Source organism: Photobacterium sp. AWH4_225, assembly GCF_056158405.1.
This window is the reverse complement of sequence record NZ_JBSWTF010000001.1, coordinates 2,766,791-2,824,461: the sequence shown is the minus strand read 5'-3', so window position 1 is coordinate 2,824,461 and position 57,671 is coordinate 2,766,791. Positions and strand designations below refer to the sequence as shown.

49 protein-coding genes (2 of these 49 running past the window's edge) are annotated in these 57,671 nt (G+C 49.1%); 28 read left to right on the top strand and 21 right to left on the bottom strand.

The features are described 5' to 3' along the window. Both trxB and ald read right to left on the bottom strand, forming a co-directional pair. Window positions 1-622: the 5' portion of a thioredoxin-disulfide reductase gene (gene trxB, locus ACXAD4_RS13140; protein WP_475241968.1), read on the bottom strand. 341 nt of this gene lie to the left of the window's left edge; the window shows 622 of its 963 coding nt (coding positions 1-622); it begins with the start codon at window positions 620-622; the stop codon falls past the left edge of the window. Window positions 623-821: 199 nt separating this feature from the next. Beyond that, the gene (gene ald / locus ACXAD4_RS13135) at window positions 822-1,943 is read right to left on the bottom strand and encodes an alanine dehydrogenase (protein WP_475241967.1); all 1,122 of its coding nucleotides are present in this window, start codon (window positions 1,941-1,943) and stop codon (window positions 822-824) included. A 156-nt stretch (window positions 1,944-2,099) separates the two neighbouring features. Here ald and lrp point away from each other — a divergent pair, with 156 nt between their 5' ends. From lrp to ACXAD4_RS13105, 6 genes are all read left to right on the top strand, one after another. Beyond that, complete coding sequence (lrp, locus tag ACXAD4_RS13130) at window positions 2,100-2,594, top strand: leucine-responsive transcriptional regulator Lrp (protein WP_036832575.1); 495 nt, start codon at window positions 2,100-2,102, stop codon at window positions 2,592-2,594. Window positions 2,595-3,031: 437 nt separating this feature from the next. Next, complete coding sequence (locus ACXAD4_RS13125) at window positions 3,032-6,502, top strand: DNA translocase FtsK 4TM domain-containing protein (RefSeq protein ID WP_475241965.1); 3,471 nt, start codon at window positions 3,032-3,034, stop codon at window positions 6,500-6,502. An 83-nt stretch (window positions 6,503-6,585) separates the two neighbouring features. Then, window positions 6,586-7,200 carry an outer membrane lipoprotein periplasmic chaperone LolA gene (gene lolA, locus ACXAD4_RS13120; RefSeq protein WP_475242782.1) on the top strand — a complete coding sequence of 205 codons (615 nt, stop codon included), beginning with the start codon at window positions 6,586-6,588 and terminating at the stop codon, window positions 7,198-7,200. 122 nt (window positions 7,201-7,322) lie between these two features. Next, complete coding sequence (locus ACXAD4_RS13115; RefSeq protein ID WP_475241963.1) at window positions 7,323-8,663, top strand: replication-associated recombination protein A; 1,341 nt, start codon at window positions 7,323-7,325, stop codon at window positions 8,661-8,663. A gap of 127 nt (window positions 8,664-8,790) precedes the next feature. Further along, window positions 8,791-10,098 carry a serine--tRNA ligase gene (serS, locus tag ACXAD4_RS13110; RefSeq protein ID WP_475241962.1) on the top strand — a complete coding sequence of 436 codons (1,308 nt, stop codon included), beginning with the start codon at window positions 8,791-8,793 and terminating at the stop codon, window positions 10,096-10,098. Between the two features lie 245 nt (window positions 10,099-10,343). Further along, the gene (locus tag ACXAD4_RS13105; RefSeq protein WP_107301528.1) at window positions 10,344-11,717 is read left to right on the top strand and encodes a YjiH family protein; all 1,374 of its coding nucleotides are present in this window, start codon (window positions 10,344-10,346) and stop codon (window positions 11,715-11,717) included. 47 nt (window positions 11,718-11,764) lie between these two features. Here ACXAD4_RS13105 and ACXAD4_RS13100 read toward each other — a convergent pair whose 3' ends face one another. The 11 genes from ACXAD4_RS13100 to metG all read right to left on the bottom strand — a co-directional run bounded on the left by ACXAD4_RS13100 (window position 11,765) and on the right by metG (window position 26,301). Further along, complete coding sequence (locus ACXAD4_RS13100) at window positions 11,765-12,616, bottom strand: hypothetical protein (protein ID WP_475241961.1); 852 nt, start codon at window positions 12,614-12,616, stop codon at window positions 11,765-11,767. A gap of 308 nt (window positions 12,617-12,924) precedes the next feature. Further along, window positions 12,925-14,235, bottom strand: coding sequence for a dicarboxylate/amino acid:cation symporter (locus ACXAD4_RS13095; protein ID WP_222550205.1), 1,311 nt, complete (start codon window positions 14,233-14,235; stop codon window positions 12,925-12,927). A gap of 564 nt (window positions 14,236-14,799) precedes the next feature. After that, window positions 14,800-16,638, bottom strand: coding sequence for a V-type ATP synthase subunit A (locus tag ACXAD4_RS13090; RefSeq protein WP_107301531.1), 1,839 nt, complete (start codon window positions 16,636-16,638; stop codon window positions 14,800-14,802). A gap of 20 nt (window positions 16,639-16,658) precedes the next feature. Next, window positions 16,659-17,339, bottom strand: a complete 681-nt coding sequence (locus tag ACXAD4_RS13085) for a DUF2764 family protein (RefSeq protein ID WP_107301532.1) — start codon at window positions 17,337-17,339, stop codon at window positions 16,659-16,661. 48 nt (window positions 17,340-17,387) lie between these two features. Next, the gene (locus tag ACXAD4_RS13080) at window positions 17,388-18,071 is read right to left on the bottom strand and encodes a hypothetical protein (protein WP_107301533.1); all 684 of its coding nucleotides are present in this window, start codon (window positions 18,069-18,071) and stop codon (window positions 17,388-17,390) included. 10 nt (window positions 18,072-18,081) lie between these two features. Next, window positions 18,082-18,531 carry an ATP synthase subunit C gene (locus ACXAD4_RS13075; protein WP_107301534.1) on the bottom strand — a complete coding sequence of 150 codons (450 nt, stop codon included), beginning with the start codon at window positions 18,529-18,531 and terminating at the stop codon, window positions 18,082-18,084. Window positions 18,532-18,534: 3 nt separating this feature from the next. Further along, complete coding sequence (locus tag ACXAD4_RS13070) at window positions 18,535-20,340, bottom strand: V-type ATP synthase subunit I (RefSeq protein ID WP_475241957.1); 1,806 nt, start codon at window positions 20,338-20,340, stop codon at window positions 18,535-18,537. Continuing rightward, complete coding sequence (locus ACXAD4_RS13065; RefSeq protein ID WP_107301444.1) at window positions 20,337-20,960, bottom strand: V-type ATP synthase subunit D; 624 nt, start codon at window positions 20,958-20,960, stop codon at window positions 20,337-20,339. The genes ACXAD4_RS13070 and ACXAD4_RS13065 overlap by 4 nt, the downstream gene beginning before the upstream one ends. A 3-nt stretch (window positions 20,961-20,963) precedes the next feature. Further along, the gene (locus tag ACXAD4_RS13060) at window positions 20,964-22,337 is read right to left on the bottom strand and encodes a V-type ATP synthase subunit B (protein WP_107301443.1); all 1,374 of its coding nucleotides are present in this window, start codon (window positions 22,335-22,337) and stop codon (window positions 20,964-20,966) included. 564 nt (window positions 22,338-22,901) lie between these two features. Then, complete coding sequence (locus ACXAD4_RS13055; protein WP_475241954.1) at window positions 22,902-24,038, bottom strand: AI-2E family transporter; 1,137 nt, start codon at window positions 24,036-24,038, stop codon at window positions 22,902-22,904. Between the two features lie 211 nt (window positions 24,039-24,249). Beyond that, a complete protein-coding gene (metG, locus tag ACXAD4_RS13050) occupies window positions 24,250-26,301 on the bottom strand; it encodes a methionine--tRNA ligase (protein ID WP_475241951.1) in 2,052 nt (683 codons plus the stop codon). 168 nt (window positions 26,302-26,469) lie between these two features. Between metG and apbC the strand changes: the two genes are divergently transcribed. From apbC to ACXAD4_RS13035, 3 genes are all read left to right on the top strand, one after another. Further along, the gene (apbC, locus tag ACXAD4_RS13045; protein WP_475241949.1) at window positions 26,470-27,561 is read left to right on the top strand and encodes an iron-sulfur cluster carrier protein ApbC; all 1,092 of its coding nucleotides are present in this window, start codon (window positions 26,470-26,472) and stop codon (window positions 27,559-27,561) included. A 206-nt stretch (window positions 27,562-27,767) separates the two neighbouring features. Further along, window positions 27,768-28,412 carry a uridine kinase gene (udk, locus tag ACXAD4_RS13040; RefSeq protein ID WP_475241947.1) on the top strand — a complete coding sequence of 215 codons (645 nt, stop codon included), beginning with the start codon at window positions 27,768-27,770 and terminating at the stop codon, window positions 28,410-28,412. 189 nt (window positions 28,413-28,601) lie between these two features. Then, window positions 28,602-30,752, top strand: a complete 2,151-nt coding sequence (locus ACXAD4_RS13035) for an AsmA family protein (RefSeq protein ID WP_475241945.1) — start codon at window positions 28,602-28,604, stop codon at window positions 30,750-30,752. 104 nt (window positions 30,753-30,856) lie between these two features. Here ACXAD4_RS13035 and ACXAD4_RS13030 read toward each other — a convergent pair whose 3' ends face one another. Both ACXAD4_RS13030 and ACXAD4_RS13025 read right to left on the bottom strand, forming a co-directional pair. Then, window positions 30,857-31,264, bottom strand: a complete 408-nt coding sequence (locus tag ACXAD4_RS13030; RefSeq protein WP_475241944.1) for an ester cyclase — start codon at window positions 31,262-31,264, stop codon at window positions 30,857-30,859. Window positions 31,265-31,388: 124 nt separating this feature from the next. Beyond that, window positions 31,389-31,841, bottom strand: a complete 453-nt coding sequence (locus tag ACXAD4_RS13025) for a CBS domain-containing protein (protein WP_187460596.1) — start codon at window positions 31,839-31,841, stop codon at window positions 31,389-31,391. 190 nt (window positions 31,842-32,031) lie between these two features. Between ACXAD4_RS13025 and ACXAD4_RS13020 the strand changes: the two genes are divergently transcribed. Together ACXAD4_RS13020 and ACXAD4_RS13015 are read left to right on the top strand one after the other, a co-directional pair. Further along, window positions 32,032-33,072, top strand: coding sequence for a metal-dependent hydrolase (locus ACXAD4_RS13020; protein ID WP_475241941.1), 1,041 nt, complete (start codon window positions 32,032-32,034; stop codon window positions 33,070-33,072). A gap of 331 nt (window positions 33,073-33,403) precedes the next feature. Then, window positions 33,404-34,729: an anaerobic C4-dicarboxylate transporter gene (locus ACXAD4_RS13015; protein WP_475241938.1), complete on the top strand. Its 1,326-nt coding sequence runs from the start codon at window positions 33,404-33,406 to the stop codon at window positions 34,727-34,729. Window positions 34,730-35,212: 483 nt separating this feature from the next. Here the strand turns inward: ACXAD4_RS13015 and ACXAD4_RS13010 are convergent, their stop codons facing one another. From ACXAD4_RS13010 to ACXAD4_RS13000, 3 genes are all read right to left on the bottom strand, one after another. Next, the gene (locus ACXAD4_RS13010; protein ID WP_475241936.1) at window positions 35,213-35,647 is read right to left on the bottom strand and encodes a phosphate-starvation-inducible protein PsiE; all 435 of its coding nucleotides are present in this window, start codon (window positions 35,645-35,647) and stop codon (window positions 35,213-35,215) included. 164 nt (window positions 35,648-35,811) lie between these two features. After that, on the bottom strand, window positions 35,812-36,417 hold the full coding sequence (cobO, locus tag ACXAD4_RS13005; protein ID WP_475241934.1) for a cob(I)yrinic acid a,c-diamide adenosyltransferase: 606 nt from the start codon (window positions 36,415-36,417) through the stop codon (window positions 35,812-35,814). An 11-nt stretch (window positions 36,418-36,428) separates the two neighbouring features. After that, window positions 36,429-37,220, bottom strand: a complete 792-nt coding sequence (locus tag ACXAD4_RS13000; protein ID WP_475241931.1) for an adenosylcobinamide-GDP ribazoletransferase — start codon at window positions 37,218-37,220, stop codon at window positions 36,429-36,431. A gap of 167 nt (window positions 37,221-37,387) precedes the next feature. Between ACXAD4_RS13000 and ACXAD4_RS12995 the strand changes: the two genes are divergently transcribed. Then, a complete protein-coding gene (locus tag ACXAD4_RS12995; RefSeq protein WP_475241929.1) occupies window positions 37,388-38,071 on the top strand; it encodes a DUF3313 family protein in 684 nt (227 codons plus the stop codon). Between the two features lie 29 nt (window positions 38,072-38,100). Next, window positions 38,101-38,553, top strand: a complete 453-nt coding sequence (locus tag ACXAD4_RS12990; protein WP_475241926.1) for a low molecular weight protein-tyrosine-phosphatase — start codon at window positions 38,101-38,103, stop codon at window positions 38,551-38,553. Window positions 38,554-38,628: 75 nt separating this feature from the next. Here the strand turns inward: ACXAD4_RS12990 and ACXAD4_RS12985 are convergent, their stop codons facing one another. Together ACXAD4_RS12985 and rne are read right to left on the bottom strand one after the other, a co-directional pair. After that, window positions 38,629-40,185, bottom strand: a complete 1,557-nt coding sequence (locus ACXAD4_RS12985) for a SulP family inorganic anion transporter (protein ID WP_475241925.1) — start codon at window positions 40,183-40,185, stop codon at window positions 38,629-38,631. Between the two features lie 278 nt (window positions 40,186-40,463). After that, window positions 40,464-43,853, bottom strand: a complete 3,390-nt coding sequence (gene rne, locus ACXAD4_RS12980) for a ribonuclease E (RefSeq protein WP_475242781.1) — start codon at window positions 43,851-43,853, stop codon at window positions 40,464-40,466. Between the two features lie 446 nt (window positions 43,854-44,299). Here rne and rluC point away from each other — a divergent pair, with 446 nt between their 5' ends. Further along, window positions 44,300-45,247 carry a 23S rRNA pseudouridine(955/2504/2580) synthase RluC gene (rluC, locus tag ACXAD4_RS12975; protein WP_475241923.1) on the top strand — a complete coding sequence of 316 codons (948 nt, stop codon included), beginning with the start codon at window positions 44,300-44,302 and terminating at the stop codon, window positions 45,245-45,247. A gap of 56 nt (window positions 45,248-45,303) precedes the next feature. On the opposite strand, the gene ACXAD4_RS12970 is transcribed toward rluC, so the two are convergent. Then, complete coding sequence (locus tag ACXAD4_RS12970; protein ID WP_475241921.1) at window positions 45,304-45,885, bottom strand: Maf family protein; 582 nt, start codon at window positions 45,883-45,885, stop codon at window positions 45,304-45,306. A gap of 302 nt (window positions 45,886-46,187) precedes the next feature. Between ACXAD4_RS12970 and yceD the strand changes: the two genes are divergently transcribed. The 14 genes from yceD to ptsG all read left to right on the top strand — a co-directional run. After that, on the top strand, window positions 46,188-46,703 hold the full coding sequence (yceD, locus tag ACXAD4_RS12965) for a 23S rRNA accumulation protein YceD (protein ID WP_039468813.1): 516 nt from the start codon (window positions 46,188-46,190) through the stop codon (window positions 46,701-46,703). A gap of 19 nt (window positions 46,704-46,722) precedes the next feature. Next, window positions 46,723-46,893 (top strand): 50S ribosomal protein L32, encoded by a 171-nt coding sequence (gene rpmF / locus ACXAD4_RS12960; RefSeq protein WP_039468809.1) that lies wholly within the window; start codon window positions 46,723-46,725, stop codon window positions 46,891-46,893. A 9-nt stretch (window positions 46,894-46,902) separates the two neighbouring features. After that, window positions 46,903-47,928 (top strand): phosphate acyltransferase PlsX, encoded by a 1,026-nt coding sequence (plsX, locus tag ACXAD4_RS12955; RefSeq protein WP_475241918.1) that lies wholly within the window; start codon window positions 46,903-46,905, stop codon window positions 47,926-47,928. Between the two features lie 5 nt (window positions 47,929-47,933). After that, window positions 47,934-48,890 (top strand): beta-ketoacyl-ACP synthase III, encoded by a 957-nt coding sequence (locus tag ACXAD4_RS12950; protein WP_475241915.1) that lies wholly within the window; start codon window positions 47,934-47,936, stop codon window positions 48,888-48,890. 96 nt (window positions 48,891-48,986) lie between these two features. Next, on the top strand, window positions 48,987-49,910 hold the full coding sequence (fabD, locus tag ACXAD4_RS12945; protein WP_475241912.1) for an ACP S-malonyltransferase: 924 nt from the start codon (window positions 48,987-48,989) through the stop codon (window positions 49,908-49,910). Between the two features lie 24 nt (window positions 49,911-49,934). Further along, a complete protein-coding gene (fabG, locus tag ACXAD4_RS12940; protein ID WP_475241911.1) occupies window positions 49,935-50,669 on the top strand; it encodes a 3-oxoacyl-ACP reductase FabG in 735 nt (244 codons plus the stop codon). Between the two features lie 157 nt (window positions 50,670-50,826). Next, window positions 50,827-51,063, top strand: coding sequence for an acyl carrier protein (gene acpP, locus ACXAD4_RS12935; protein WP_007467184.1), 237 nt, complete (start codon window positions 50,827-50,829; stop codon window positions 51,061-51,063). 87 nt (window positions 51,064-51,150) lie between these two features. Then, on the top strand, window positions 51,151-52,389 hold the full coding sequence (gene fabF / locus ACXAD4_RS12930; protein ID WP_475241909.1) for a beta-ketoacyl-ACP synthase II: 1,239 nt from the start codon (window positions 51,151-51,153) through the stop codon (window positions 52,387-52,389). Between the two features lie 88 nt (window positions 52,390-52,477). Continuing rightward, the gene (gene pabC / locus ACXAD4_RS12925) at window positions 52,478-53,287 is read left to right on the top strand and encodes an aminodeoxychorismate lyase (protein ID WP_475241907.1); all 810 of its coding nucleotides are present in this window, start codon (window positions 52,478-52,480) and stop codon (window positions 53,285-53,287) included. Then, entirely contained in the window at window positions 53,281-54,294 is a 1,014-nt protein-coding gene (mltG, locus tag ACXAD4_RS12920) for an endolytic transglycosylase MltG (protein ID WP_475241905.1), read from the top strand. The genes pabC and mltG overlap by 7 nt, the downstream gene beginning before the upstream one ends. After that, complete coding sequence (gene tmk / locus ACXAD4_RS12915) at window positions 54,294-54,923, top strand: dTMP kinase (protein ID WP_475241903.1); 630 nt, start codon at window positions 54,294-54,296, stop codon at window positions 54,921-54,923. The genes mltG and tmk overlap by 1 nt, the downstream gene beginning before the upstream one ends. A 1-nt stretch (window position 54,924) precedes the next feature. Then, a complete protein-coding gene (holB, locus tag ACXAD4_RS12910) occupies window positions 54,925-55,902 on the top strand; it encodes a DNA polymerase III subunit delta' (RefSeq protein ID WP_475241901.1) in 978 nt (325 codons plus the stop codon). Between the two features lie 51 nt (window positions 55,903-55,953). Next, the gene (locus tag ACXAD4_RS12905; RefSeq protein WP_475241900.1) at window positions 55,954-56,733 is read left to right on the top strand and encodes a TatD family hydrolase; all 780 of its coding nucleotides are present in this window, start codon (window positions 55,954-55,956) and stop codon (window positions 56,731-56,733) included. Window positions 56,734-57,187: 454 nt separating this feature from the next. Continuing rightward, window positions 57,188-57,671: the start of a PTS glucose transporter subunit IIBC gene (gene ptsG, locus ACXAD4_RS12900; protein ID WP_475241898.1), read on the top strand. Its footprint extends 947 nt past the window's final position; the window shows 484 of its 1,431 coding nt (coding positions 1-484); the start codon lies at window positions 57,188-57,190; the stop codon falls past the right edge of the window.

Sequence of the window (57,671 nt, the reverse complement as noted above, 5' to 3'; positions counted from 1 at the left end):
GAACGCGGTCTGTGTGCAGGATGATATTGCCGTTCTCTACCTTGTCCATCAGTCGCTTGATCAGGATCTTCTCTGAGCGGAAGGTATCACGACGGTGAATAAGGTGCACTTCCGAGGCGATGTTAGACAGGTAAAGCGCTTCTTCAACAGCAGTGTTACCACCACCGACTACTGCGACTTTCTGGTTGCGGTAGAAGAAACCGTCACAGGTTGCACAGGCAGATACGCCGCGACCCTTGAAGTTTTCTTCCGATTCCAAGCCGAGGTACTTGGCAGAAGCACCTGTAGAGATGATCAATGCATCACAGGTGTATTCGCCGCTGTCGCCTTTAAGACGGAAAGGACGCTGGCTAAAATCAGTTTCATTGATGTGATCAAAAATGATTTCGGTTTCGAATCGCTCTGCGTGTTCTTTCATGCGATCCATCAGCGCTGGGCCAGTTAGACCTTCGGCGTCACCCGGCCAGTTTTCAACTTCTGTGGTGGTGGTGAGCTGACCACCTTGCTGCATACCCGTGATCATTACCGGGTTTAGGTTGGCACGTGCAGCATAAACTGCTGCTGTATAGCCAGCAGGACCAGAACCAAGGATGAGCAGTTTACAATGTCTTACGTTACTCATTACTTCTCCAGGCTGAATGAGATTTTTGATCTTGTGATGGGTGATTGTAGGTAAATTGAGGCGCTATGGAAAGAGGGGATTGTAGCGCGGCGATTTCCCTGTAAAGTCACGCTGCCGAGGTGGATTCCCAGCAGCGGTGATAATTTATTTAGATGAATTTGCTATAAGTGATAGCTAAAGGTTATATATAAATCATGTGCTAGTGCATGCTAATGGCGACTGTTGGATCGGTATAATGCAAATCAAAGCTATCAGCGACCTCTTTGCAGGTCACTTTACCATATATCACATTCATACCTGCAAGGAATCCGGGGTCGTCCAATAACGCTTTTTTATATCCTAGGTTGGCCAGCTTAATCACATAGGGCAGGGTAGCATTATTTAGCGCAAAAGCCGATGTCCTTGCCACGGCTCCCGGCATGTTGGCAACACAATAATGCACTACATTATCAATGATATAAGTAGGCTCCGTATGGGTGGTAGGGCGTGAGGTTTCGAAGCACCCACCTTGGTCTATCGCGACATCAACTAGCGCAGATCCTGGCTTCATCTTCTTGACGTGCTCTGCGGTGATCAGCTTAGGAGCGGCCGCCCCGGGGATCAGCACCGCGCCAATGATAATGTCGGCTTCAGGCACTAACTGGTCAATGATTTCAGAGGTTGAGTAAACCAAGTTCACCGTCCCCTTGAACTCGCAATCCAGCGCTCTCAAGGTATCGACGTTGCGGTCCAGCAAAGTGACATTGGCTCGCATCCCTACGGCCATCCTGGCTGCATTGGAACCGACGACACCACCGCCTAATATAAGTACATTGGCCGGCTCGACACCGGGTACCCCACTCAGTAACAGACCCCGTCCACCGTTAGAATTCTCTAGCGTTTGGGCGCCTGCTTGGATAGACATTCTGCCAGCAACTTCAGACATCGGGGCTAGAAGCGGTAATTTGCCTGAGGAATCAGTGACGGTTTCGTAAGCAATACAGACAGCTTTGCTGTCAATCAGGTCTTTTGTTTGCGGAAAATCTGGTGCAAGATGGAGATAAGTGAATAAAATTTGCCCTTCACTCAGCATGGCTCTTTCTACTGCTTGAGGCTCTTTTACTTTGACAATCATCTCTGATCTGGTAAAAACTTCTTTAGCGTTAGAAATAATTGTAGCGCCAGCGTTCTCATAGTCTGAGTCTGACAGCCCGATCCCGACACCGGCTTGGGTTTCGACCAGGACTTGATGACCGAGTGATGTGAGCTCACGGACACTGCTGGTTACCAAGCCAACACGGTATTCGTGGTTTTTGATTTCTTTGGGGACTCCAATAATCATGCTGCTCCTCCCTTGGCATCCAGTATGATTGGCTATTGACAAGGATGTAAATGCAGATCTAATGGCAGTATAGTTTGACTAACAGAGTATTTGATTCTAAAAAATAGAAAGATGTAGTATATTTTTTTGCAAGGAAGTAAGAAGGTGGAATAAAAAATGGTAGATACCAAGAAAAAACCATCCAAGGAATTGGATCGTATTGACCGTAACATTTTGAATGAACTTCAAAAAGACGGCCGTATTTCAAATGTAGAGTTATCCAAGCGTGTAGGCTTGTCTCCAACACCATGTCTTGAGCGTGTACGACGTCTAGAGCGTCAGGGCTACATCAGTGGCTACACCGCGCTGCTAAATCCTCAGTATCTTGATGCATCCCTGTTGGTTTTCGTTGAAATCACGCTAAACCGTGGTGCGCCTGATGTATTTGAGCAGTTCAACAAGTCTGTGCAAGAGCTGGAAGACATCCAAGAATGCCACTTGGTATCTGGTGATTTCGACTACTTGCTGAAAACCCGTGTATCAGATATGTCTGCGTACCGTAAGCTGTTGGGTGAAACCCTGCTACGTCTTCCAGGTGTTAATGACACCCGTACCTATGTGGTAATGGAAGAAGTGAAGCAGACCAACAACCTTGTGATCAAAACGCGTTAAGCTTCACAGCTGAAATAATATACATCCAAAATATTTGGGTAGTTCAAACAAGCGGCCTGTCAGCCGCTTGTTTTGTTTCTGGCGCCTTGTTTTGTTTACTGGCGTAAAGGTAGTGAAAGCTTCAAGCTACCAAATGAACAGCTAAGTTAGTCATTGCTAACTCTAAGTGCTGGGATTTTCAGCACATCCTGACAAAATATCACCGTCCCGTCCTATATCCGACTTATCAAAATGGCAAAATATGACGCTATTTAGTATAAGATAGGCATTAGTTTTACTGGCGCCTGACACGCCATTAAGCATTGGCATAATAATAACAACGAGCAGGGATGTCCTTGTTCTGATAGTTAAAAAAAGATTCAGCGCATTTACCCCGACACCTATAACAAAGGCAGAAGGGTTGGCGTTAGAGCAATTTGTTACATCGGAGTGTTTTTTTGAGGAAAGTAAAGGGCAAAAAGCAGCCTAAAATGCGCCTTTCCGGGGGACAGCGCTTACTGGAAAGTTTCCTAATCATCGGTATTTTATCGGCGATTTTCATCATGGTTGCGCTGTTGAGTTTCGACCCAGCCGATCCTTCATGGTCACAAACCGCATGGGAAGGGCCGGTCCAGAATAAAGCTGGGGCCTTCGGCGCCTTGGTGGCCGATACCTTATTTTTTGCGTTTGGCTCTCTGGCCTATCCGTTACCTGCTGTCATTATTCTTGCCGCATGGGTGCTTTTCCGCCGCCGTCAGCAACCTCTCAAGCTGGATTACATGATTTATGGTACCCGCCTGCTCGGGTTGTTAATCATCTTTGTTGCCAGTTGCGGACTTGCCGATCTCAACTTTGACGATATCTGGTACTTCTCTTCCGGCGGTGTGATTGGCGATGTAGTGTCGAATATGGCACTGCCGCTATTTAACTTGCTGGGTGCCACGTTAGTTCTAATGTTCGCTTGGGCAGTCGGCTTTACCTTGTTTACCGGGATCTCCTGGCTGACCATTGTTGATATTATCGGTGAGACGGTACTCGGCTCGATGGCGTGGCTACTGAACAAGATTCGCTCTGACAAGTCAGAGACATTAACGCCATTTGCAGCTGATATCCCTGATGAACACCAGACCGAGTTTGGCCGCCAGCTGGCCATGCAGCAAACCGAATCCGAGCCGGATGCCGATGATGTGCTTCTGGCTTCAAACAGCCGCGCCTCTTCTGAACCAGGTGATGACAGAAACCGATTTGCTCGCCAGGAGCCAAGTTTCGGCCAGCCGGGACAACATGACCCGTTACTCGATGGGGCAGGGATTAAAGCTGATCCATTGATGGATTCCAGCGAACCTAAGATTGTCATGCCTGAGCGTCATCGCCAAGCCCAAGCCCAAATGACAGCGACCGCTCCAGCTGCGGCGGCTTTGGCTACAACGGCTTCGGCAGCGGCAACTGCGCAAGCTGAAGCGAGTACAGAATCGATTGCCGTGGTAGCAGAGTCGCCAGTCAACCAGCCTGCTATAGATATCCAAGCGCCTTCGCAACACAGTGCTCCTGCTGTTCAGCAGGTTCAACCGCAAACGACAGCGTCAGTTGAGCCAGCTGCGGCGGGTACCCCTGAAGTTCATGTACAAACTCAGGCGAGCGAAGCTATTGCCGAAGAGGTTGTTGATGTTCAATCTACCCAGCAAGCCAAAGGCATGACGATTGCCGAGCTTGAAAGGCAGCTTGATATTGATGAGAACTTCACGGTGTATGTCGATGAGGGGCAGAGCCCATCTTCTGCTTCTACACCGGTAATGGATACCGCGGTGAATAATGAAGCGATTGCGGCGACGGCTGCGCTAGCTGCTACAGATACAGCTATCGCTGAAGAGGCGGTTTCTGAGGTTTCCGTTTCTGAGTTGCCTATTGCTGAGGTATCTGTTGCTAAGGAGCCAGGCTCTTCAGACTCTCAAACTGCATCAGAGCCAGAGCTGTCGGCGGGCATGTCATTCAACAATGATGATTTTGTTCCTGAAGCAACCGAAACACATTCATCGTCGGTTCATTTCGAACCTGTTACAACAGAGCCTGATGTTGCTCAATCAGGCCCTGTCGTTCAAACCGGTACTTTCGAGCCTGTCGTTGAGCCAGAGCCGGTATACCATGAGCAAAGCACAGTGGTTGAAGTCCAGCCAGAGGTACCAACAGCGACAACAGCTGCTGGTAATCCTGAAATGGCACACGACATTGAAATTGGTGTTCAGGATGGTATGTCCGAGCTGGAGCGAGCTGAACGTGAAATTGCACCTGCTGAAGAGATTAGCGAAGAAGGCTTGAGCGATGAAGAAGCCTTCCTCAAGAAAATTCGTGATGCCCAGAAGGCGCAGGCGCAAGCGGCAGGTTTGGATAATCCGTTCTTGATGAAGCGAGAAGCCGATTTACCGGCTCCGACCTCACCAATGCCAACGATTGAGTTGTTGGCACCGCCGAAGCAAAACGTGCAGCCGACGACCGAGGAAGAGCTGAAACAAACAGCCATGCTGGTGGAAGCCAAACTGGCTGACTACAAGATCAAGGCCAAAGTGGTTGGGGTCTATCCTGGACCTGTGATCACCCGCTATGAGCTAGATCTTGCTCCGGGCGTTAAAGTGAGCCGGATTTCTGGCCTTGCCAAAGACTTGGCGCGTGCCCTGTCAGCATCTGCGGTCCGTGTGGTTGAAGTTATTCCGGGCAAGCCATATATCGGCTTGGAGCTACCGAACGTGAACCGTGAAACGGTTTATATGTCTGAGGTTGTCGCGAGTGATAACTTCCAGCACAAGAAAGGTGCGTTGCCGATTGTATTGGGTTACGACATTGCTGGTGAAGCCGTTGTGGCTGATCTGAGCAAGATGCCTCACTTGCTGGTTGCCGGTACGACCGGTTCTGGTAAGTCGGTGGGTGTGAACGTGATGATTTTGAGCTTGCTGTATAAATGTAAGCCTGAAGATTGCCGCTTCATCATGATTGACCCGAAAATGCTGGAACTGTCTATCTATGAAGGTATTCCGCATCTATTGACCGAAGTGGTTACCGATATGAAAGATGCCAGCAATGCCTTGCGCTGGTGTGTCGGTGAGATGGAGCGTCGCTACAAATTGATGGCAGCTTGTGGGGTACGTAACCTGGCAGGCTTCAATGCCAAGCTGGAAGAGGCGGCAGCTGCAGGTCACCCAATCCATGACCCGCTTTGGAAGCCGGGCGATAGCATGGATGAGTACCCGCCACTGCTGGAAAAAATGCCAAGCATTGTGGTTATCGTCGATGAATTTGCCGATCTTATGATGGTCGTTGGTAAGAAGGTTGAAGAGCTGATTGCCCGACTGGCACAGAAGGCGCGTGCGGCGGGGATCCACTTGGTGCTGGCAACCCAGCGTCCATCGGTGGATGTAATCACCGGCCTTATCAAGGCCAATATCCCGAGCCGTATGGCGTTTACCGTTTCGACCAAAACCGATTCGCGTACCATCCTAGACCAAGGCGGTGCAGAATCCTTGCTTGGTATGGGTGACATGCTTTACTTGCCTGCGGGTAGTAACCACCCTGTTCGTGTTCACGGTGCGTTTGCCTCGGATGAAGATGTACATAACGTGGTCAATGATTGGAAAGCTAGAGGTAAACCTCAGTATATCGAAGGTATTCTTGAAGCTGACCAAGGGGCTGATGGTCTATTGCCGGGTGAAACCCCGACAGGTGGCGATGACGATTTGGATCAGTTGTTTGACGAAGTGGCCGCGTTTGTCGCCGAGTCGCGTCGTGGTTCAGTGTCTGGTGTCCAGCGCCGCTTCAAGATTGGTTATAACCGTGCTGCTCGCATTGTCGAGCAGCTTGAAGCCCACGGCATTGTGAGTGCGCCGGGCCACAATGGTAACCGAGAAGTGTTGGCACCACCGCCACCGCCTCGCGATTAACCATTGATAGAACACAAGACAACAGTAATAACCATGCCTGCTACGATCAAAGAGCAGGCATTAGAGAAGGGTTTAACAGAATGATTAAAAAAGTGCTTTTGAGTATGTTGGTTGCCGGTCCGTTGCTAATGGCAGGTCAGGCTCAGGCTAACCCACAGCAGGAATTGAGCACCCGTTTAGGTAAAGTGAATGCGTTCAGTGCCGACTTTACCCAAACAGTCGTAAGCCCTGAGGGGAGCCTGCTGGTAGAAGGTGCCGGTGATGTATCGATCAAGCGACCAAACCTGTTCCGCTGGAATACCGAAACGCCAGATGAGAACATCTTGATTTCAGACGGCAAGACATTGTGGTACTACAGCCCGTTCATCGAGCAAGTGACAGCGATGTGGCTCAACGATGCTACGGATCAAACTCCGTTTGTGCTGCTGACCCGCAACAGTGCGGCTGACTGGGCCAACTACAATGTTTCGCAAACCGCAGATACTTTCACCCTGACGCCGAAAAGCGGTGCCTCTTCAATGGGCAAGTTTATTGTAACGGTTGCCAAGTCAGGTGAGGTACGCAGTTTCTCGGTGGTCGAGCAAGACGGCCAGCGCAGCAATTTCAAGCTGTCTAAGTTTAACAAGGCAACGCCTGCGTCTAGCCTGTTTACCTTCACGCCACCGCAAGGCGTAGAGCTGGATGACCAGCGCAACTAGGCTTGTGTAAAAACTTGGATTGCGGATTAAACTAGGCGGCTCAGCAAGGCCGCTAGAGCAGTGAACTGATTACTTAGGTGGTACGCTTGTACCACCTAATTTTGTTTTAAGGAGCGGAGATTTTGAGTAATTTCAGCCTGGACTTTTCATCGGATTTCCGCCCGCTGGCGGCAAGAATGCGTCCGCGTACCGTGCAGGAATATATAGGCCAGAAGCATATTCTAGCCGAAGGCAAGCCGCTGAGGCGTGCGCTGGAAGCAGGGCACCTGCATTCGATGATCCTATGGGGTCCACCGGGTACCGGTAAAACCACATTGGCAGAGGTGGCTGCCCACTATGCCAATGCCGAAGTCGAGCGTGTGTCGGCGGTGACATCAGGGGTGAAAGATATCCGCGCTGCCATCGACAAGGCCCGTGATAACAAGATGGCTGGCCGTCGTACTATCCTGTTTGTTGATGAGGTCCACCGTTTCAACAAGAGCCAACAGGATGCCTTCTTGCCTCACATTGAAGACGGTACAGTGACCTTTATCGGCGCAACGACAGAAAACCCATCTTTTGAGCTTAACAACGCATTGTTGTCTCGCGCCCGGGTGTACAAGCTTAAATCTTTGGATACTGATGAAATCCTTGAGGTGATCGAGCAAGCACTTGCAGACAAAGAGCGAGGCGTTACCGAGAGCAACTTGGTGTTTGTCGATGAGGTCAAAGAACGTTTGGCCGAGTTGGTCGGTGGTGATGCCCGCATGTCGCTGAACTATCTTGAACAGCTGATTGATATGGCCGACGAGGACAAGCAGGGCAATAAGCAGATCACCTTGGCGTTGCTGGCTGAAGTCGCCGGCGAGAAAATTGCTCGCTTCGATAACAAGGGCGATTTGTGGTACGACATGATTTCAGCGGTTCACAAGTCAATCCGTGGCTCGAGCCCAGACGGCGGACTATATTGGTATGCCCGTATGCTGCAGGCTGGCTGTGATCCGCTCTACGTTGCCCGCCGTTTGCTGGCGATTGCCTCGGAAGATATTGGCAATGCCGACCCACGTGCGATGCAGGTCGCAGTCTCTGCTTGGGATTGTTTTACCCGAGTGGGCGCTTATGAAGGCGAGCGGGCGATTGCCCAGGCGATTGTTTACTTGGCCTGTGCGCCGAAAAGCAATGCGGTCTATACGGCCTTTAAACAAGCCAAGTTGGATGCGGCTAACTATCCTGATTATGAAGTGCCGCATCACTTGCGTAATGCGCCGACCAAACTGATGAAGGAAATGGGCTACGGCGAGGAATATCGTTATGCCCACGACGAGCCCGGCGCCTATGCGGCTGGCGAGAGCTATTTCCCACCGGAGTTAGCGGGCACTCGCTACTATCAGCCGACAAACCGGGGCTTAGAGACCAAAATTTCCGAAAAGTTAGATTATCTTGCTTCTTTAGATGCAAAAAGCGCCTCAAAGCGCTATCAATAATAGGGCTTTTTGGGTATTGTTGAGGGATCAGCGTTAGGTTGCCTAACGCCTTCTGAATAATAAATTATTTAGCCATCAACTTGGTTAAATAGTGTGCACTTTAGAACATTATGAGCACAGGATTAGCATGCTAGATTCTAAATTACTTCGAACTGAGCTGGACGCAACAGCCGAAAAATTAGCGCGCCGTGGTTACACTCTTGATGTAGAGCTACTACGTTCCCTAGAAGAAAAACGTAAGTCACTTCAGATCAAAACTGAAGAGCTTCAGGCACTGCGTAACTCCCGATCGAAGTCCATTGGCCAAGCGAAAGCGAAGGGCGATCACGAAGAAGCTGAGCGTATCCTTGCTGAAGTTGGCAACCTAGGCTCTGAGCTGGACGACGCGAAAAAAGCACTGGCTGCGCTTCAGTCTGAGCTAGACGCTATCGTACAAACAATTCCAAATCTGCCGGACGATTCAGTTCCTGCTGGTAAAGACGAAAATGAGAACGTTGAGATCTCTCGCTGGGGCCAGCCTCAGTCTTACGATTTCGAAGTGAAAGACCACGTTGACCTAGGTGAACTAGCTGACGGTCTTGATTTCGCAAGCGCGGTTAAGCTGTCTGGCGCACGTTTCATCGTGATGAAAGGCCAGTTTGCTCGCCTGCACCGTGCAATCGCCCAGTTTATGCTGGATCTGCACACTGACGAGCACGGCTACACAGAGATGTACGTACCGTACCTAGTGAACTCTGACAGCCTATTCGGTACAGGCCAGCTGCCTAAGTTCGGTGCTGACTTGTTCCACACTCAGCCGCTGACTGAGAAAGTGAATGACGAAGAGCCACGTACTCTGTCTTTGATCCCGACAGCAGAAGTGCCAGTTACTAACATGCTGCGTGACACGATTTCTGAAGAAGCAGACCTGCCTGTTAAGATGACAGCGCACACGCCTTGTTTCCGTTCAGAAGCCGGTTCTTACGGTCGTGACACCCGTGGTCTTATCCGTATGCACCAGTTCGACAAAGTTGAGCTAGTACAGATCGCTCGTCCAGAAGATTCAATGGATGCACTGGAAGAACTAACAGGTCACGCTGAGAAAGTACTTCAGCTGCTTGAACTGCCTTACCGTAAGGTGATCCTATGTACTGGTGACATGGGCTTCGGCGCTGTGAAGACTTACGACCTAGAAGTATGGGTTCCTGCACAGGAAACTTACCGTGAGATCTCTTCTTGTTCTAACTGTGGTGACTTCCAGGCTCGCCGTATGCAAGCGCGATTCCGTCGTAAAGGTGAGAAGAAGCCTGAGCTCGTTCACACCTTGAACGGTTCTGGTCTAGCGGTTGGCCGTACTATGGTCGCTATCCTAGAGAACAACCAGGAAGCTGACGGTCGTATCCGTATCCCTGAAGTACTTCGCAAGTACATGAACAACGTGACTCACATCGGTTAATCCGATACGCGGACGTTCAAACAGAACACCAACAAAAACCCAGCCAATTGGCTGGGTTTTTTATTTCTTGGATAAAATGAATAAAAAATAACCATCTAGTAATATGAGTCAGTATTGGTTTTTTATGCAATAAAAGTGATTATTTTGTCGCTTTGCTATTGTATCCTGGATTGTATTCGATATAATCGCGTTATTGAGATTTTATTCACTTTTATTGAAAGTGTAATCATTCAGGAAGCAGTAGAATGACAGATACCCTTTTAGCGCAAAACAACCACAAGACCAGCAGGAATGTGCTGATGTTCGCCATTCCATCGATACTGGGCTTGTTCTTCTTCTTGGCGCCGCTGACCGTCAACGGTGACTTTACCTTCCCGCTAGCCCTTATGGCTAAAGGCTTCAAGGCTGTGCTGGGTGACGCTATCCTGCCGTTAGTGACGGCGGTGATCTGTTTGTCTGCTGCTGTTTCAGTATTGGCAAGTGTGGCAAAGCCTACTTTTGTAACTCAATCTCCTTTGCTAACTCGCCTTTTCCTATTGAGTCCGACTTGGTTGGTTATTCGCACCCTGGGTGCGGTATTTACTTTGGCGGCACTTCACCAGGTAGGCCCAGAAATGTTCTGGAATGAAAATACCGGTGGTTTGGTGCTGCATGATCTGTTGCCTTCCTTGTTTGTCACTTTCATCTTTGCCGGTTTGCTACTGCCGTTATTGCTTAATTTCGGCCTGCTGGAACTGCTAGGTACCTTGCTGAGTAAGTTCATGCGTCCTGTGTTCAGGCTGCCGGGCCGCGCTGCGATTGATTGTATTTCATCTTGGTTGGGTGACGGTACGGTTGGGGTTATCTTGACCAGTAAGCAGTACGAGCAGAAAAAGTACACAGCCCGTGAAGCTGCTGTTGTTGCGACCATGTTCTCACCGGTTGGTATCTCTTTCTCGCTGGTGGTACTGACCCAGGTTGGCCTGCAGAATTACTTCGTGCCTTTCTATGCCGCGATTTGTTTGTCAGGCGTAGTTGCAGCCATGGTGATTCAGTTCCTGCCGCCACTGTCATACAAAAAAGATGTCTACATCGACGGTACGGCACCTAACCGTGATGACGAGCTGGTACCTGAAGGCCAGTCAGCAATGAGTTTTGGTATGGACCTAGCCCTGCAGCGTGCTGATAAAGTGAAAAGCCTTGGCTCGGTAGCCAAAGAGGGTTTCCACAACGCGCTGGATATGGTGATTGGTGTTCTGCCAGTGGTGATGGCAATCGGTACACTTGGCCTGGTTGTTGCTGAGACAACACCTCTGTTCTCGCTACTTGGCGCTCCATTTGTTCCACTACTAGAGCTACTTAACGTTGCTGAGGCACAAGCTGCAGCGCAGACCATGCTGGTAGGTTTCACCGACATGTATGTACCGTCAATTATTGCAGCCTCTAGCATCAACGCTGAGCTGACCAAGTTTGTTGTCGCAGCACTATCTGTTACCCAGCTGATTTTCATGTCAGAAACTGGCTCGGTTATCCTTAGCAGCAAGGTGCCAATTAACTTCCTTGAATTAGTTGCAATCTTCGTTCTGCGTACACTAGTGACACTGCCGATTATCGTCGCGATTGCACACCTAATTTTCTAAAGCCCTAGGCTAGAAAAACAAACTGCTCCTTCCCTAATTGCCCGGTCTTAGTACCGGGCAATTATTTGCACGACCTTTTTATCTTCCCTTGCTGCCAACTCCGGCAACTTAATCGACAGCTCTGCCCCGATATGGCTAAGCACTAAATCAAACAAGTGGAACAAGGTATCTGACGCTTCCAGCGAGAACTGGTAGAGGTGGTATTTGACCAATTCCTTATCGTGCGCGTTTAAATCGATATTTTCATACTGGATAAACAGATTATCAATGATGAGCGGCGGCACGGCAGGATCATCCGGTAAATGCAGTTGTGCCATTCTACGTTTGAGGATCTGGGCGTGGAGCCCAAGCTCCCTAGCCATTACATCACTACCCATCTTGTAATTCTCAATCGCGTAACGGAACCGGCTCAGGCTGTCTATGGCATTGAGCATCACAGGCCACGTACCTTGGTAGTGTTTGAATAAATCTTCTTTCTCTGAGGTGATCAAGCACTGGGTTAGGGTATCGTCAATTAGGTAGAGAACATGGCGGATCGCTTTGCCATGGGTGGATTGGTTGCGCTGGACAGAATATCTTGGCCACTCATCCAAAATCGTTCCCAGCTGCTTATCGAGAATACGGTACATCGGTTTATTGGCGGTTTCTGCCTGGTTGATCAAGCTATGGATCAATGTCTTGATCGCAATAGATTCACTAAGGCTCTCCGAACGCGGTGGAACGCTTTTCAGGGCTTGGTGTGACTGGCGGCGATGGAAACGCAGTAAGTGGATGAGTTGGCGCAGGCCGATAATTTGGTTAAAACGGCTTTGCAGTATATCGCGTTGCTGGCGGGAGCGAATGATGATGGTACCAAGCGCTATGCCGACTAGGCAGAGGGTAAGAATAAAGTAGAGCATGCAGCCTCCCTAAACACACGAGTCCGGTTCTGGTTAGTAAAGCTGCAAGCATTATTCCATAATGGTTCAGATGACAGAAATATTTAATCTTTAATTATCAATTGCTTATTGTGATGTGTTCGTTGGGTCTATAAAACGAGGTCGATAATGGTGCAGTGGTGGTGCAGGAATGTCATATCTTGGTGCAGAAGCTGATAGCTGTGAAGCCGTACCTGAAAAGCTTAGGGTAAGAGCTATAGTCAGTAACTTGCAATAAAAAAGGCTCCCTGTTGGGAGCCTTGAATTAGGGGGAAATCGTTACCCGTTGCTTAAGAGTTTGAAATCGGGTGTAGGTGGACTTCCTCTTCTTTCTCACCCGCATGCGGGTCGTTGAAGCGGTCGATATCCATCTCACCTTCAGATTTCGCAACGATACAGGTTACACAGCTGTCACCCGTGATGTTAACTGCAGTACGGATCATATCCAGCAGACGGTCAACACCCATGATAATAGCGATACCTTCAACTGGCAGGCCAACCTGGTTCAATACCATTGCCAACATGATTAGGCCCACACCTGGTACACCAGCAGTACCGATCGAAGCTAGGGTTGCCGTTGCAATGACCATTAGGTAATCACCCATGGTCAGGTCGATGTTAAATGCCTGGGCAATGAAGGCAGTCGCCACACCTTGCATGATCGCCGTACCATCCATGTTGATGGTTGCGCCTAGCGGTACAGTGAATGAGGCGATACGGTTCTTAACACCAAGACGCTTGGTCGCTGTTTCCATGGTGACTGGAATAGTCGCGTTTGAAGAAGCCGTTGAGAAAGCGAACATGATCGCATCTTCCATCTTCTTCAGGAACACTTTCGGGCTCAAACCGGTGAAGATCTTGAACAGTGAACCGTATACCACGATACCGTGCAGAAGCAGGGTACAAGTCAGTACCAGGAAGTAGCCGAATAGGTTGAAAATCGCATCAAGACCTAGGCCGGTGAACAGTTTTGCCATCAGGAAGAATACACCGAATGGGGCAATGTTCATCAGCAGGGCAACCAGCTTCATGATCACTTCGTTCAGATCAGCGAAGATACCGGCAATGCGCTCGCCTGGCTTACCCGCAGCACTGATAGCAATACCGAACAGGATAGCGAATACGATGATTTGCAGCGTGTTACCGTTAGCCATCGAGCTGATTGGGTTGGTTGGGAACATGTCGATGATGACCTGACCCAGTGACGGTGCTTCTCGAGAAGCAAACGTGGTTGCAGCAGAAAGGTCTGCGCCAGCACCTGGCTTGAACACGTTACCCATGACCAACGCCAGTGTAATGGCAATGGCTGTCGTTGTTAGGTAGAACGCCAACGTTTTACCGCCTAGGCGGCCCAGTGTGCTGATATCTTTGAGTGTACTGGTACCACATACCAGCGAGACAAATACCAATGGCACAACTAGCATCTTCAAGCTTGCGATGAAAATTGCACCGCCAACCTCGAACAGGCCATTCACTATATATTCGTGGACAAAAGATGATTCAGCAAAAAGTGAACGAATAATGAATCCTGTCAAGATGCCCAGAACCATACCCAGAATAACGCGGCCGGTCAGGGACATTTTTTTCTTTTGTGCTTGCATGAATAAAACACTCCTTATAATTATTCACTCTGAAAATCTTTCACCAGAGCGCGGAGCAGGTTAACAGCACTTCACGTGTTAAAGCGAAGTAAAATGCCGTGCAATAATCAAAGATATGTTTCAGATCACACTTTTTTAGACAGTACGATATTCCGAAAACATATTTATTAACTGAATTTTAACGCAATCGACAGTTTTTGGCCGTTTTTTGTGCTGATAAATCGATTTGAGCGAAAATATGCTAAGGTTTCGCCGAGTTTACACCTGATTTTAGGTGTCAGGGAAAGCCACTGTTAACATTCAGTTTTGCAGGATTTCATGGGGTCGAATGCCTAGAAAGGATTAGGTGTGACAAGAAGGTTAAATTAGCTGCAAAAAGGGTTGTCGGGTAGTGGTTAATTCTAATATTTAGCCAAAATCTGGGTGGGGTGTTTGGTCGGGTTGTATTGGAATATATATTTATCCCGAATGTGTTTTTAGGGTATGAAGTTTAGGGTATAGCAAACCAGCACCATCTGATTACAGATATGCTGGTTGCTATATATAAGCTTATGATTTTAAAGCTTATGCTGCCGTGGTTACGGTATCTTCCAAAAGCATGTCGATACGTGAAACGTAATCGTGGTACTCGGCGGTATTGTCTTTGGCGTAATGGAAGTTACGGAAGTAACGCGTCATGGCCGTAAAGTACTTACGTGCTTCGGCTTTATCAGCAAAGTCATATCCAGTGCGGATGACTTTCACCACCTTGGCAAAGATGAATTGCTGGCGCTCAAAACTACATGACGCATCGACTTCGTCGAAGGCATCTTGCTGTAGGTAAACCATGTCAAGGAACAGGGCCTTCTGGTAAACCACGTAGTCTTCTAGCGAAATACCTTCCTCACCGGTTACCTGCATCATCTGGCCGATGCTGTCACCGGTCGATAGCAGTGCTTTCATTTCCTTAACTGTTGGTACCCATTCAGGACCTAGATTTTCGGCATACCAGTCTTCAAGTTGGTCGAGGTAACGTGACCAGGAAATCAACGGGTCAATTGCCGGGTAGAAGCGCTTGTAGGCGCGGTCATACGACAGGCCAAGGAAGGTCTTAACGGTACCTAGGGTCGACTGGGTGACCGGCTCTTCGAAGTTACCACCGGCAGGGGAAACCGAACCGATCATCGTTAGTGAGCCATCAGTGCCGTTTTCGTTGTCAACCACACCACAGCGCTCGTAAACACCCTTGATAGCCGAGTCCATGTACGCTGGGAAACCTTCTTCGCCAGGGATCTCTTCTAGGCGGTTCGACGTTTCACGCATTGCCTGTGCCCAACGAGACGTTGAGTCAGCCAATAACAAGACGTTATAGCCCATCTGGCGGTAGTACTCGCCCAGGGTCAGGCCGGTATAAATAGAGGCCTCGCGGGCAGCAACCGGCATGGACGAGGTATTACAGATGATCACGGTACGGTCAATCAGGGTACCGCCGTGCTTTGGATCCGGTAGGTGAGGGAATTCTTCAATGGTTTCAACTACTTCACCAGCACGCTCACCACAGGCAACCACGATAACAATGTCGGCATCACAGTAACGGGAGATACCGTGCTGAAGAACCGTTTTCCCTGAGCCGAATGGCCCCGGTACACAGCCAGTTCCGCCACGGGCAATCGGGAAGAAAGTATCAATGGTACGGGTTGTTGTAACCAGTGGCTCATTCGGGAATTTACGCTGGGTCTTTCCGCCGTTTTTGGTCAGGGTATTGGCGATAGACTGACGGACTGGCCACTTCTGGACCATGGTCAGGTTATGCTCTTTACCTCGGTTATCGGTAATGTGGGCAACAACGGTATCAACGGTAAAGTTACCTTCTTGGATCCAGGTAACTTCGACTTCACCTTTTATATAGAAGGGCACCATGATCTGGTGGGTAAAACGGCCTTCTTGTACTGTACCAAGTGATTGTCCGGCACGGAGTTTGTCACCTTTCTTGGCAACGGCAGTAAAGGCCCAGGTTTCTGCTTTATCTAGGGCATCAACCTGCACACCGCGTTTAAGGAATTTACCGTGGATCTGTGCCAGACGCTCTAGTGGATTTTGCAGGCCATCATAGATTTGCGCCAAGATACCAGGCCCCAAGTCGAGGCTGAGCATTTCGCCGGTTTGGATGATGCTGTCACCGACAGCAACTCCCCGGGTGTCTTCATAAACCTGGATGTCGGCGGAATCACCGCGAACACGCAAGATTTCTGCCATTAGCATTTCATCAAGGCCATCGGTCTGCTTACGGCTTGGCAGTACATAAACGACTTCATTTTTTACCAGTTGACCTTTTTCCCCATCGTTGAGGCGAATGGTCAGCGTGTCGCCAATGACAGCCGTTACGTGGGCTGTCGGCGTTTTATTGATTAATTCTGTGCTCATTGAACAACCTGTCTTCAAAATTAATGCGGTAGATCACTGGCGAACTCGCCCAGTGCATTTTCTACGAGTTGGTCGAATCGCTCGATGGCAATCTCGCTGTTGTAGGTGGTCCAGCGGAATACCAGATTCCAGCGCAAGAGATAAATAACAACAGCTTCGAAACTAAAGCGCTCTTTGGTACTGATGCGATCAAGTTCTTCCCAAACCGCTTCTAATAAGGCTTTTTCGAGCTCGAGGCTTTGATCGTGTTCCATGTACCGGGCAACATCCGGTAGCCATGGAAAAGCGAACTGCAAGTTAAAGTAGGGCACATTCCAATTACGTCGGATGAACTCATAGCGCGTACCGAAACTCCAGCGAGGGCCAGAAGGTGCTTTTTCCCCAGCTTTTTTGCGGCGTAAGGCTGCAACAACCGTTCGCATATCCAGGCGCCAATCAATCAGATCGCGAAGTACTTTGCTTTTGACTTCACTGCGCGCACGGGTGGCGAATTTGATCAGCTCGGCATCATCGGCATCATCCTTGGTGCGATCCCAATGCATGAGTTGCTCAATCATGTTGAGGTGCTTACGCTCATCAAAGGTGAGTGCACTCAATCGGCGTTCCAACTGGTAACGCGAGATCGGCGTGATTTTACTGTTAAACAGCGAATCGATATGCGGCAGTGACGTCAACAAGCTATGATATGCTTTATCAGACATATACGTTCCTTGTTAAAGGAGAGGCAGGGCAAGCCTGCCTCTTCTATGTTACTTGACGATACCTTCCAACAACGCGCGGAAACGTGGCTGGAGATGGTTTAGCATCATCTGGGTAACGGTTTCATCCGACAGCGCCACTTCGATATCTTTATCTTTCAAGCGGAACACAACGGCGTTCTTGTTATCTTCATTGACATTGAAAGTGACCCCTTCACGGAGCATTTCAGCGGCTTGCGCCACCGCGAAGTGGATCAGGGTACCTTCCTTAAGCTCTTCAGGGTTGGCACTCAAATCGTTCACACCCACAACACGGGTCGGCAAGATAACTTCAACAGGCTCATCGGATTTGATAGCGCTGCGGCCAGCGACTTCGAGGATCATCTGCTGCAGTAGCTTTTCGTCTGTTAACTGGGTACCGACGGTCGCTTGGATTTGCTTGGCAAATTCATCCTGCAAGAACGCTTTCAGCTCTAAAATGGCGTTACGGTTAGCCATTTCAAACGCTTGTTTGCCTGCGGTTGAGATAAAGTCTGCTTCCTTGCGGGCATTGCCCAGGATTAAGCCGGCTTTATCACGCGCTTCTGCAACAATCGTTGAGGCTTCTTCTCGCGCTTCGGCAATGATTTGATCTGCTGCTTCTTTACCGGCATCCACACCTTCTTGGCGAAGGGTGTCGACCAGTTGCTTGATCCCTGCCGAGACAGGCGTGGTGTTTTGATTTTCTACTGGCATGGTCTGTTCCTTATGCGCCGATGTTGGCACCCATCACTAGCGCAAATACGAAAGCAAATACTGAGAAGCCTTCTACGATTGCCGCTGGAGCAATAGAAAGACCGAATACTTCAGGCTTGTTCTTCGAAGCGTTGATGGCTGCCGATACCGCCTGTCCCTGGTAGATAGCAGAGAAAAGAAGTGCTAGACCTGTCATCAGGCCAACACCGAACAGGCCGCCAGCCGTTTCTGCATCAACACCGATACCGGCAAGGGTGAACATAATCACGATACCGTAGATAACCTGAGAGGAAGGCATGGCAGACAGGCCGATGTATTTACCGTAGCCAGATTCAACATCGAGCATGGCACCACAGGCTGCCTGACCGGCTACCGAACAGCCGATAGCTGAACCAATAGCACCCAGTGCAACAGGAGCGAACGCGCCCAACCAACCAAGTGCAATAACAAATTGTTCCATGTTTTAATCCTCTTTCTTCCGAAAAGCTTTGAATGGGTATCCTTCGTCGGATAGTCCCCAGTTAACAAATTCAATAACGTTCAGGCGCATACCGTGAACCACACCACTCATGACACAGAGTGCGAAGTTCAAGATATGGCCAAGCAATAAGATCAGGCCGCCAAACAGTACCCCAGAGACTGGCTGGGCTTCGACAACTTGGCCGGCAAGTGAGTTAAAGGTCATTGCCAGCGATGCACCTGACAGGCCAAGCGCAAACAAACGCATGTAGCTCAGGATGTCACCGAAGGCGCTGGTAATGTTGTAAATTGCCTTGGCACCATCGAGTACCCGCAATGCCATGTCCTTGCGACTGTTGATTGGTCGGTCGCTGCTATATACACAGACAAGTCCAGCGCCACCGAGCATCAGCAGTCCGCCAAGTCCTTTGCCGAACCAACTCCAGACTGCACCCGTCACACCGAACCACATCAACATGCCGCCAAACATCAGGGCCGCCCAACCAAGAGGTGCAAACGCTCGCTTGTGGGTGCGGTTGATATAGGCCGTCATCACATTGGCGGTGATCAGGTGCATGACACCGATAAAGACCGAAAGCCGCATCATGGCGTTGTAATCGTTCATATCGATGATGTGGAAGAAGTCCCAGAAGCTGCCTTCGCTTGGTGAAATACCAAAGTAACTACCTGCCAGCACACCCCAGAAAATACCTAACCCAGACATGAACAAGCCCATGTTCTTCAGTCGTTTGCCTTCTTCTGAAGCATCAAACTTTTCACGGAAGAACAAGATGATCAGGCCGAGGATGGCACTGTACATGGCATCATTCATGATCATTGCGAAGAACAATGAGAATGAATAGAACACCAGGTTACCCGGGTCCCAGGCACGGTAGTTAGGCGTTTGGAAGAAGCCCATTGCTTCTGCACCACCACCGGTAAGCTCGGAGTTTTCCAGTAATGTTGGTGGTTGGTCCTCATCCTTGGGATCTTCGAACAACACCGCAGAACCATAGACATCAGCCATTTCTATCACTGCGTCTTGGGCATCGGCAGGCATCCATCCCTGAATAAGGAAGAACTCGCCTTCGTCCTGGACACCTGATGAAGCAAGCAGCAGTTCTGCCTTGTCTTGGCTTGCCGCCAGTGATTGACTCAGCGGGTAGATCCAACGGGTCAGGGCTTCACGCTCTGCCATCAAGTCCTCAAGGTGCTGTTCGGCAATCTCGAGGTGTTCCTCGACTTTGGACAGGCTATTGCCACCAATGTGGGAACGGTCGATCGGAAGCAACGCGGGATCGGGTTCGAACTCAGACACAATGACAACATAGGCGTTTTTCTGATCACGGTGCACTTCTTGCCAAGGTAGCTCTACGTCTGACATCGCAGACAGCTTTTTCAATGGCAGTAGGTAAAACCAGAAGCGCAAGTTTTTGATTGTGCTGATATCAGGCAGTTCAAATTCCCCCCAAGGGCGAAGCAACTGCAGGCGTTCCTTAAGCAAGTCGCGCTTGTCCTGCTGCTCACGGATATGGCGTTTGTTCTCGAGAATCTGTGCGACCAATTCATCGACATCAACCAAATCCTTGTCCTTGACCGGGCGGCGCCGACGCTCGACGCGGCTCAGCCAGGCGAGTGCCTCGCTAGCGTCTGAAGGTTGTTGCATCGCCATTGCATGGTTGGCATCGGCATCATCCTGACTAAGAGGAATGAGGTGCATGCATCCCAACGCCTGCAAAGCGATCAGGATCTCCTCCCGGCGAGAGGCTTGGCCACCGAGTGTTAACCGTTTTAACTGTTTGATACTCATGATTGGCCTCCCTGCGTTTTCTCTTGCTGAGCCAGCACTTTTTGCTTCGATAGTTTGGCGTTCATTACCGCCGCGCGTTCTTGGTCTGATAGATAAATACCAATCCGCTTGATACTTTCTTGGGTATCAGGGATCAGCACTTTCGAGAACAAGTTCACACGCTGGCTGGTGATCCGGGTGGCATCGCTGATCAATTCATAACGCTGCTGGTAAACGGCCAGCTCAACACGTAAACGAACCATTTCTTTCAGCTGACGTACCACACTATCGACCCAGTGCGGGCGGGCAAGATAACTGTATGGGGTCACTTCGACATCGATAGACTCGACGACTGGGACCCGGCAGCCAACAATATTCTGGGTGGCAAGCTTGACGTCAGTGACCTTGACTAGGTTATTGACGTTAATTTCCTTGCACGCGAGCATCGGGATAGCTTGCTCAACCACGGCGCGCAAATCGGCGACGCGCTGTTTGGCTTGTTGCAAAGCGCTCTCGGCTTTCTTACGCTCCAGCATTAATTGTTGACGCTTCAGTTCCAACGCAGGCAGGTAGCGGTTGTAAGTTTTTAAACTCCGCTTTTGCTTGTTTAGCGAGCTTTTGTTAAGTGCTACCTTTGCCATGGATTATTCCCCTGCTGTTTCCGCTTCCAGATCCAACTGTTCTGGATAAGGCCAGTACATTTCCAGCAGGCTGTCTTTGATCAGGGTTTCTTCCGGATCAAAACATTCCGCGAGGATCTTCCAGCTAAAGTCCAGTGCATCTTCAAGGCTCATGTCGACATCTAGCGTCATGAAGTTGTCCTTGAAGTACTTGCCGAATTTCAGCGTCTTCTTGTCATACTCTGACAGTTCGAATGCCATAGCCTGTTTCTGCTGGGCTTCAACGGAGTCGGAGTAGAAGCGGATCATCACGCTCATGATGGCGCTGTGATCTTCACGGGTCTCTTTACCCACCACCATCTGCTTAAGGCGGGACAGGGAGCCGAATGGGTCAAGGACGCCATCGTGGAGGTAGAACTGTCCTTCTGTGATATAGCCAGTGTTATCCGGAACCGGGTGGGTTACGTCATTGCCCGGCATGGTAGTCACTGCCAGTAGGGTGACAGAGCCAGCCCCTTTGTAGTCACAGGCTTTTTCGTAGCGTTTGGCAAGCTGCGAGTAAAGGTCACCCATGTAGCCGCGGTTGGCTGGGATCTTGTCCATCGAAACGCCGATTTCCTTCATGGCGTCGGCATAGGAGGTCATATCGGTCAGCAATACCAATACCTTCTTGCTTTCGTCAACGGCAAAGTGCTCGGCGACCGACAGCGCCATATCTGGCGCAAGCAAGCGCTCTACGGTTGGATCCGAGGCTTGATTGACGAACATGATGGTACGCGATGATACACCGGCCTCTTCAAACTGGGTTTTGAAGAAGTGGTAGTCATCATAGATAAGCCCCATACCAGCGAAGACCACGACATCGGCTTCCGCCTGGATCGCGATACGTGCTAGGAATTTGTTATACGGCTCACCGGCAACAGAGAAAATTGGGATTTTCTGTGATTCAACCAAGGTGTTGAATACATCGATCATCGGCACGTTGGTACGCACCATACGGGTTGCCAGTGTACGGCGGACCGGGTTAACTGAAGGTCCATCGATTTCGACTTTAGGGTCTGTTTCTAGCTCGGGGCCATGGTCAATGGGTTGCCCGGCACCGTTAAAGATACGACCTAGGATGTTTGGTGAGTAGGTAACCTGCATCGGTTGGTCAAGGAAGCAAACGGCGGCATTGGTCGATAGACCCTTACAACCAGCAAAGACCTGAAGGGAGACTTCTTCGTTGTCGATTTTGATGATCTGGGCAAGCGAGTAGTTTTCACCGTTTTGCTCAATCATCGCAAGATCGCCGTACTTGGCCTTCGCATTGCTCGAGGAGAGATTGGGTACTTCTACCCTGATCAAATCACCAACGATACTGAGTATGTTGGTGTAACGTAATAGACTCTGTGGCATCACAATACCTTGATAACTGCCTGGGGGATGAGTGTTTCAATGAGAACTATTAATTTCTTGCGCTCATTTTTTGGCCCGCTTGTGAATTACCTGCCCATCCAAGGCAGGGAAAAAATCCAAAGCACAATTACTAAGGTTATGCGGATGTAGTTCATTTGGTACTAATCTGTTGTTTCAATTGATATCAAATTGTAACAAATGATTTCGGTCACATCGGGATATTCGAGTCAATCTATCGGATAAATCATGGGTATCGGTTTATTCGATAGCAAAGAAGTGTAAAGCGTTAATTTGCTAACTGATTGATTGTGATGGTTTATATTTGAAATGCGTATATCACTATGAAAATTCGCTTCAGCAATTGTTTTTTCTTTTTGCGATCCACCTTGCAGTTTTCAAAACTGAAAAATTAGATATCACCATTATTTTATCTTTTAACACATGTAAAAAAAGTTAATGAAATGGGTCGGGCTGAAAACCCTCACATGGTGATTTTTTCGACAAATAGCGCCTTTGGGTGAGGTTATAGGTTTTGCACTGACAAAATGATGTGTCGTTGAAGTGCTAGGAATTCGACTCATTACTATTGTGCTGGTTGCTTTTTGTGTCAGTAATCGCGCTATCGCTTTCTGAATCTACCCACTTCATGAAAACTTGGTATCCGGCAGAAAGAAAAGCAGCACCAATAAACATTCCTAATATGCCACCTGACATCATGCCGCCAACTGCACCAATCAAGACAACAGGCATCGGGACTTCCAACCCCCTACCAAGAATCATTGGCTTCAGGAAGTTGTCAACCAGACTTGCTGCAATGATTAGGATTGAAAATATCGTGTTGTGTATGGCCGATGATTCCCCGCTTGACCATAAGATCCCAACAGCAACAAGGGCCACAATGGTGACAGGTAGTTGCATAATGGCGAACATCAAAGCAATTAAGGTAAATAACGCTGCTGCGGGTACACCAGCAAGTGCAACGGTCGCACCAAAGACCATGGCAGTAAGGAAGGCAATACCTATGACTCCTATGGCAACTTGTCTAAGTGTCGCCGTGGTGAGTTGATGTAACTCCGGGCCTATTTCGTTGTTGGAAAAACTGATGAAGATCCGCCGCATAGAGCGGGTGGCAGGTTCGGCCCAGGCCAACATGATACCGGCGATAATAATGGCTCCAATCATTAGGAATACGCTGCTTGCCGCGCCGCTTGCCCTATCGACAAACCAACTGGATAGGCTCTTTAGTTGCGGTTGACGTTTTTCTATGAAGCGGGGTAAATCAGCAGCGGCCTCACCCCAAGCTACATGCATCTTTTCACCGACGAGTGGCCACTCTTTGACGCTATCAGAGGGGGGAGGAACGACCAGAGCTCCAGCCTCATAGGACTCGTAGGCACCAAATATTTTTGATGCAAAAGAGTTACCCACCATGGCTGTCGGGATACCAAGCAAAAGCACACCGATAATCGCGATGAGTGTTGCTATGCGGGCTGCAGACCAACCCAGCTTTGCTTCCAGAAACACTCGGGCAGGGAATAGCGCAATCGCAAGCACTAGCGCCCACATTAAAATTGGCAGAAAGGGTAAGAATGCCCAAAAGCACACCAAGACAATAAATGCGATAACGGAGAAACGGATCAATGAGGCCGTGAACGCACTAGAGAGTATTTGCTTTAGGTTTTCATTATCATCGCGATTCAATGTGTATCCCTCTTGGGTGATCAACGAAGGTGAAAATGTCCTGCCTGCAAATCGGCTTTATCCGTGGCCTTATACGTAAAGTATGTTCATTAACTATAAATGGCTTTGTTTTATATTCCGTCGCAGAAATAAAAATTTAGCCCTCAACAGATATAAAAAAACCAGCTCAAGTGAGCTGGTTTAGTATTTGGTGTCTGTTAAGACAGGCGGTTTACATAACGCGCATGCCTGGCTTAGCGCCTTCGTGCGGCTCAAGGATCCACAGATCTTCGCCACCAGGGCCCGCTGCCAGCACCATACCTTCAGACATGCCGAACTTCATCTTGCGCGGCTTCAGGTTGGCCACCATGACAGTGTGCTTACCGATCAGGTCTTCAGGGCTGTAAGCCGACTTGATACCAGCAAATACCTGGCGAGTTTTGCCGCCTAGGTCTAGCTCAAGCTTCAGTAGCTTGTTAGCCTTTGGCACAGATTCGCAAGACACGATCTTAGCAATACGCAGGTCAACCTTGGCAAAATCATCGAATTCGATTTCGTCTGCGATAGGCTCTTTGCTTAGCTCAGTTTCAGTCTTAGCCGCTTCTGCTTTTTCTTTCGCCGCCATCTCTGCTGCTGCATCTTCTTTTGAAGATTCAACCATAGCTTCAACTTTCTTGGCATCGATACGGTTGAACAGCGCCTTGAACTTAGTCACTTCGTGGCCAGTTAGCGGCTGGGCAATGCCATCCCAAGTCAACGTTTCGTTCAGGAAGCCTTCAGTACGCTCAGCTAGCTGAGGCATAACAGGTTTCAGGTAAGTCATCAGTACGCGGAATAGGTTGATACCTACCGAGCAGATTTCTTGTAGTTCCTGATCTTTGCCTTCTTGCTTAGCCACAACCCAAGGGGCTTTTTCGTCAACGTACTGGTTAGCTTTGTCAGCCAGTGCCGTGATTTCACGGATAGCACGGCTGAATTCACGCGTTTCGTAAAGCTCTGCGATACGATCTGCAGCAGCAACGAACTCTGCGTATAGCTCAGGCTCGGCGAAGTTGTCAGACAGCTTGCCGTCAAAGCGCTTGGCGATGAAGCCCGCGTTACGAGATGCCAGGTTAACAATCTTGTTCACCACGTCGCTGTTTACGCGCTGGGTGAAGTCTTCAAGGTTAAGATCCAGATCATCGATACGGCTATTCAGCTTCGCTGCGTAGTAGTAGCGTAGGCATTCTGGGTCTAGGTGCTCTAGGTAAGTACCTGCTTTGATGAAGGTACCCTTAGACTTAGACATTTTGGCACCGTTTACGGTGACGTAGCCGTGAACGAAAACGTTGTCAGGCTTGCGGAAACCCGCGCCTTCTAGCATTGCAGGCCAGAATAGGCTGTGGAAGTAAACGATGTCTTTACCGATGAAGTGGTAAAGCTCGGTAGAGCTGTCTTTGTTCCAGAACTCGTCGAAGTTCAGGTCATCGCGCTTGTCACACAGGTTCTTGAATGAGCCCATGTAACCGATAGGTGCATCTAGCCATACGTAGAAGTACTTGCCAGTTTCACCTGGGATTTCAAAACCAAAGTAAGGTGCGTCACGAGAGATGTCCCACTGCTGTAGGCCAGACTCGAACCACTCTTGCATCTTGTTGGCCGTTTCATCCTGAAGGGCACCAGACTTGGTCCACTCTTTCAGCATGCCTTCGAACTGAGGCAGGTCGAAGAAGAAGTGCTCAGAGTCCTTCATAACAGGTGTTGCGCCAGAAACAGCTGATTTCGGGTTGATCAACTCTGTTGGGCTGTAGGTTTCGCCACAGTTGTCACAGTTGTCACCGTACTGATCTTCAGACTTACACTTAGGGCAAGTACCTTTAACGAAACGGTCCGGTAGGAACATTTCTTTCTCAGGGTCAAACAGCTGAGAAATAGTACGGTTGGTGATGTAACCGTTTTCTTTTAGCTTGGTGTAAACGTATGACGCCAGCTCACGGTTTTCTTCAGAATGCGTGCTGTGGTAGTTGTCAAAGCTAATATCGAAGCCAGCAAAGTCAGCCTGGTGCTCTTTGCTCACTTCGGCAATCATCTGCTCAGGTTCCATACCCATCTGCTGGGCCTTAAGCATGATTGGAGTACCGTGTGCATCGTCTGCACAGATGAAATGAACTTCGTTGCCGCGAAGGCGCTGATAGCGCACCCAAATATCCGCTTGTACATGCTCAAGCATGTGGCCCAAGTGGATAGAACCGTTAGCGTACGGTAGGGCGCAGGTCACCAGAATTTTTCTTGGATTTGCAGCCATAATGTCTTATTTCGCTCGTGATGGGTAATAAAAACGTAGCTGTAAATACTACCTGATGGATAGCACCTTGCCTAGGAGGATCTGCTGTAAATCACCGTAAAATGGGGCGCTAAATAAGCATCGGTGTTAGGATGTAGGTAAACAATAAATGTGGAGCGCTAAAAGATCATGAGCAATGACTCAATTACCCGTTTCGAAAGCGTGGCAGATATTTGCCGTTGGTTGAACCAGTTTGAACACCCTTGGCTACACGAAGAGTGGGCCGAGACGACCAATGTGGTGTCGGTGTCGGCTGACGGTAAAATATCGGTGACGTTTCCTTTTGCCGCCAGCCAAGTTGCAGAGCTTTTAGAGCAATGGATCATTACCCAGCAAAAACTCCATCATATTGCCAGTGACATTCATTTCGATATTTCCTGCCGTGTGGCACCATTGGCCGCCGGTGATAAGCAGCCACTCAATGGCGTTAAGAACATTATTGTGGTGAGCTCTGCCAAAGGCGGGGTGGGTAAATCGACCACATCGGTTAACCTTGCGTTAGGTTTGCAAGCCCAAGGGGCCAAAGTCGGCCTGTTGGATGCCGATATCTATGGCCCATCTGTGCCAATGATGCTGGGGACTGTCGATGAGAAACCCCAGTCTCCGGACGGTAAAATGATGATGCCGATTGAGTCATGCGGTCTATATACCAACTCGGTCGGGTATTTGGTACCCGCAGACAGCGCGACCATTTGGCGTGGCCCGATGGCTTCAAAAGCGCTATCCCAGATTATTGCCGAGACCTGGTGGCCGGATCTGGACTATCTGGTTATCGATATGCCGCCGGGTACTGGTGATATCCAGCTAACACTGGCCCAGCAGATCCCAGTTACCGGCGCAGTCGTTGTGACCACACCGCAAGATCTGGCACTGGCTGATGCTATCAAAGGGGTCAGCATGTTCAATAAGGTCGACGTGCCTGTATTGGGTGTGGTCGAGAACATGAGTTACCACATCTGCAGCAACTGTGGTCACCACGAGCCTATCTTCGGTACTGGCGGGGCTGAGCGCATGGCGCAGGAATATGCGGTCCCATTGCTAGCCCAGTTACCACTGCATATTAAAATTCGCGAAGATATCGACAACGGTAAACCGACAGTTGCGGCATCACCTGACTCTGAGCAGGCGCAGGCCTATATCCAGTTGGCCGGCTCTGTGGCCAGCCGCCTGTATTGGCAGGGCACCCCGGTGGTCGAGCAGATCACAATTCGTACAATGTAAACCATTGCTTCGCTCAAACTTGCAGAGTTTCTGAGCAAACGTGGCGGATGCCGCTTTTTTACTGGCATCTGCCCCTACATCTGCCTATAATCAGGCGGTTTATTTATGCCTATTTGAGCCACTTCCCGACACAGTGAGTGATGGGACGTGGGCTTTTTGTTACGGTTTGTCCACTACGCCACGTTGTTTTACAGGTGCTTTCTGATATGTCTGAACACTCTCACCAATGCGTTATTATCGGTATTGCAGGTGCCTCTGCATCCGGTAAAAGTCTGATTGCCAGCACAGTTTATAAAGAGCTAAAAGAAAAAGTAGGCGATCATCAGATCGGTGTTATCACGGAAGATTGCTACTACAACGATCAAAGCCACCTAAGCATGGATGAAAGGGTAAAGACCAACTACGACCACCCAAATGCCTTGGATCACGACCTACTTTGTGACCACCTTGAGCAGTTGATCCGCGGTGAAGCGGTGGAAGTTCCTCAGTACAGCTACAGCGAGCACACGCGTATGGCTGAAACCACCACGCTGACACCGAAGAAGGTGATCATCCTGGAAGGTATCCTGCTGCTGACTGATCCTCGCCTGCGTGAAATCATGCACGCCAGCGTATTCATGGATACGCCGCTAGACATCTGTTTGCTTCGTCGTCTTCAGCGTGACGTCGCTGAGCGTGACCGTACAATGGAATCTGTTCTTGAGCAGTACCAGAAGACAGTTCGCCCGATGTTCATGCAGTTCATCGAGCCATCTAAGCAGTATGCAGACATCATTGTTCCTCGTGGCGGTAAAAACCGTATCGCGATTGACGTACTGAAAGCACACATTGCCAAGCTGCTACGCGCTTAACGTCAGCTCTGACCAATAAATAAAATAGGCAGCATTACGCTGCCTATTTTTTTACCTGGAAAAAACATAGCGTCTGTATGTTGGGTATAGACTTCAATCACTTGAAGTCGTTGGGCTATATGCCACAATGGGATCAGATTACTTTGCGCTAGGCTCGATTGATGAGCATGGATGAAAGATGGGGATGTAATGAAAAAAATAATAATGGCTTTACTGGCGATACTTGTTGTTGTCGTTGTCGGTATTGCGGCCTTGGTATCGCTGGTTGATCCCAACCAGTTCAAGCCGATGATTGCTGAACAGGTAAAAAAAGCAACTGGCCGCGATTTGGTGATCGAAGGCGACATTAGCTGGCGCTTCTTCCCGAGTATCGGATTTGATATTGGCAAAACAGAATTTCGTAACCCGCAGGGCTTTGCCGAGCCTAATCTTGCTCAGTTCGAGCAGGCAGAGCTATCCGTCTCTGTTACGCCGTTGTTTTCCCAACAACTGGAAATCGGCAATGTCAGTTTGCTCGGTGGCCGGGTGTTTATCCAAACCCTCGAAAATGGTGTCAGCAACCTTGATGGCTTGTCAGGACAAGATAAAACAGGTTCTGCTGCTGATCAGTCAGTGGCCGAACCGTCACCTACAGAGACAGATCAACCCGTACCCCAAGTGGAACAACAAGCCTGGCAGATCAGCTTGGCTGGTGTGGAAATCAACAATGCCAGTGCGCTGATCATTGACGACAAAGCAGGTAGCCAAACAGAAGTTGAGCGCCTTGATTTCTCCCTCGACCAATTTGCCCCGGGTGAGTGGACGGCTGCGAAGTTTAATATTGCCGGCAGCGCGGGTGAGCTGAACTTCAGTGCCGAAGGCCAAACGGAGCTGTTGATTGCCGAGGCACTTGATGGCGCTGAGCTTAAAGCATTGTCGCTGAAGGCCAGCGCTAAAGATGCGGTTAATGATATCCGCAACGCCAACATCTCACTCGACAGCTTTAAGCTGGGTGAATGGTCAACGATTGAGTTTGCCATTGAAGGCCAGGTACCGGACTTGAGTTTCAACACCCAGGGCTCTACCCAGCTAATGGTGGATGAAGCAGTTAAGGTCATTGATTTGAAAGCGGCCAAGGTGAGCGTTGATGCTAAAGGTGCCAGCCTGCCGCGCCCTGAAATGAAAATTGGCCTTGAGGCTGATGCCAAGTACCAGCTAGAGAATGGATTGGCTGAGCTGCCATCACTTAAGGCAACCGTTGATGAACTGGCTTTGGCAGGTAATGCTTCATTCCAGTCAGCAGACATTCCGGTGATCCGTTTTGATTTGTCTTCAGACAACATTGATGTTGACGCTTTCCTTGGTACAGGCAATGAGAGTGCTTCATCTCAGGCAGGTGATGGAGAGTCGCAGCCAGCAGGCGGGGTTAATTCAGGTGCTGAAAATGGCAAGCAAAAAGGCCAAGAGCCTGATCTGAGCGTACTGAAAACACTCGATCTGGCCGGTAAACTTACGGTTGGCCAATTCAAAGCTGCGAATGCTCATTTGAGTGATGTGACGCTGGCGATGACGGTGAAAAATGGTGTGTTTGATCTGAGTGGTCTTGATGCCAAGCTTTATCAGGGCACTATTCATACCACAGCTAAAATCGATGCTAACGGGAAGCTGCCAACCTACCGTGTAACCAAGAAGATCAAAGGCGTACAAGTTCAGCCTTTGCTGGTGGATGTAGCGCAAAATGATACTTTGGCCGGTAGCGGTGATATTACGGTTTATGTATCGGGCACCGGACTAGCCGAAAAACGCATTCGCGAGAATATCGCCGGTACGGTGGACATTCGTTTTGCCGATGGTGCCATCTATGGTGTGAATATTCCGGAGATGATCCGTGAGGCCCGTGCAACCTTGAAAGGCCAAAAGGCGGAATACATCAAAGAGGAGAAGAAGACGGATTTCTCCGCGATGTCGTCGACTATCAACTTGGGTAAAGGTGTCGCTTCGACTAATAACCTTGATATCGACTCACCATTGTTGCGCATTAACGGCAATGGCTCGACCAGCCTGGTCGATGAAACTATCGATTTTGCGGTAAATACCTCTGTGGTTGCCACCAGTAAAGGGCAGGGCGGTAAAGATATTGATGAAGTCGCCGATCTTACCGTGCCGATTGATGTCAAAGGCAACTGGAGTGAGCCTGCGTTCTCACTCAATATTGCTCAGCTGCTGAAGCAGAACAATGAGCTTGAGCAGAAGGCACAGCGCGAAGTAGAGCGTGGCCTCGAGAAGCTGCTGGGTGACAAAGCTGAAAACGAGGATATCAAGAAGGCGGCAGACAAGCTGCTCAAAGGGCTCTTCAATTAAAGCGCTAATCGGATACCCATAACCATGAACAAGGAGAGCCGTTGCTCTCCTTGTTTTTTGATATTACTTTAAGTACTGGAAATTGCGGTGTATTGATTGGGGGATCAGACGACACCTATTTGTTGGAGCATACCCATTTGATCCCATTGCTCCCACCGCTCTACGACCCACCCGTCAACGACTCGGTCTAATATTAGGCCTTCAAATTTGACCGGTTGCCCTGTCGGGGCGGTATCCCCAAAAGGTCCGGTATGGGTACCGACGGCCGTCCACCTTGTGGCGACTTTGTCACCAGAGACGACTTGGTCATCGACCGTTAAGTGTAAATCCGGAAACGCGGTTAACAATCCTTGGACTAGATTTTTGAATTCTGAAACCGACAGGCTGGGGGATGGAGCACCAGCTATGTGAATGATGCCTGTCGCTGCAAAAGCTTGGTCTGCGCCAGAGACTGTTCCTTGATTCAGCCCATCGATCCATATCCGTTCATACTCAGTGATTGCTAGAGTCATCGCTACATACTCAATGATGGATTTCACAGGTAAAGATAGACGATATATCTGAGTCTGGTTTGCTAGGCAGAAGGAAGAAGGGAGTTATCAAGCCCTACAGCCATGTAGGGCTCTGATTTATTGGCTATGCGAGCTGCTTTTTCTTCTTGGCAGATTTCTGGCTTTCCAGAATATCCTGGAAGGCTTTTAACAGATCGATAGCCGACAGCATGCCGACCAGTTGTCCCGTTTTGTCCAGCACTGGGGCGGCGCCGACATGGAAGTCCAGCACGGTACTGATGGCTTTTGTTAGTGTGTCGTAAGTGCGGACATGGACAATATCCCGGATCATCACATCGCTAATGTGCCACTCATCCGTCAGGTGGTATTCATGGCCGATTTCTGGCGACTCATCGACCCAACCCGGGCGGCGAAGCTCTCTGTCACTCACAATCCCGACTAGTTCTCCGTCATCATTAACAACGGGGAGGTGGCGGATATTTTCATCGCGCATCAAAAAGAAGGCTTCTCTTAGGCCGGTTTCTGGGGAGGTAGTGATGACTTTGCGTGTCATGTATTCCGAGACTTTTGTTGGCATTGCATCTTCCTTTTATCAAAGTTGATGGGTGTTGCCTGATTTACCGTAGCGAATATTACGTTGTCGATCTGCGAGCAAAACCTAGTTTTCAGAACAAGTCTTTTTCATATGTAAACAATTTTGTAACTTGTTGCGTAGCTACTAATAGCTCTGCTAAGGTGGCGGCTCACAAAAAGAATAAGGAATGATTGTGGATTCAGTAACACAAGCGGCACTGGGGGCTGTGGTCGCCGGTGCAGTAGCAGGCAGGAAGTGTTCTCCGAAGATTTTGTTGGCAGGTGCGGCTCTGGGCACGCTGCCAGATCTTGATGTGCTTATTAGCTATGGTGATCCTGTCTCGGACATGGTGAAGCACCGTGGCTTCAGCCACTCGTTGTTTGTGCTTCTGCCGTTTTCTTTTCTACTTAGCTGGTTATGGCAAAAATGGCGGCCAACTCGTTTTAGTTTCAATCATCTTTGGCTGTTGGTTGCAGCTTGTTTGATTACCCACCCGCTGCTTGACGCAATGACCGCATATGGTACCCAGTTGTTCTGGCCGATCAATGTGCCGATAGCCGTGCCGAGCTTGTTTATTATCGATCCGCTTTACACTATCCCGTTATTGCTTGTCATTTTGGCTAGCTTGTTGTGGCGTGATCGTATCGCTAACCTATGTCGCGCAGGGCTTGCGGTTTCGACGCTGTATATCGTTTGGTCGGTCAGTGCGATGAATGTTATTGATAGTCGTGTAGAGCAGCAACTACAAGGCACGCCGCTTGCCGGACAGCCAGTCTTTATTACCCCGACACCATTTAACACTGTGCTGTGGCGAGTAGTGGTGAAAGGCCAAGACAATTATTACGAAGGCTTATCCTCGGTACTGGACGGCGATACAGAGATAGATTTTCTGCAAAAGCCTTTGGGAGCTTGGCCGCAAGAGCTAGCTTCAGACCACCAACAAATGCTTGAGCACTTCACGGGTGGATTTATCAAGTATGAGCTGCGCCAGTCAAACTTGGTAGCGTCAGATTTACGGTTGGGGATGGGGGAGCAGCTAGCTTTCCAGTTCGCATTGGCGGAAAAGGATGGCGAGTGGACAAGTATCGATCCTGTGAGGGTTGAAAGCCCAAGGGGCAGACTGGCACAGATTCCTAATCTGTGGCTGCGATTACTCGGGAATCAAGATATCGATGCCAATTTGTGTCATGTGTCTGAGTGCCCAAAGCCTAACGTACCGCTAGCGAGTCGATAAGACGTTAAATATAAGACGTTAAATAAATGAAACGTAAATGGCTGATGAGGTAGAAATAATTGCCTCATCAGCCATTTTTTATTTGTGCCACGATAAAAATGTAGCGGTTAGGTTAATATCAGGTTTGTCACTAGTACGGTTTGTGTAGCCACTTTTCGCTTAGCGTACAGCGTTTATACGCTGTTATTCACACTTCAATTCACCTGCAGAAAATAACTAGTAGAAATTGATAAGTATCAAATAGCTACAAGTTTCATACTGCCATTATGCTCCCAATTTCAATTAACTACCTCTTATGGGGTAGATGTTTCGATATAGGGAGATAGCGAATATGCTGTACTTGGAGTTTTTATTTCTCCTATTGGTGCTCTACGCAGGTAGCCGTTTTGGTGGTATTGGCTTGGGTGTGGTATCAGGTCTTGGTTTGTTGATAGAGGTCTTTATCTTCAGGATGCCACCGACCTCACCGCCAATTACGGTTATGCTGATTATTTTGGCCGTGGTTACTTGTGCGTCTATTCTGGAGGCTGCTGGTGGTCTTAAGTACATGCTACAGGTGGCTGAGCGTATTTTACGTAGCAACCCTAAGCGTGTGACTTTTCTCGGTCCGTTGGTTACTTACACCATGACGTTTATGTTGGGTACCGGCCATGCGGTTTACTCTATTATGCCGATTATTGGTGATGTGGCATTGAAGAATGGCATTCGTCCTGAGCGTCCTATGGCAGCTTCTTCTGTTGCTTCCCAGTTGGCCATCACGGCGAGTCCTATTTCGGCGGCGGTTGTTTACTATCTTGCTCAGCTATCTGGTGTGCAGGAGAGTATTCACCTGTTGACTATCCTGATGGTTACCGTTCCATCGACTCTGCTTGGTACCTTCCTGCTATCACTGTATAGCTTGCGCCGTGGAGCGGATTTGTCTGAAGATCTTGAGTACCAGCGCCGTCTGCGCGATCCGCTATGGAAAGATAAAATTCTGCATACTACAGCGACATCACTGGACGAAAAGCTACCTAAGTCAGCCAAACATGCAGTGCTACTTTTCATCCTCGCTTTGGTATCCATTGTCGTGGTTGCGATGGTGCCTGAAATTCGTACCATTGGCGACAGTGCCAAGGCGATCCCGATGTCGGTGATCATCCAGATGATGATGCTGGCATTCGGTGGTCTGATTTTATTGGTGACTCGCACTAATGTGCAGAAAGTCCCTGAAGGAGTCGTGTTCAAATCGGGTATGGTGGCGGCTATTGCTATTTTTGGTATTGCCTGGATGAGTGATACCTACTTCCAGTATGCAATGCCTTCATTCAAAACGGGCATTACTGAGATGGTTCAGGATTACCCATGGACCTTTGCCCTAGCGCTATTCATTGTCTCTGTAGTGGTTAACAGCCAGGCGGCAACTGCACGTATGATGCTGCCGGTCGGGATGGCCATGGGCTTGAACCCAGCGTTACTGATTGGCTTGATGCCTGCAACGTATGGCTACTTCTTCATTCCGAACTACCCATCGGATATCGCGACCTGTAACTTCGACGTCACCGGTACGACCAAGATTGGTAAATGGTACTTCAATCACAGCTTCATGGTACCGGGTTTGATTGGTGTAGTTTCAGCCTGTGCGTTTGGTTACACGATAGCACAAGTGATTGTTTAAAAAATAATATACCCAAGTTAACTTAAGATGCAGGATTCAGAGGGTTGTCAGCGCAATTAATATAATGCGTAAATTTTAAACTTAAGCCAGTGACCTTGGTCACTGGCTTTTTTTATGTATATTGAAATGAATTGAGTAATTAAAGTTATGTAAATCGCGATAAAAAATATTCAACCAAGCAATTAATTGAGTATATAATTGATTAAAAAGTATCTTATTTCGTTAGGGTTTGGCGGTTTGTTATTAACCGCTATTGTGATGGTTGAGTGTATCTAGGAAATTGGTGAGGCAGAAATTAATAGTTTAAAACGGGTTTTGACGGTGACAGACTTCGAGTCGCTTCGTGCAAAAATGCATAACAAAGTCGTCAAAAAAGCTGAGGCTTACTACAAGAACAAGCTGGGCAAATCCAAGAAGTCTCAATCGCACCAAGATTAGAATCGTATTTGAAAAAGGGGAGTGAATATTCACTCCCCTTTACTTTTAGTCGTGCGAATTACGATAGCCGGGCTCTTCGGCATCTTCGTAAGGCCAGTAATGGTGACCGAGGCGGATGAGCAAAGTCGCAGCAGCCAAGATAAAGGCGGCAACCGATAGCCAGACAATATAGACACCATCTAGCTCTTTCATGCCGAGGGTGATGTATCGGGCTATCGCCATGATCGCAATATAGATTGGGTAACGGACCGGGATCTTGCCGTTGGTAACGAACTGCTGAACCATGGCCAGCACTTCAAGATAAATAAACATCAGCAAGATATCTGTCAGTGCGATCTGACGGTTGGTATAGATCACAATGAACTCATTGATCATGGCAGCCAAGGTGGCCAAGGTGATACCAACTAGCAAGATAGCTTCGAGAATATGGAACAGTTTGAGGAATATCTCACTGAATTTTTTTGGTAAATGTGAAGGCATTTGTGTCCCTTGTAAGACTTGTAATGGGTCTAGAAAAATAGACCTGTTATGAGCCAAATATTGGCTTTTTCTTGCCAAGGGTCAAGTAAAAAATGTGACAAAGGTCGAGATGAAAAAGCAGCCACCACCAAGTAATAGGTGGCTACTTCCAACTGATTTACCTGCTACCAGTCCACTCCTTTACGGGCTTTTACACCGCTTTCGAAGGCATGTTTTACATTACGAACTTCGGAAACAGTATCAGCCATTTCAATAAGTTCCCTGTGTGCGCCACGGCCTGTAACTATCACAGATTGCGATGCTGGACGGTTGTTAATGGCTTCGATGACCTCAGCGAGTTCAATATAGCCGTAGGTCACCATATAGGTCAGTTCATCAAGAAGAATGACATCATAGCTATCACTTCCCAACATTTTTTTACACTCCACCCAAGTGGCTTGGGCCGCTGCTGTATCTGACTCTTTATTCTGGGTTTCCCAAGTAAAGCCTGTTGCCATGACGGCAAAATCAACATCGTGTTGTTCGAGCAAAGCACGCTCGCCACAGTCCCAGGTGCCTTTGATAAATTGGCCGACGCCACATTTCTGACCATGCCCGACAGCACGAGCGATGGTGCCAAAACCTGACGTTGATTTACCCTTGCCATTACCGGTAATGATCAGGAATAGGCCCTTCTCTTCTTGCGCAGAGGCGACTTTGGCATCTATTTCTGCTTTGACTTTTTGCTGACGGGCTTTGTAACGGCTGTCTTTTTGGGTTTGATCTACCATGATGATCCTTTTTATTGTTGGGCTACCATTGCCAATATGATCAGATAACCTGTGATTTCAGCAAGTTGCTGACATGCGCCAAGACAATCTCCTGTATAGCCCCCTAGTTGCCGGGTAAACCAGTGGCCACAAGCATAGCGAACCAGTAGCAGGGCGATGGTGAGCATGAGTGCCATTGGCAGTGGCAAAAACAGTAATATAAAGAAACTAGTGATAATTAAAACCCACAAATCTTGTTGGCTTTGCTCATTTGCCAGAGGCTTAACCTTGCTTTGCTCATCGAGGCGAACATAGGAATAGCTGAAGATAAGACTGGCAGCAACCGCTCGGCTTAACCCATGGAGACAGAATAGTGCCAAGGCGGTAATGATAGGGGATATTTCTGCTAGGGCTGTCAGGCTTGCCCACTTCATCGCAAGAACAACAAACAGTGCTGCAGCGCCATAGGTGCCAAGGCGAGAGTCTTTCATTATCTCCAGTTTTTGCTCTGGCTGCCAACCACCACCAAACCCATCGAACACATCTGCTAGTCCATCTTCATGGAATGCCCCGGTCAGCAGCAAGCTTGCAGCCATGGCAAAGATAACGGCAACTGAGGCGGGCAATAAAAGATGCGCCAGCCAAAAACTTGTCGCACTGATCAGACCGACTATCAGCCCAACCAAGGCGAAATAGCGATTGGCCTTGTTCAGCAGTTCTGGAGAATAGGGGGTATCTGCTGGAATGGGAATACGGGTAAAGAAAGCGAGTGCGATCAGGAAAATTTGCCCTTGTTGTTTTAGCGCCGAAAGAGTGAGCGACATGGTTAGCGGCCTTGCTGAAAATACGAAAACCAATACGGTACTTCAACTGCTGTTTGGATACCAGTACAGTGCAGGAGCAAAAAAGTGTTAAATGTTATCGTAGTGACTAGCAAATAAATCACAAAGAGCATACCATACTGTAAAGTTCAATCAGTGGGAGAAAGGTTATGCGTTGGTTGGTGGTTTTATGTTGTTTGGTATCGGTGGGGTGTTCAAGCCGTTTACCAACTGATGACGAGAGGGCCGTAATCAAGGCAACAAACAGTCATCAGCTTGAGGAGGTGAGCTACATTGAAGATGCCAATGGATTGCAGTGGGTTTCTCCACAAGTGGGATTATCCGACTATCAGCAATTGATCATTGAGCCCGTAGGCCTTCATCAGCGCACCCAAGCGGTAAATCAAATCCCGCCGGTAGTCTTGGAGCGGGTCTCAGTGCGGCTGCAGCAGTTGCTTGAAGAGGAGCTCTCTGTTGGCGATCCTGTGGTTGATGAGCCGGGAGATAAAACGGCGATTTTACGTGTTGAGATAAGTCGAGCCAGTACTGATATGGAGGATCTGAAAATCACTGAAATCCTACCCTATGGTGCTTTGATTGGCGGTGCCAAGGTCCTGCTCGGAACAAGGGATCGCAATGTCCGTCTTTTGGTGGAATCTCAGCTGCTTGATAGCCAGACCGAGGAGATTTTGGCTGAGCGGGTAAGTGTATTACTGGCCAAAGATGTACTGGAAAATGACAGCGAAATGTTACGCTTCGAGCAAATCCAAGAAACAGTTGACCGATTTACCCAGGACATAGTCCATTTTATCCGTTTGAGTGCTTATACTGCGAAGAGCAACGAGCAAAGCTAATGGTAGTCAGACGCGGTTAAGGAGTGACAATGACACAGCGGATTTTGGTGGTATGTATGGGCAATATCTGTCGTTCACCGACGGCGGAGGCCGTTCTGCGAGCGAAGATTGCAGAGCGGGGGCTTGATATCGAGGTGGATTCAGCCGGCACCATTGGTTATCACCAAGGTGAGTTACCAGACAATCGTGCGCGAGCCGCCGGTGAGGCGAGGGGATACAGCTTTGAGGGGATCCGTGCCAGGCAGGTGGTAGAAGGTGACTTCGAAGTGTTTGACCTGATTTTGGCTGCCGATAACGATAACTTGCGCGATTTAAAACGTAGTTGTCCCACTCATCTGCATCGCAAACTTGCGCTTTTTCTTGAATTCGGCCGGCCTGATGTCGAAGAAATTCCGGACCCTTACTATGGCGGACAGCGCGGCTTTGACTACGTTCTTGATTTGGTCGAAGAAGCGTCCGATGGTTTGCTCGATAGACTATAACGGTTTTCAACAGCCTTAAAAAAACGCCCGCATTCATCAATGCAGGCGTTTTTTATATTTATTTAACCAAAGTAATTAACCCAGTGTATCGGTCGCAACCTTGTAGGTTGGGTCTTCCATCAGGTTCACTTCCACCAGGTTACCCGCTTTTTTCAGCAGCGAGCGGCACTCAGGGCTCAGGTGGCGGATGTGCAGCGTTTTGCCTTGGTTGGCGTAGCGTTCTGCAATGGTATCAATGGCTTCGATAGCTGAGTGATCTGCAACACGTGACTTGGCAAAGTCAATGATCACATCGGCTGGATCATTCTTGGCATCGAACAGCTCTAGGAAGTTAGAGGCTGAACCGAAGAATAGCGGCCCGTCTAATGCGTATACCTTAGAGCCATTGTCATCAACATAGCTTGATGCGTAGATGTGCTTGGCATGTTTCCAGGCAAATACTAGTGCTGAGTAAATTACACCAACGATAACAGCCAATGCCAAGTCAAATGCAACGGTTACGCCAGTTACTAGGATAATAGCGAAGAAGTCATGTTTTGGTACTTTGCGAGCCATCTTAAAGCTTGCCCACTCAAAGGTACCGATAACAACCATGAACATCACACCAACCAGCGCAGCCAGAGGGATGATTTCGATCAGCGAAGAACCGAACAGGATAAACAGCAGAAGACCAACCGCACCTGTGATGCCTGACAGACGTCCACGGCCACCAGAGTTGATGTTAATCATCGACTGGCCGATCATCGCACAGCCACCCATTGCCCCGAAAACAGAACACGTCACGTTCGCCACGCCCTGGCCAACACACTCACGGTTACCTTGACCGCGGGTGCCTGTCATCTCATCAATCACAGTCAGGGTCAGTAGCGATTCAATCAGGCCAACCGCTGCCAGAATCAAAGAGTATGGCAGGATAATGCGCAGGGTTTCCATGTTGAACCCCACTTCTGGGATAGCAAATGTTGGTAATGAGCCGGCTAGGGTGGCGTTAACATCGCCACTCATTGAACGCACAAAATCAATTACTGTGCGGGTATCAAGGCCAAGGCCGTGAACCAGTACAGTTACCGTGATAATCGCTACCAGTGAAGAAGGTACGGCTTTGGTGAGCTTTGGCAGGAAGTGGATGATGAACATGGTCAGGGCAACCAAGCCAAGCATGATGTAAAGCTGAGAGCCTTGCATCCACTGCAAAGTACCGGTTGCATCTGGCACTTTGAACTGACCCAGCTGGGCCAGGAAGATCACGATAGCCAGACCGTTAACGAAACCTATCATTACCGGGTGCGGCACCATGCGGATGAATTTACCGAGTTTGAATACACCAGCTAGGATTTGCAGAACACCGGCCAGCATAATGGCGGCAAAAAGGTACTGAATACCGTGCTCTGCGACTAGGCTGACCATAACAACGGCCATGGCGCCGGTAGCACCAGAGATCATACCCGGACGACCGCCAAGTACAGCTGTCACCAAGCCAACGATGAAGGCAGCGTACAGGCCAACCATCGGATCAACACCCGCCACGAAGGCAAATGCTACGGCTTCAGGTACAAGGGCAAGGGCAACAGTGAGCCCCGAAAGAACGTCATTCTTGACGGATTGTCGTGAAAATTGTGGGAATTCAAACATGCTTATAGGTTTTGATCTGACTCTGGTGATTGATTGGAGTAGCTTTGCTATTGAGGCTACAAAGTCGCGGATCCTACAGAAATCTGTGATTCAGTTCAACTTTCAAGCTAAATTATTCATCATGCTTGTTACTTAGTGTAAGAAAGTTTGATGTCAGTAATGTTATTAGTGAAAAGTTGCAGTGGTTGCAAAGAAAGGTACCCGTTGAGGGCTAAAGAGAAGTTAAAAAAAAGCCATGCAATTATGCATGGCTTTTCTATCAGATTGCAAGCGTTAGCTTACTCGGCTTTTGGCATCGTTGATTGAGCACCCGATGTCGCATGACTGGTCGCCGTTTGGCTACCTGCCTGGCGAGCCGCGAAGCGTGCTTCACGTAGCGGTGCAATAGCAACAACCTCAGCGTCAACAGTTTCTGCCGGAGCTGGCGCTTTCGCCATGGCTGCTGTTGCATGCTGGCCGCGAGGAGACGTGGCACAAACCTGTGCTGGCGCCGTTTCTACGTTCGCAACAGTCGCCTCAGGTGCTTTCGCTGCTTCTGCTGGTGCTTCAGGGCTAGCTTCTGCTAAAGGCGCTTCAACAACAGCTTCTTTAGCCGCAGTTTCTTCAACAATAGTTTCTTCAACAATAGCTTCTTCAGCAACAGGTGCTTCTTCCACAGGCTCTTCAGCTGGCTGTTGGGCATGCATACCCAGCATAGCCGCTTGTGCAGCAGCGATAGCCGCAGCTACGTCTGCTTCTGCCTTAGGCTCTTCTGTAACAGCCTCTTCAGAAACAGTTGCTTCAGCAGCTTCAGTCACAGCAGGTGCTTCTACCGTTTGCTCTTCAGCAACTGGTGCTTCAACTGCAGCTTCTTCAACAACTTCAGAACGAAGTGGGAATGCTTTACCCATAGCTAGCTCTGGCATAGCAACACCACCAAGGGCTGGGGCAGAGTGCTCAGCAACTGGTTCTTCAACCTGTGCTGGTGCTTCAATAGCGGCCACTGCTGGCTTACCAGCTGCAGGCCATACTTTACCCATTGCCATTTCAGGCGAGGCAACACCGCTCTTCAGGCGAACTGTTGGCTTGCGTTTCTCAACGATAGAAACCACATTCTCGATATCGTTTAAGGTATCAGTGACTTCTTCAACCGCATGACCGACAGCGTCAGTTACCATTTTCTCCATGTCTTCGCCTTTCTCTGGGCGGGTGTCACGGATACGGCGGCGGCGCTGGCCACTTGCACGTAGGTGGCGAGGAGAGCGACGGTTACGACGCTGGCCTTCTTGCTCACCGTTCTTCTCATCAGAAGACTCAGCAACCGCTTTCGCTTCTTGAGCCATAGCAGTGCCCATCTCTTGAAGCTCAGACTTGGCAACTGGCGTTTCAGCGACTTCAGGCTTCGCGCTTTCAACTGCTTTCACTTCAGCTTCATCAGTAATGCGTACTTTCTTACGCATTTCACGACGCTGGCGACGCTGTTTTACCTTGACGGTTTTTTCTTGCTCTTGACGCTGCTCTTCAACAACCGGCTTATCTGCTTTGGCTTTCTGCTCCTGATCGCGCTCGCGACGAGGTTTCTGGGTCTGGGCATCATCACGGTCACGACGCTGGCGTTTCTGATCTTTGTCTTTACGCTGCTGCTGGGTTGGCTTCTCGGCGCCTTGCTCCTGCTTGTCTTTCGCTTTTTCGTTGCGACGACGTGCTTGGCGCTGTTCACGCTGTTCAGCTACCTGCTGCTTCTTGTTGCTATCCGCTTCCTGACGGTCTGTACGCTCCTGACGACCACGGCGGTTGTCTTTGCCACCACGACGGTTGTCTTGCTGGCGCTCACCACGACGGCCTTCCTGACGCTCACCACGACGGTTGTCTTGGCTGCGGCGGTTGTCCTTACGGTCACGACGGTTGCGCTTATTCGCCTCTTTCTTTTCTTTTGGTTGCTCTTCCTGCTCAGGTCCTGAGAAGAAGCTTGCAATCGCAGTGAAGATACGGCTGAAGAAACCAGGCTTCTCTTCGACAGTTTTTGCTGGAGCCGCAGCTTTCTTCGCAGGCTGAGGCTTAGCTTTCGGTGCCGAAGGCGTTTGCGTTGGTGCACTGAAGCCCTGTAGAACAGGTTCTTCACGTTTCTTGGCTACACGTTCTTGCGGGGCAGACTCTGTCGCTTCTGCTTCACGCAGTGCTTCAAGAGTGCTTGGCAAGTTGTATGACAGCGTATCGTGCTCATCACCAGAACGGACACGAACCACTTCGAAGTGAGGTGTTTCCATGTTGGCGTTTGGTACGATAATTACGCGTACATTGTGTGATTTCTCAATGTACTGCACCGAGCGACGTTTTTCGTTGAGTAGGTAGGAGGCAATCGCCACCGGCACAATGGCCAGTACCTGCGAGGTGTTGTCTTTCAGTGCTTCTTCTTCGATAAGGCGAAGAATTGAAAGCGATAGTGACTCACTGTCACGGATCACACCAGTACCGCTACAGCGAGGACATACATGGTGGCTCGCTTCAGCAAGAGACGGGCTCAGACGCTGGCGTGACATTTCCAATAGACCGAAGCGTGAAATACGGCCGATCTGAACGCGTGCACGGTCCATACGTACCGCTTCACGCAGACGGTTTTCTACTTCACGCTGGTGGCGTACCGGAGTCATATCGATGAAGTCGATAACAACCAGGCCACCAAGGTCACGTAGGCGAAGCTGGCGAGCAATTTCGTCTGCCGCTTCAAGGTTAGTTTGAAGCGCAGTTTCTTCGATATCGCCACCCTTGGTTGCTCGGGCAGAGTTGATATCGATTGAGGTCAGGGCTTCAGTCGGGTCGATAACAATTGAACCACCAGATGGCAGGCGAACTTCACGCTGGAAGGCGGACTCGATCTGGTTTTCAATCTGGTAGTGGTTAAACAGCGGCGTTTCGCTGTTTTCGTATAGCTTCACTCGAGACAGGAAGTCTGGACGAACCTGCTGGATGTGATCGCGGGCACGGTCAAAGATTTTCTTGCTGTCGATAACAATCTCACCGATATCACGGCGTAGGTAGTCACGAATAGCGCGGGCAATAACGTTACTTTCCTGATGGATCAGGAAAGGCGCAGGAGCCGAGTCAGCAGCGTCTTTAACACGTTCCCAGTGGTTAAGTAGGTAGTTCAGATCGTATTCCAGATCTTCAGCTGATTTACCAACACCGGCAGTACGTACAATCAGACCCATGCCCTGAGGCAATTCAAGCGTGCTTAGTGCCGCTTTCAGCTGAGTACGCTCTTCACCTTCGATACGACGAGAAATACCGCCAGCACGAGGGTTGTTTGGCATCAGTACCAGGTAGCTACCTGCAAGAGAGATAAAGGTGGTAAGGGCGGCGCCTTTGTTGCCTCGCTCTTCTTTGTCAACCTGAACGATAACTTCCTGACCTTCTTTCAGCACTTCCTTGATATTAGGGCGGCCTTGGTAAGAGTAGTCTGCAGGGAAATAATCGCGGGCGATTTCTTTAAGAGGGAGGAAACCGTGGCGTTCAGCACCGTAGTCAACGAACGCTGCTTCCAGACTTGGTTCGATACGTGTGATGCGTCCTTTGTAGATATTTGCTTTTTTAGATTCGTGGCCAGGGCTCTCGATATCAAGATCGAACAGCTTCTGTCCATCAACTAATGCGACGCGCAACTCTTCCTTCTGAGTTGCGTTAATCAACATTCTTTTCATTATATTGTACTCGTTTTTTTCATGTGCTAGTGCACTTAGCAACGTGTCTTTACTGGTGGTGCCGGACCCCAAGTCTGATCTTAAATGCAACCTCACGGCTGGAATTCAGGGGTGCTATGTGGCAACACGTATCATCCAACTGTACCAAGATGTTTAGATCTGAAAATGTACAGCTGGCTCACCGATGGTGACGGCGGTATCTGTCACACCAATAAATAATTTGCCACTAAAGGGCACTAAAAAAACACTCCGAAGAAATAAACGTCTTACGCCACATGCTGCGTTTTTCATCAGAGCGGTATATATAGTCATCAGTCGGGTGTTATTCTGTTCACCCTGTTGGCAAAGTAGGCAAATTTTCCTACCTCTGCACGCCAATGATAGCAGGGTGACTTTTTTGCGGCAATCTGCTTTGCATGCATGTTAGAATGAAACCCATGAAAGATGATAAACCAAAAGTGCAGTTCATCGAAATATCTGATGACTTTGCAGGCCAGCGGATCGATAACTTTCTTCGCGCACGGCTAAAAAATGTACCAAAAAGTATGATTTACCGCATTTTGCGCAAAGGCGAAGTGCGAGTGAACAAAAAACGTATAAAACCAGAATACAAATTGCAGGACGGTGATCTTGTTCGGGTTCCTCCGGTAAAGGTACCGGAAAAAGAAGACCAAGCACCGATCAGCACCAAGCTGGATAAAGTCGCTGAGCTTGAAGCGTGCATCATCTATGAAGATGACCACATGCTGATCCTCAACAAACCGTCCGGTACCGCGGTTCATGGTGGCAGTGGTCTGAAATTCGGTGCCATTGAAGCATTGCGGGCATTACGCCCGGACGCGCGCTTTCTTGAACTGGTACACCGTATCGACCGTGACACTTCCGGTATCTTGCTGGTAGCGAAAAAGCGTTCTGCGCTGCGCAAGCTACAGGAGCAGTTCCGAAACAAAACGGTACAGAAGTACTACTTTGCCTTGGTGATGGGCGAGTGGAAGGCCAGCTGCAAGAAAGTGACGGCGCCGTTGCTGAAAAATGAGGTCAACAGCATTGTGCGGGTCAATCCGAACGGCAAGCCGTCTGATACCCGTTTCAAGGTACTTGAGCGACTAGAGCAAGCAACACTTGTTCAGGCTAGCCCGGTAACAGGCCGTACTCACCAGATCCGTGTGCATTGTCAATATACCGGCCACCCGATTGCTTGGGATGACCGTTATGGTGATCCACGCTTTGATGCTTTTACCAAAAAGGTAGGGTTGGACCGTTTGTTCCTGCATGCAGCGAACATCAAGTTTACCCACCCGGGTAATGAAGAGCTGATGGATATCAGTGCGCCGATGGAAAATAAGCTTAAGCGGGCAGTAGAGAAACTGCGCCGTAAGGCGTAATAGCCTCTATTTCCTATTGTGTATTAAAAGCGGCAGCCTAGGCTGCCGCTTTTTTATTACAGGACGTTGACGCCTTGTTTGGCCAGCATTTCCCGAAGGGCAATCAATGGAAGGCCGACCAAGGTGTTTGGGTCACGCCCTTCCAGTTTGTCGAACAGCGCAATTCCTAAGCCTTCGCTCTTGAAGCTACCTGCGCAGTTTAGGGGCTGCTCACGCTCAACATAATTACGAATCTCACTATCGGTGAGCTGACGGAAGTGGACATGGAAAGGCTCGCAAATGACTTCGCTGATTCCTGTTTGGGCGTTGTGCAGGCATAGCCCAGTATAAAAGGTGATAGTTTTGCCGCTGGCTGCCTTTAGCTGTTTGCAGGCATTTTCAACAGTATGGGGCTTGCCAATGATTTGGCCATCAATCACACAAACCTGATCGGAGCCTATAATAAGATGCGCTTTATGCTCACTGGCACAGGCCCTTGCTTTTGCTTCGGCGAGTCGGGTCACCAGCTGTTCGGCTTGCTCTCCTGGTAAAGGAGTCTCATCGGCATCAGGTTTGGCCGTAGTAAAAGGCAGGCCAAGTTTTTGCAGAAGAGATTGGCGAAAAGGGGAGGTGGAAGCCAAAAGTAATGGTTGGTGCATGACGATTACCGGGTTATTGCTAGGTTGTGTTAGTCTACGCATCTTGCTTTGTGAAGGCTACGTTATAATGGTAAGTAAAGTGGCCTTGCTGGTTGGGTTTTCACCAGTTTTTGTGTGTTATTTGAGCTGACGGATGCTGCCGTACAAGTTATTGGTGGATAGGCAGATAACAGACAAAATGGTGGAAGTGGCGATGCTGGAGTGCTTGTATCTGGCATCGAACATACGAATTGGCTAAATGCTGTTAATTCGCGCACATTTCCTTTGACTCAAACTGATTACAAGGCTAATATTCGCGCCCTATGCAAAAGGTAAAATTGCCGCTTACGGTTGATCCGGTTCGCGCTGCTCAAAAAAAACTCGACTATGATGGCATCATCAAAGCCGAATTACTTGAGCGATTGGCCGAGTCAACGCAGAGCGTAACACGTGATGCAAACGTCACCTTGTCATTTGACTTGGACCAGCGTCGAATCGCATTTATGCGCGGTAGCGCAGATATCGAAGTGATGCTGACCTGTCAGCGATGTCAGGAAGGGTTCAAACACGAATATCGTGTTGAATTCTGTTACAGTCCGCTCCTCAAACCAGAGGCAGCAGATGATTTACCGGAAGCTTATGAGCCGGCTGATGTCGACGAAAATGGTGAGATCAACCTGATTCAAATAGTCGAAGACGAATTGATTCTGGAATTACCTCAAGTCGCTATGCATGAGGAAGCTGACTGCAAAGCCAGCGGAAACATGACTTTTGGTGAGATCCCCGTTGCTGATGAGCGTCCGAATCCGTTTGCAGTATTGAAAAATCTAAGTAAGTAATTTAACAGGAGTAGGGTTAATGGCCGTACAAAAGAGCAAAAAATCACGTTCAGCACGTGGTATGCGTCGTTCTCACGATGCACTAACAACTGCAGCTGTATCTGTAGATTCTGCAAGTGGTGAAACTCACCTACGTCACCACGTAACTGCTGACGGTTTCTACCGTGGCCGTAAGGTTATCAACAAGTAAGGTTGAGCCTTGAGTGGTCTAACCGTTGCACTTGATGCAATGGGCGGGGATTTCGGTCCTCAAGTAACAGTGCCTGCCTCCGTGCAGGCACTGTTGCAATTCCCAGAGCTCAAAGTCATATTATTTGGTGATCAAAGTGCGATCACTGCCCAACTATCCCTCCTGAATCAAACGAATCACCCTCGTCTTCGCATTGTTCACTGCGATCATGTAATAGCAAACGATACCCGTCCGTCTCAAGCATTGCGCCGAAGCCAAGGCTCATCAATGCGTGCTGCGCTGGAAGCGGTTTCTGAAGGCTCGGCTGATGCCTGTGTGAGCGCTGGAAACACCGGTGCCTTGATGGCATTGTCTCGTTATATCCTCAAGCAGTTACCCGGGGTGGATCGCCCTGCGTTGGTCTCTGCTATTCCGACTCGAAACGAGACTAAGACCTGGCTGCTAGACTTAGGGGCTAATGTCTCTTGTGATGCCGACACCTTGTTCCAGTTTGCTGTAATGGGATCGGTATTGGCTGAGCAGGGACATACTGTTCCTCCTCGGGTTGCGTTGCTAAACATTGGCGAAGAAGAAATCAAAGGTAACGATCTCGTCAAGCGCTGTGCTGAAATGCTGGCTGAGTCACCGGATATCAATTACATCGGTTATCTTGAAGGTGATCAGCTATACAGTGGCAAGGCCGATGTTATTGTCTGTGATGGTTTTGTCGGCAATGTCAGCCTGAAAACCAGCGAAGGTGTGGCTAACCTGTTTATCAGTGCGATTAAACGTGCTATTTACGGTAATCCGTTTAAGCGCTTGGTCGCTAGGTGGCTGTTTAGTGACCTATTTAATAGCTTGAAACAGTTGAACCCCGACCAGTATAACGGCGCGAGTCTGTTAGGATTGCGCGGTATTGTGGTGAAAAGCCACGGAAGTGCTGATACAACCGCCTTTACTAATGCGATTGGTGAAGCGGTACACGAGGTCAAACGGCAAATACCGACAAAAATCAGTGACCGTTTGGAAGAAGTCTTACTCGAGAGGCATTATTAGTCTTCATGTATAGCAAAATTGTAGGTACTGGCAGCTATCTGCCGGAGCAAATACGTTCTAATGCCGACTTAGAACAAATGGTTGAAACCAGTGATGAGTGGATTGTCGCTCGTACCGGTATTCGAGAGCGCCGTATTGCCGCAGAAGACGAAACTGTCGCGGTAATGGGGTATCAGGCTTCATTGAATGCCATTGAAATGGCAGGCATTGAAAAAGATGACATCGACTTGATCATCGTAGCGACGACTAGTGCAAGCCATGCCTTCCCATCGGCTGCTTGCCAGGTTCAAGGCATGCTGGACATCAAAGGTTGCCCAGCGTTTGATATTGCTGCGGCCTGCTCTGGTTTCGTTTATGCGTTGAGTGTTGCTGATCAGCACATCAAAACAGGCATGGCGAAAAATGTCCTGGTGATCGGTGCAGATGCCCTTTCACACAAATGTGATCCGGAAGATCGCTCGACGATCATTCTGTTCGGTGACGGTGCGGGTGCGGTTGTACTTGGTGCCAGTGAAGAGCCGGGGATTATTTCTACCCACCTTCATGCCGATGGCCATTTTGGTGGTCTACTGAGCTTGGCAACACCAGAGCATGGACAAGCCTTTAGTGATGACAAGTGGCTTTATATGGCCGGCAACGAAGTGTTCAAGGTTGCCGTAACCCAGTTGTCTAACCTAGTGAAAGACACTCTGGCTGCCAACAATATGGATAAGTCAGAACTTGATTGGCTGGTGCCGCACCAAGCAAACTTGCGTATTATCAAGGCGACAGCGAAGAAGTTGTCGATGTCGATGGATCAGGTTGTTGTAACACTGGACCGTCATGGTAATACCTCGGCGGCGACCGTACCGACGGCGCTGGACGAAGCCGTACGTGATGGCCGTATTCAGCGTGGACAGACGTTGCTGCTTGAAGCCTTCGGCGGTGGTTTCACCTGGGGCTCTGCATTGGTGAAGTTCTAAACACCTTCTTTTTATTTAGTTTGGGCGGGGCAGGATTGTCTCCTCGCTCGATTTAGCAAAACTGAGTTTTCAGTTACATAGAATAAGGATTCTCGAATGTCTAAGTTCGCGATTGTATTTCCGGGTCAAGGCTCTCAAGCCGTAGGTATGCTGGCTGATTTGGCTGAGCAGTACGATGTGGTTAAGCAAACTTTTGCTGAAGCCTCTGAAGTATTGGGTTATGACCTGTGGGCTCTGGTACAAAACGGCCCAGCTGAAGACCTAAACCAAACTCACCGCACTCAGCCTGCACTTCTGACATCTTCAGTCGCTATCTGGCGTGTATGGCAAGAAGTAGGTGGTGCACAGCCAGAAGTTGTGGCAGGCCACAGTCTGGGTGAGTACTCGGCACTAGTCTGTGCGGGTGTTATCGATTTCAAAGACGCGGTTAAACTGGTTGAACTACGTGGCCAACTTATGCAAGCGGCGGTACCTGCTGGCGTAGGTGCGATGTCTGCCATTATTGGTCTGGACAACGACGCGATTGCCAAAGCCTGTGAAGAAGCGGCACAAGATCAAGTGTGCTCACCGGTAAACTTCAATTCTCCGGGCCAGGTTGTTATCGCGGGTAATAAAGAAGCCGTTGAGCGTGCTAACGTGCTTTGTAAAGAAGCCGGTGCCAAGCGTGCAATGCCGCTGCCAGTGTCTGTACCTTCTCACTGTGCACTGATGCAGCCAGCAGCTGACAAGCTAGCAGAAGCCCTAGAGAACATCACTTTCTCTGCGCCTGCACTGCCAGTAATCAACAACGCTGATGTAGCGACAGAGACAGACCCTGCTGCTATCAAGACTGCGCTTGTTAAGCAGTTGCACAGCCCAGTTCGCTGGACGGAATCTGTAGAGCGTATGGCTGCCGAAGGCATTGAGTCTCTGCTTGAGTTCGGTCCTGGTAAAGTATTGACTGGCCTAACAAAACGTATCAATCGTTCACTGAGCGGCGCAGCGGTAAATGACACCGCCAGCCTTGACGCTGCTAAGTAACATATTCATCAAAGAGGATTAACAATGAGCCTGGAAGGAAAAATTGCGCTGGTAACAGGTGCGAGCCGTGGTATCGGTCGTGCGATTGCCGAGATTCTGGTTGAACGTGGTGCAACAGTTATCGGTACTGCAACCTCTGAGAACGGCGCAGAAGCGATCAGCGCTTATCTGGGTGACAATGGTAAAGGCCTTGCGCTGAATGTCACTTCACCTGAATCAATTGAAGCTGTGCTTAAGCAGATCAAAGAAGAGTTCGGTGACGTAGACATCTTGGTTAACAACGCAGGTATCACCCGCGATAACCTACTGATGCGAATGAAAGATGACGAGTGGCAAGACATCATGGACACCAACCTGACGTCTATTTTCCGTCTATCTAAAGCGGTACTGCGTGCAATGATGAAAAAGCGCCACGGCCGTATTATCAGCATTGGTTCGGTGGTGGGTACCATGGGTAACGCTGGCCAGACTAATTATGCAGCAGCTAAAGCGGGACTTATCGGCTTTACTAAATCTATGGCACGTGAAGTGGCTTCTCGTGGCATTACGGTGAACGCTGTAGCACCAGGTTTCATTGAAACCGACATGACAAAAGCCCTAAATGACGAGCAACGTGCTGCAACACTTGCTGGTGTACCAGCAGGTCGTCTGGGTGATCCGCGTGAAATTGCAGCAGCAGTGGCCTTCCTGGCTTCTGAAGATGCTGGTTATGTGACCGGTGAAACTTTGCACGTCAATGGCGGCATGTACATGATTTAATCAAAAAAGTTGCATAACTTGATGATGCAAGTCAAACTCAACTAGTTTTCACCGAAAATCGTGGTTTGACCAGCATGTTGAGTATTGCAACTTTTGCAGTATTGAATAAACTACAGCAAATCGCATTAGCGAATTCTTGTTTTAAGGAAATAGATTAATGAGCAACATCGAAGAACGCGTAAAAAAAATCATCGTTGAGCAACTAGGTGTAGACGAAGCTGAAGTTAAGAACGAAGCATCTTTCGTTGACGATCTAGGCGCTGACTCTCTAGACACTGTTGAACTAGTAATGGCTCTTGAAGAAGAATTCGACACTGAGATTCCAGACGAAGAAGCTGAGAAAATTACTACAGTTCAAGCTGCAATCGACTACGTTGTTGGCGCTTCTGAGTAATTAAAGAACTCCCTCCAGGCGGTCACCATGACCGCCTGATTTTCTTTTGAAACCCTGTTTTATCCTCAATTCCCGGAGAATTAAATCGTGTCTAAGCGTCGCGTAGTTGTTACTGGCATGGGTATGCTATCACCGGTAGGTAATTCTGTTGAATCATCTTGGAAAGCACTTCTAGCCGGTACTAGCGGTATCAGCACTATTGAACATTTTGATGCTAGCGCATTCGCTACTCGTTTTGCTGGTATGGTTAAAGACTTCAACTGTGAAGATTACATGTCGAAGAAAGATGCCCGTAAAATGGATCTGTTCATCCAATACGGCATTGCAGCTGGCGTGCAAGCATTAAAAGACTCTGGCATTGAAGTCACTGAAGAAAACGCAGCCCGCATTGGTGTTGCTATCGGTTCTGGTATTGGTGGTCTTGGCTTGATTGAAGCTAACCATCAATCATTGATGGAGAAGGGCCCGCGTAAGATCAGCCCATTCTTTGTTCCATCAACAATTGTAAATATGATTGCTGGCCACATGTCTATCATGCACGGTCTACGTGGTCCAAACATTGCAATCTCTACCGCGTGTACAACTGGCCTTCACAACATTGGCCATGCTGCACGTATGATCGCATACGGTGATGCCGATGCGATGCTAGCCGGTGGTGCAGAAAAAGCATCTACTCCGCTAGGTATGGGCGGCTTCGCAGCTGCTAAAGCACTTTCTACCCGTAACGACGACCCACAAGGCGCATCTCGCCCATGGGACAAAGATCGTGACGGTTTCGTACTGGGCGACGGCGCCGGTATGATGATGCTTGAAGAGTACGAGCACGCAAAAGCACGTGGTGCGAAAATCTACGCTGAGCTTGTTGGCTTCGGTATGAGTGGCGATGCTTACCACATGACATCTCCAAGTGCTGACGGCTCTGGTGGCGCATTGGCAATGGAAGCAGCTATCCGCGATGCTGGTATCAATGCCGATCAAATCGGCTACGTGAATGCCCACGGTACTTCTACCCCTGCGGGTGACGTTGCTGAAACGCTAGGTATCAAGCGAGCAATGGGCGCAGCTGTAGACAAAGTTATGGTTTCTTCAACCAAGTCTATGACAGGTCACCTATTGGGTGCCGCTGGTTCTGTTGAAGCGATTATCACTGCAATGACTCTGGTTGATCAGGCTGTTCCGCCAACAATCAACCTAGACAACCCTGATGAAGGCTGTGATTTGGACTACGTACCAGGCGAAGCGCGTCAGGCAAACCTTGAGTACGCACTGTGTAACTCTTTCGGTTTCGGTGGTACAAACGGCTCGTTGCTGTTCAAGAAAATCTAACGATAACCTGTTATCATAGAGCGGCCCGGTGTTATGCACCGGGCCGTTTTTTTATCTATCGAGTTTGAAATTTACGGCAGGCAGCGAGATGATCCTGATCAACGGCAAACCCGGCAACCAGATTGCGGTAACAGACCGGGCGATGCAGTACGGCGATGGCTGTTTTACGACTATGCTGGTAGAAAATGGCGAGATCCGACTGTGGCCTTTTCACCTTGAGCGATTAAAGGAAACCCTTGCCTTGTTGGCGATTTCAGAGCCTGATTGGAATGAGCTAACTGCAACGGTCTGCGCTTTGGCTAGTCACTACACGGAAAAAGGCGGAATCAAGGTGTTGATCAGCCGTGGCAGTGGTGGTCGTGGCTACAGTGGTTCAGGCTGCGAAGGTACGCAAGTTGTGGTGTCTGAATTTGCATGGCCTGCACATTATGCTAGCTGGCAGCTAGACGGTATTGCGCTGGGAGTATGCCAACAACGTTTGTCACATTCGCCGATGCTGGCGGGGTATAAGCATCTCAATCGACTTGAACAAGTAATGCTCAAGCGGGAAGCAGAGCAGCGCCAGTGGCTGGACGCAGTGGTATTGGATGTTGCTGGGAATGTGGTGGAGACCATTGCCTCAAATATCTTTTGGCGTAAGGGCAACACCGTATATACCCCAAGCCTAGAGCTTTCTGGTGTGAGGGGGGTAATGCGACGACATGTATTACAGTTGGTATCCGAATTGGATTATTGTTTAGAAATTGTCAATTCACCGCTCGATAGCTTGCTTTGTGCTGATGAAATCTTTATTACTAATGCCCTTATGGCGTTAGTGCCAGTTAATGAAATCAATGGAATAACATTTACCCAGCGTACCTTGCTGGGTGAACTGAACAAGAGGTTGTACACGTGCTAAAGAAGTTGGCAATAGCTGTGATCCTGCTGGGCCTAGTGGCTGCTGGTGGACTGGGTTGGTCGTATCAGCAAGTGAAATCATCGTTGGATATGCAGACGGAAAACCAGCAGGAAGTCTTGTTGACTGTTAGGGCTGGTACGTCATACCGCGGTCTGCTAAACCAACTGGTTCGAGAAGATCTGTTTGCGGAATCATCATGGACGCGCTGGATCCCAAGGCTTGAGCCACAATTGGCAAACCTCAAATCAGGTACCTACCAGATTGATCCAGCCATGAGCCTGAAAGAGGTTCTAGCACTGGTCGCGTCTGGCCGTGAGCAACAGTTTGCCATCACGTTGGTGGAAGGCGAGCGTTTTGTTGATTGGTTGTCACAGCTCCAGCAAGCTCCGCACGTGACCCATGCAACGGAAGGGATGAGCGAGGCGGATATCGCTAAAGCGCTGGGTGCGGATGTCGAAAAGCTAGAAGGTTATCTGCTACCTGAAACCTACCATTACACCGCCGGTACGTCAGATTTGGAACTGTTACGCCGTGCTTACCGTGACATGCAGAACTTGCTGGGCACGGCATGGGATGAGCGTGATGCTAAAATTCCACTGAAAACCCCGTATGAAGCCTTGATCATGGCATCGATCATCGAGAAAGAAACGGCAGTGGATGACGAGCGAGGCTTGGTGTCCTCAGTATTCATGAACCGTCTGCATAAAGGTATGCGCTTGCAGACAGATCCAACCGTGATCTACGGCATGGGTGATAAGTATGAAGGCAGGATCCGCAAACGCGATCTTCAAACACCGACACCTTACAACACCTATACCATTTTCGGCTTGCCGCCGACGCCGATTGCAATGCCAAGCGAGGCATCGGTACTTGCTGCAGTTAATCCGGATGACAGCACCTATTACTACTTTGTGGCTGATGGCAAAGGCGGCCATAAATTTTCTAGAACACTGACAGAACACAACCGTGCTGTACGTGAATATTTAAGAATCCTAAGACAAAAATAATGACTGGTAAATTTATCGTAATTGAAGGGCTGGAAGGGGCAGGGAAGAGTACTGCAATCCAGCAAGTGACCCAAGTGCTGGCAGAGCAGGGTATTGAAGAGATCACTTCAACCCGTGAGCCGGGCGGTACCCCATTGGCTGAGCAAATGCGTGCCTTGGTCAAGGAAGGTCACCCTGACGAGCCGCTGACTGATATGGCCGAACTGCTGTTGCTATACGCGGCACGTTCACAACTGGTTGAAAATGTAATCAAACCGGCTTTGAACCAAGGCCAATGGGTGGTGGGTGACCGTCATGACATGTCATCGCAAGCTTACCAGGGCGGTGGCCGTGGTTTTGACCGTGTGGTGATGGAGCGTCTTCGCGACACTGTATTGGGTGATTTCCGTCCTGACTTTACTATCTACATGGATATTGATCCGGTACTTGGCCTTGAACGTGCCCGTGGTCGTGGTGAGTTGGATCGTATCGAGAAGATGAATATCGACTTTTTCCATCGTGCCCGTGCACGCTTTCTAGAGCTGTCTGAAGCTGATCCTAGTGTGGTGATTATTGATGCAAGCCAGACACTGGATGCCGTGACAGCGGATATTCGCCAGGCTGTTAAACACTGGCTGGAGCAGCAGTAAGATGCTTTACCCTTGGCAGGAAAGTGTATGGCAAGGCTGGCAGCAACTGCTTGCGCAGGGCAGGATGCACCATGCGATCCTTCTCGTTGCTCCATATGGTAGTGGCCGTGAAGCATTGGCTCGTCACCTAGGTAAAACGGTATTGTGCCAGAATGGGGGAGCAGGCGCTGGCGGTGAGCCTTGCGGTGTATGCCACAGCTGCAAGTTGTTTGAAGCAGGCACCCATCCGGACTTTCACGTTGTTGCCCCATTGCAAGAGGGCAAGCAGATTGGCGTTGATGCCATAAGGCAATGTAACCGTTGGGCAGTCGAGACCTCACAGCTCGGTGGCGAGCGTATCATCTTGATTGATGGCGCGGATGCCATGGGTGAAGCGGCAGCCAATGCGTTGCTGAAAACCCTGGAAGAGCCGCCTTCGGGTTGTCAGTTTATCTTGCTGGCCTCTTCGCTTGATAACCTGCTGCCGACTATCAATAGCCGCTGTAACAAGTGGCGCTTGGCGATGCCAACCGAACAAGACACTAAGCGCTGGGTAGAAAAGCAGTTAATGCAGACTATCAAGTTGGAAACGGTCAGGCTCAACGGCTCGGCACCGCTGGCGACCCAGCAGTTTATTGAACAAGGTCAAGACATTCGTTACGCCAAGTTGCTGGCAGCCTTTGCCGAGTTTTTGCGACCTCCGTTTATCGGCTTATATGATGTTGCTGGCTTGTGTACTCAGGAAGGCCACCATAGTCTTAAATGGTTGAGCTACTTCTTGGTCGACTGTTTGAAGTGGCAACAGGGAGCAACCGCGCACTTGGTACACAGTGAGTCACTGCCCTTGGTCGAGCAAGCAGCAAGTGTGATTGCTCCTATGACCCTGCTGGATCAAACTCGAGAGGCGAATAGCCTTTACCAGAAACTGGAACGGCATCCGGGGCTGAATGCTGAGCTGCTGATTGTTGAATGGTTAACTGGCTTTATGGGCCAACATTAATGCTTCAGTAAAAGAAGCATCATGATATTAAAGAATACAGAGGAAAGAACCGTGCTAGTTGATTCGCATTGTCACCTGGATAAATTGGACTACGAGCAACTTCATACAGGGATTGATGATGTGTTGGCCAAGGCTAAAGCCCGTGGCATTGATTACTGCCTGTCTGTTGGGGTAACGCTGGAAAGCTTCCCAACCATGATGGAGATGATTGAACCGCATGATAACGTCTTTGCATCATGTGGTGTCCACCCGCTGGATATCGAAGCCGGCTTTGATTACGAAAAGCTAAAAGAATATGCCCAGCATGAGCGCGTGGTCGCTATCGGCGAAACCGGCCTTGACTACCACTACCAGCCAGAGCTTGCTGAACAGCAGAAAGAAATTTTCCGCCAACATGTACGCTTGGCGGTTGAGCTGGACAAGCCTCTGATCATCCATACTCGAATGGCACGCGAAGATACTTTGCAGATCTTGCGTGAGGAAGGTGCTGAGAAGTGTGGTGGTGTATTGCATTGTTTCACTGAAAGCCTTGAGATGGCACAAGCAGCTATCGATCTGGGCTTCTATATCTCAATATCGGGCATTGTTACCTTTAACAAAGCCTCCGAGCTCAAGAATGTTGTCAACCAGTTGCCACTGGAGCGCCTGCTTGTTGAAACGGATTCGCCTTACCTAGCGCCGATCCCATACCGTGGTAAGCAAAACCAACCAGCCTATGTTCGTGAAGTTGCTGAGTATATTGGTCTGTTGAAAGGGGTGTCGGTGGAAGAAGTCGAGCGGGTAACCACAGATAACTTCTTTACGCTTTTTTCGCGAGCGAAACGAAGCTAAAGGCAAAAAAGGAGCTCAAGCTCCTTTTTTTTATACTTTTTGTATCTCATCTATTCAATATTCAAAAAAATTAAACAAAAGCTGCAATTAAAATCAAAAAACACTGATTAAAATTGATTTTTAACTTCGTAACGTAAAGTAACACAGCTTACATTACTGAAAGATAATTACAGGTTGGTGTAAGTGGGTTTTTGGTGTGTTTTTATTATTTATATCAGTAGTTTAAATTTAATTTGCGTCTTTTGTAGTCGAAATTTCAACTGTGATCTATATTGAGTTTTGAAATTATATTTCATGACGTATTGGTAATTTTGACGGCCATCAAGTTATATTTAGCGCCACATTTTATACTTAACCTGTATTAAAAATGACGGTCTGATTGGCAGATGGCTACGGGGGTAGGCCGCCAATAAAGACTGAAAATCTAAATAAAACACTCACTCAGGAGCACATTATGTTTAAGAACCTTTTTGCGAACCTGCAAAAAGTCGGTAAGGCACTGATGCTTCCAGTATCAGTACTACCGGTTGCCGGTATCCTACTTGGTGTTGGTGCAGCTAACCTTGGCTTCATCCCAGAAATCGTTTCTAACCTGATGGAACAAGCAGGTGGTTCGGTATTCGGCCAGATGGCCCTTCTATTTGCTGTTGGTGTTGCACTAGGCTTCACTAACAACGACGGTGTTGCAGGTCTTGCAGCTATCGTTGGTTACGGCATCATGACCGCTACACTAAGCGTAATGGCTGGTGTGATGGGTGTTGAGTCAATCGACACTGGTGTACTAGGTGGTATCCTAGTCGGTGGTGTTGCGGCTTGGGCATTCAACCGTTTCTTCCGTATCCAACTTCCAGAGTACCTGGGCTTCTTCGCTGGTAAGCGTGCAGTGCCAATCATCACTGGTTTCTCTGCTATCGGTCTAGGTATCGTACTATCTATCG

Bases quoted from the DNA above. Each gene is read 5' to 3' on its own strand.
- ald (WP_475241967.1), bottom strand. From the start codon at position 1,943: ATGATTATTGGAGTCCCCAAAGAAATCAAAAACCACGAATACCGTGTT.
- lrp (WP_036832575.1), top strand. From the start codon at position 2,100: ATGGTAGATACCAAGAAAAAACCATCCAAGGAATTGGATCGTATTGAC.
- serS (WP_475241962.1), top strand. From the start codon at position 8,791: ATGCTAGATTCTAAATTACTTCGAACTGAGCTGGACGCAACAGCCGAA.
- ACXAD4_RS13105 (WP_107301528.1), top strand. From the start codon at position 10,344: ATGACAGATACCCTTTTAGCGCAAAACAACCACAAGACCAGCAGGAAT.
- ACXAD4_RS13100 (WP_475241961.1), bottom strand. From the start codon at position 12,616: ATGCTCTACTTTATTCTTACCCTCTGCCTAGTCGGCATAGCGCTTGGT.
- ACXAD4_RS13095 (WP_222550205.1), bottom strand. From the start codon at position 14,235: ATGCAAGCACAAAAGAAAAAAATGTCCCTGACCGGCCGCGTTATTCTG.
- ACXAD4_RS13090 (WP_107301531.1), bottom strand. From the start codon at position 16,638: ATGAGCACAGAATTAATCAATAAAACGCCGACAGCCCACGTAACGGCT.
- ACXAD4_RS13085 (WP_107301532.1), bottom strand. From the start codon at position 17,339: ATGTCTGATAAAGCATATCATAGCTTGTTGACGTCACTGCCGCATATC.
- ACXAD4_RS13080 (WP_107301533.1), bottom strand. From the start codon at position 18,071: ATGCCAGTAGAAAATCAAAACACCACGCCTGTCTCGGCAGGGATCAAG.
- ACXAD4_RS13075 (WP_107301534.1), bottom strand. From the start codon at position 18,531: ATGGAACAATTTGTTATTGCACTTGGTTGGTTGGGCGCGTTCGCTCCT.
- ACXAD4_RS13070 (WP_475241957.1), bottom strand. From the start codon at position 20,340: ATGAGTATCAAACAGTTAAAACGGTTAACACTCGGTGGCCAAGCCTCT.
- ACXAD4_RS13065 (WP_107301444.1), bottom strand. From the start codon at position 20,960: ATGGCAAAGGTAGCACTTAACAAAAGCTCGCTAAACAAGCAAAAGCGG.
- ACXAD4_RS13060 (WP_107301443.1), bottom strand. From the start codon at position 22,337: ATGCCACAGAGTCTATTACGTTACACCAACATACTCAGTATCGTTGGT.
- metG (WP_475241951.1), bottom strand. From the start codon at position 26,301: ATGGCTGCAAATCCAAGAAAAATTCTGGTGACCTGCGCCCTACCGTAC.
- apbC (WP_475241949.1), top strand. From the start codon at position 26,470: ATGAGCAATGACTCAATTACCCGTTTCGAAAGCGTGGCAGATATTTGC.
- udk (WP_475241947.1), top strand. From the start codon at position 27,768: ATGTCTGAACACTCTCACCAATGCGTTATTATCGGTATTGCAGGTGCC.
- ACXAD4_RS13035 (WP_475241945.1), top strand. From the start codon at position 28,602: ATGAAAAAAATAATAATGGCTTTACTGGCGATACTTGTTGTTGTCGTT.
- ACXAD4_RS13030 (WP_475241944.1), bottom strand. From the start codon at position 31,264: ATGACTCTAGCAATCACTGAGTATGAACGGATATGGATCGATGGGCTG.
- ACXAD4_RS13025 (WP_187460596.1), bottom strand. From the start codon at position 31,841: ATGCCAACAAAAGTCTCGGAATACATGACACGCAAAGTCATCACTACC.
- ACXAD4_RS13015 (WP_475241938.1), top strand. From the start codon at position 33,404: ATGCTGTACTTGGAGTTTTTATTTCTCCTATTGGTGCTCTACGCAGGT.
- ACXAD4_RS13010 (WP_475241936.1), bottom strand. From the start codon at position 35,647: ATGCCTTCACATTTACCAAAAAAATTCAGTGAGATATTCCTCAAACTG.
- cobO (WP_475241934.1), bottom strand. From the start codon at position 36,417: ATGGTAGATCAAACCCAAAAAGACAGCCGTTACAAAGCCCGTCAGCAA.
- ACXAD4_RS13000 (WP_475241931.1), bottom strand. From the start codon at position 37,220: ATGTCGCTCACTCTTTCGGCGCTAAAACAACAAGGGCAAATTTTCCTG.
- ACXAD4_RS12995 (WP_475241929.1), top strand. From the start codon at position 37,388: ATGCGTTGGTTGGTGGTTTTATGTTGTTTGGTATCGGTGGGGTGTTCA.
- ACXAD4_RS12990 (WP_475241926.1), top strand. From the start codon at position 38,101: ATGACACAGCGGATTTTGGTGGTATGTATGGGCAATATCTGTCGTTCA.
- ACXAD4_RS12985 (WP_475241925.1), bottom strand. From the start codon at position 40,185: ATGTTTGAATTCCCACAATTTTCACGACAATCCGTCAAGAATGACGTT.
- rne (WP_475242781.1), bottom strand. From the start codon at position 43,853: ATGTTGATTAACGCAACTCAGAAGGAAGAGTTGCGCGTCGCATTAGTT.
- rluC (WP_475241923.1), top strand. From the start codon at position 44,300: ATGAAAGATGATAAACCAAAAGTGCAGTTCATCGAAATATCTGATGAC.
- ACXAD4_RS12970 (WP_475241921.1), bottom strand. From the start codon at position 45,885: ATGCACCAACCATTACTTTTGGCTTCCACCTCCCCTTTTCGCCAATCT.
- yceD (WP_039468813.1), top strand. From the start codon at position 46,188: ATGCAAAAGGTAAAATTGCCGCTTACGGTTGATCCGGTTCGCGCTGCT.
- rpmF (WP_039468809.1), top strand. From the start codon at position 46,723: ATGGCCGTACAAAAGAGCAAAAAATCACGTTCAGCACGTGGTATGCGT.
- ACXAD4_RS12950 (WP_475241915.1), top strand. From the start codon at position 47,934: ATGTATAGCAAAATTGTAGGTACTGGCAGCTATCTGCCGGAGCAAATA.
- fabD (WP_475241912.1), top strand. From the start codon at position 48,987: ATGTCTAAGTTCGCGATTGTATTTCCGGGTCAAGGCTCTCAAGCCGTA.
- fabG (WP_475241911.1), top strand. From the start codon at position 49,935: ATGAGCCTGGAAGGAAAAATTGCGCTGGTAACAGGTGCGAGCCGTGGT.
- acpP (WP_007467184.1), top strand. From the start codon at position 50,827: ATGAGCAACATCGAAGAACGCGTAAAAAAAATCATCGTTGAGCAACTA.
- pabC (WP_475241907.1), top strand. From the start codon at position 52,478: ATGATCCTGATCAACGGCAAACCCGGCAACCAGATTGCGGTAACAGAC.
- tmk (WP_475241903.1), top strand. From the start codon at position 54,294: ATGACTGGTAAATTTATCGTAATTGAAGGGCTGGAAGGGGCAGGGAAG.
- holB (WP_475241901.1), top strand. From the start codon at position 54,925: ATGCTTTACCCTTGGCAGGAAAGTGTATGGCAAGGCTGGCAGCAACTG.